Source organism: Kitasatospora sp. NPDC085895, from assembly GCF_040702125.1.
Taxonomy (GTDB): Bacteria; Actinomycetota; Actinomycetes; order Streptomycetales; family Streptomycetaceae; genus Kitasatospora; species Kitasatospora arboriphila.
Genome location: NZ_JBFBJY010000023.1, coordinates 1 through 53480, shown reverse-complemented (window position 1 = coordinate 53480; position 53480 = coordinate 1). Strand labels below are relative to the sequence as shown.

Genomic DNA, 53480 nt, shown 5'->3' with positions numbered 1-53480 from the left:
CGTGATCGGCACCCCCTTCTGGCCCGTGTACTGGTCGAGCGTGCCGTTCGCCGCCACCACCTGGACGGTGGTGCCGTCGGGCCGGGTCAGGTCCATCATCTCGTCGTACAGGCCCGCCACGTCGGTGCCGGTGACGAACATCCGCAGCCGGCCGCCGTCCGGCAGCTGCTCGGTCCTGCACAGCGGCGCCTCGTAGCCGCTCTTCCGGGTGCCCTCGTCCGAGCCGCCCTGCCAGGTCTCGCAGGTGACCGGGCTCGGCGGCCCGCCCTGGCTCACCGTCAGCATGACCGTGGAGGGCCCGTGGCCGTCGTCGTACTCCAGCTCGATGTAACGCTGGTTCGGCTTGGTGTTGTACTTCACGCCGAACGCGTTCAGGTTGCCCAGCCGGGCGCCGGGCGGCAGCAGGTCCGACAGGATCTCCGTCATCGCCTGCCAGGTCAGGTCCGCCGTCCCCGGCTCGGCCACCGCGCCCTTGCTCGGTGACACCGTGCCCGTGCCGGATTCCGCGCCCGCCGGCCCTTTGCCCGCGGACGGGCTCGCGGCGGACGGACCCGCCGCGGAGGGGCCCACGGCGGACGGCGGCGCCGTGCCGGCCGCCGCGGGCCCCTCCGCCTGTGCGGCGCCGGGCCGGGGACCGGCGACGGCGACCGCCGTCACCACGGCCGCCACCGCCACCGCGGCACCGGCCGCCTGCAGCGTCCGCCGGATCCGCAGCCGCTTCCGCCCGGCGCGCTTGCCCTCGGCCACCATCTCGCCGATCGGCGGGCTCAGTTCGTGGACGCTCTCGGCGAACATCCCGTTCAGGTCGTCCTCAAGACCCATCTCAGCACTCCTCGTGCGCTCGTCGTTCCTCAGTGCCGGAACAGCAGTTCGCGGTCCTCGCCCAGTAGTTCGCGCAGCTTGGCCAGGCCGCGCGTGTTCAGCCCCTTGACGGCGCCGACGCTGCAGCCGAGCGTCTCCGCCACCGATTCGAGGCTCTGGTCCTCCAGGTAGCGCAGCACCACGGCCGCCCGGTTGCGCGGCGGCAGTTGCCGCAGCGCGGCCAGCAGCGTCAGCCGCAGTTCCGCCGTCCGCCCGCCCTCGCGGCCGTCCGGCAGGTCGGGCACCGCTCCGGTGGGTATCTCCCCGGAGCGGCGCAGCCGGCGCTGCGACAGGTAGGTCCGCAGCAGCACCTTGCGGGCGTACGCGTCGAGGCCGGTGTCCGGGACGGTGCGCCCGAGCCGTCCCCAGGAGGCGTACAGCTTGGCGAAGGTGACCTGGACGAGGTCCTGCGCCTGGTGGAAGTCACCGCACATCAGGTACGCGACCTGGAAGAGCCTTCGCGCTCGTGTGGACGCGAACTCGTCGAAGTCGAGTGCCTCGTGCATGTGGTTCCCCCGGGCTGCGCCGTGCTCGGCCGATCTGCTGTCACCCTGACAAGACGCCTCGACCGGGGCCGGGGTCGCACGCGATCTGACGGTCCTTTCGCCCGGGTGCGCCCCGGGCCGGGCGCACCCGCGGGCGGCCCCGCCCGGCGGGCCGGGGAGCGGGAGCGGGAGCGGTCGGTAGGGTGCTGGTGCGGGCGGGGCGCACCGGCCCGCCGCACCAGCACCACCGAGAGGACCCGCCATGCCGGCCGCAGCAGCCACCGGACCCGCCGGCCCGTCGATCGCCCGGTTCGGCCTGGGCACGGCGGCGGTGGGCCGCCCCGGCTACATCACCCTCGGGCGGGACCTCGACCTGCCGGCCGGCCGCACGGTCGAGGCGCTGCGGGAGCGGACGCACGCGCTGCTCGACGCCGCCTTCGCGGCCGGCGTCCGGTACTTCGACACCGCCCGCTCCTACGGGCGGGCGGAGGAGTTCCTCGGGGGGTGGCTGGCCGCCCGGCCGCGGGCGGCGGCCGAATCGGTGGTGGGCAGCAAGTGGGGCTACACCTACACGGCCGACTGGCGCGCCTCGGGCGTGCCCGTCCACGAGGTCAAGGAGCACGCGGTCGCGGTCTTCGACCGGCAGGTGGAGGAGACCCGGGCGTCCCTCGGCCGGCTGCCGGACGTGTACCTCGTCCACTCGGTGACGCCCGACAGCCCGGCGCTGACCGACCCGGCGCTGCACGAGCGCCTGGCGGGGCTCGCCGCGGAGGGCGTCCGGGTCGGGCTGTCCACCAGCGGGCCGGCCCAGGGGGAGGCGGTGCGGGCGGCATTGGCGGTGGAGTTCGAGGGGCGGCCGCTGTTCGCGGCCGTCCAGTCGACCTGGAACCTGCTGGAGACCTCGGCCGCGCCGGCGCTCGCCGAGGCGCACGCGGCCGGCTGGCTGGTGGTGGTGAAGGAGGGCATGGCCAACGGCCGCCTCGCCGACCGGAACGCGACCGGCCCCGACACCGCCGCGCTGCGGGAGCTCGCCGCCCGTACCGGTGCCTCCTGCGACGCCCTGGCGCTGGCGGCCGCCGCCGCGCAGCCCTGGGCCGACCTGGTGCTCTCCGGTGCGGCCACCGCCGGGCAGCTGGCCTCCAACCTCTCGGCCGCCGGGCTCGCCGTCGTGCCGTCCGACCTGGCCGGGCTCGCGGTGCTCGCCGAGCCGGCGGAGGCCTACTGGCGGACGAGGGCCGCGCTGCCCTGGGCCTGAGCGGCCCGGCGGCGGCCCCGGAACGCGGATGCGCCGCAGCGGCGGGCCACCCCTCCTCGGGGCGGTCCGCCGCTGCGGCGCGTCGGGGACGGGCGGGTCAGCCCACCCAGCTGCCGGTCATGCCGAGCACCGCGGAGCCGTCCAGGTCGGTCAGCTTGGTGCCGGTGAAGCCGCGGGCCCAGTCCGAGGTCTGCAGGCGGAACGGCGGGCGCTCGGCGGTCAGCGCCTCGATGACCGTCCCGGCGGCCTCGGCCGGGGTCTGCGCGCCGTTGAGGAACTGTGCCACGGTGCGGTCGAGGTAGGCGCCGAGGGCGGGGGCGTAGGGGCCGGCCGCGGCGACCTCGGCCTCCAGGTCGAGGCCGATGTTGTTGACGAACTCGGTGGCGACGGCGCCCGGCTCGACGACGCTCACGGCCACGCCGACCGAGGCGGCGACCGGGGCGAGGCTCTCCATGTAGCCCTCGACCGCGAACTTGGCGGCGCAGTACGCCTCGTTGAAGGGCTGCCCGATGACGCCGCCGACGCTGGTGACGGTGATCAGCCGGCCGCCGGTGGCCCGCAGGTGGGGGAGCGCGGCCTTGGAGACGTTGAGGACGCCGAAGAAGTTGACCTCCATCACGGCGCGGACGTCCGCGACGGTCTCGTTCTCCAGGGTGCCGAGGTGCCCGGCGCCCGCGTTGTTGACGACCGCGTCGAGGCGGCCGTGGTCGGCGACCACCCCGTCGACCACGGCGGCGACGGAGGCCTCGTCGACCACGTCGAGCCGGCGGACGTCCAGCTCGACACCGGCCTCGGCGGCGGCCTTGCGCAGCGCGTCGGCGCGGTCGGGGTCGCGCAGGGTGGCGACCGTCCGCCAGCCGGCCCGCGCGGCGGCGACCGCGGCGGCGAGACCGATGCCGGAGGAGGTGCCGGTGATCAGGACGACCTTGGAGGAGGACATGGTGAGGGTTCCTTCCGGAGCGGGGGGCGGCCTGGCAGCCGCAGCATCCCTTCGGTGTGTGCACACACACCTTAAGCATTGCGTGCACACACACGCAAGTAGGTGCGTGTGCACGCACGCACGATAGAATCGCGCCCATGGCGACCAGGAAGCTCACCCCGGCGGAGATGTCCGAGGCCGACCACGCCTTCTACGGCCTGGTCTGGGCCGGCACCACACTGACCGAGCGCGTCGACCGCGCCCTCACCAAGGCGCACGACCTGCCGGTCTCCTGGTTCGAGGTGATGCTCTGGCTCGCCAACGGCGAGGAGCCGGTCGCCGCCTCCGTCCTCGGCAACAGCACCATGCTCAGCCGCAGCCAGGTCTCCCGGGTGCTCGACGCGCTCCAGGCCCGCGGCCTGGTCTCCCGCACCCCCTCCGCCCGGGACGCCCGCTCCGTCGAGGTGGCGCTCACCCCGCAGGGCCGCGAGCTGTTCGCCGAGGCCGACGCCACCCGGCGCGCCTGCCTGGCACCGGTCTTCACCGACGTCCTGGACCAGCAGGACCTCGCCGCCCTCGGTACGGTCTGGCGCAAGCTCAAGGCCCACAAGGAGGACTGACGCCCCGTACGGCGCCGTTCCACGACGGGCCCGGCGCCGCCTCACGGACACCCGCCCCGGCCTCCCGTAGGGTGGCACGCGTCCAGGTGGTCCGAGGCCGGAAGGCACGCGTGGCGGGTACGGAGAGGCCCGGAGGCCGGCCGCGGCAGGAGCGCACGGAGGACGGCGCGCGGAACGGCACGGCCGGGCCGCGCTCGTGGGCCCCGCTGCTCGCCGTGTGCGCCGGGTACTTCATGGTGATCCTCGACGTGACGATCATCAACGTCGCCGTGCCGGTGATCGGCCGGGAGCTCGGCGCCACGCTCACCGGCATCCAGTGGATCACCGACGGGTACACCCTCGTCTTCGCCGGACTGCTGCTCACCGGCGGCGCCCTCGGCGACCGGCTCGGCAACCGCCGGGTCTTCTGCGCCGGCGTCACGGTGTTCACCGCCGCCTCGGCCGGCTGCGCACTCGCCGGGAACACCCCCGTCCTGGTCACCGCCCGCCTGGTCGAGGGCCTCGGCGCCGCGCTCATCGTGCCCGGCTCGCTCGCCCTGCTCCAGCAGTCCTACCCCGCGGCCGCCGCCCGCTCCCGCGCCTTCGGACTCTGGGGCTCCATGGCCGGCATCGCCGCCTCCGCCGGACCGCTGCTCGGCGGCGTCCTGGTGAGCTCGGTCGGCTGGCGCTGGGTCTTCCTGATCAACCTGCCGGTCGGCGCCGCCTGCCTCGCCCTGACCCTGCGGCACGTCGACGCCTCGCCGCGCAACCCCGCCCGCCCGGTGGACTGGCCCGCGCAGTGCGCCGTCGTGGCCACCGTCGCCCTGCTCACCGCCGCCCTCAACGAGGCCGGCCGGCGCGGCTGGACCGACCCGGCCGTGCTGGCCGCGGCCGGCCTGGCACTGCTCTCCGCGGCCGCCTTCGCGGCCCGCGAACGCTGGGCCCGTGCACCCGTCCTGCCGCTGCGCCTGCTGCGGTCGCGCGCCCTGAGCGGCGCCGCGGTGATCGGTCTGCTCTTCAACTTCGCGTTCTACGGCATGGTGTTCACCGCCAGCCTGGACTTCCAGCACCAGCGCGGCTGGAGCGCGCTGCGCACCGGCGCCGCGCTCTTCCCCGCGGTCGCGATGACCATGTTCGCCTCCGTCCTCTCCGGCCGGCTGGCCCGCCGGACGGGCCACCGCCCGCTGGTGGTCGCCGGCCTCCTCCTGGCGGCGGCGGGCCTGGCCGGCTGGGCCGCCGCCGGGCCCGACCCGGCGTACCCGGTGCTCGTCCTGCCGATGATGGCCGCCGGCTTCGGCACCTCCTTCGCCCTCACCGGCACGACCACCACCGCGATGACCGCCGCCCCCGCCGCGTACGCGGGCACCGCCTCCGCCCTGTTCAACACCACCCGTCAGATCGGCAGCGCGGCGGGCGTCGCCCTCGGCGGCACGCTGCTCGCCACCGCGGCCGGCTACGGCGCGGGCCTGCGCACCGCCATGGCGGTGGGCGCCGCCGCCTACCTGGCCGCCGCCGTCCTCGGCCTGTACTGCGTCCCGGCCCGGCCCGCCGAGCACTGACCTGCGCCGCGGCTCCCGCAGGTCAGCGGGTGCCCGGACAGCCGGCGCCCGGACAGCGGGTGCCCAGACAGCGGGACAGGTGCACGGCCGCCTCCAGCAGCGCCGCCGCCTGCCCGTCGAGGACGGCGTGCCGGTGCGCCACCGCGGCCCGCAGAGCGCCGGTACTGCCGGTGCGGCGCAGATCGTCGAGGACCGACCGGATCTGCGGCAGCCCGTGGTGCGCCCGCCGCAGCACCGCGGTCACCTGAGCGTCCCGGACGTCGGCCGGGCCGAAACTGCGGTAGCCGGTGCCGCGCTCCCGCCCCGGCACCAGCAGGCCGGCCGCCTCCCAGGTGCGCACGGCGGACGTCCGGACACCGAGCAGTGCGGCGACCTCCCCGATCCGCAGGCCCGCGGAACGCCCCGGCGGGCACCGCGGCTGCGGCGGCCGGTCCGCCAGGGCTTCCAGCGCCGTGCTCGTGGCGGCGAGCGCCTGCCGTTCGCCGTGCAGCGCCGCATGGGCGGCGTCCAGCAGGGCGAGGGCGCCGGAGCGGTCCCCGGCATGCACCGCCCGCATCACCGCCCGCGCCCGCTGCGGGCCGCAGCCCCGGGCCAGCGCCCGGTAGGCGAGCAGCGCGTCCAGGTGGCCGTCGTCGAAGCGCCGGTACCCGGCGGCGGTCCGCGGCGCGGGCGGCAGGATCCCGGCATCCGCGTAGTTGCGGATCTGCTGGGTGGTGATCCCGGCCGCCCGGGCCAGGTCGACCGGTCGGAGTCCCGGCCCCTGCTGCTCCGCCACCGCTTCCTCCTCCTGTGACCTTCCAGCCGATTTGAAGGTTAGCGACCATCAGCCCCCGGGCTGAAGCCGTTCTGCCCGCACCAACTGCCAACAGGTACTTGAATGGAAGACTTGAAGCCATGGACCTGACCACCGAGAACGGGATCATCGAGTACGCCCGGAGCCTGCCCGGCGTCGTCGCCGTCACCGCCGACGCGGCCGGCGGCGCCCCCGAGGTCGCCTGGGGCGACACCTTCTTCTTCCACGACCCGGACGGCGAGTCCCCGCGCCGGATGCCGTTCGCGACGCTGGTGACCAAGGACTACGCGGGCTTCGACACCGCGTCCGACCTCGACCGGCCCGGAGTCTTCCGGCTCAACGTCTCCGTCGGCCGCAGGGCCTTCGAGGAGCTGATCGGCCACCCGCCCGCCGCCCACCAGCAGCACCACGACGCCTACGACTACACCGCCACCGACCGGCTGCTGCCGCACCCCGCCTACGCCGTCCAGGCATGGGTCTGCATCCTCAACCCCGGCCCGGCCACCACCGGCCTCGCCCGCGACCTGCTCGCCGACGCGCACGCCCGCGCCGCCCGCCCAACGACATAGAGCGCCCAACGGCATGGAGCGCCCAACGGCATGGAGCGCGGCTTCAAAGGCGTACGGACGACCCGTAGGGGCGGGAGGCGCCCCCACCCGCCCCTTGCGGTACGTCCAGATCAGGCGCCCTCGGTGATCCACTCGCCGTAGGCGGCGGCGGACAGCAGGCCCTTGAGGTCGGTGCCCTTGGCGAGTTCGATCTCGATCAACCAGCCCTCGTCGTAGGGGTCGGTGTTGACCAGTTCGGGGTCGCTCTCCAGCTCCTCGTTCCTGGCGGTGACCTTGCCCGCCAGCGGCGCGAAGACGTCGCTGACGGACTTCACGGACTCGACCGAGCCGAAGGGCTCGCCGGTGTCCAAGGTGCGCCCGACCGGCGGAAGTTCGACGAACACCAGGTCGCCGAGTTGCTTCTGGGCGTGGTCGGTGACGCCGACCCGGATCCGGCCGTTGCCGAGTTCGCGCACCCACTCGTGGTCCTTGGTGTACTTCAGGTCGCTCGGGATGTTCGCCATTGAGGTCCTCCGTGGTGCGGCCGCCCGGCCGCGGCTCGGCGCCCGAGGAACGGGCGTTCCCGCCGAGACTGCAACAGACCCCGGTACGGGAGCCGGGATTGTCACTCGACCGGGTGGGTCGCGCACGGAGGGCGTGTCGCGGCGGGAACCCGCAGCCGGTGTCCACCGGGCGCCTGCCGTCGGCGAGAATGATCACCGTGGATCTCGACCTGGCGCAGGTACGGGCGTTCGTCGCCGCCGCCGACCACCTGCACTTCGGACACGCGGCCCGCTCGCTCTCGCTCACCCAGCAGGGCCTGTCCAAGCGGATCGCCCGGCTGGAGGACACCCTCGGCACCCGGCTGTTCGACCGCAGCCGCACCCGGGTCGGCCTCACCCCCGCCGGGCTCCGCTTCCTCGACCCCGCGCGCGCCGCGCTGGCGGCCGGCGCCGCCGCGGTGGACGCCGTCCGGCACGGCGGGAGCCCGATCCGGGTCGACCTCTGGGGGCACCTGTTCGAGCCGCTGCGGACCGTCCGGGCGGTGCTCGACGACGGAGCGGGCCCGCCCGTCGAGATCGGCCCGGGACGGGACCTGCCCGGGGTCGCCGCCGCCCTGCTGCGCGGCGAGATCGGCGCCGCCCTCGGCCGCTTCCACCCGCTCGACGACGGCCTGGAGCAGGCACTGGCCCACCGCCCGGTCCGGTTCGAGCCGGTCGACGCGGTGCTCCCCGCCGGCCACCCGCTGGCCGCCGCCGGCCGGCTGCGCCCGGCCGACCTCGCCGGACTGCGGCTGCTGCTGCCCGCGGCCGCCGGCCGGCTGGACTTCCTGGGCGCCTTCGCCGCACGGTTCGCCGTCCCGGTGGAGCCGGGCGGCCCGAACCTCGGCCTCGACCACCTGCTGGAGCGGGTCCGGGCCGGCGGCGACGGCTTCGCCCTGCTGCCCGCGGAACTCCCGCTCGGCGACGGGCCCGGCATCGCGGTCGTGCCCCTCGCCGACCCGACCCCGCTCTACGCCTGGTCGCTGGTCTGGCACCGGGACCGGCCGCACCCGGGCGTCCCGGCCCTGCTCGACGCCTTCGCCGCGGCCGGACGCCGCCGCCGCTGGCTGGAGTACCGGCCCGGCCGCGACTGGCTGCCCGGTGCCGAGGACCTCACCGCCGCACCGGACGCCTGAGGGTCCGCGGCGGGTCTTGACGGGCGGCGGCCCGGGTCGAAGGCTTCGGGTGAGCGGCCGCCCGGCCGCCCCGGTCCGCACCCGGAGGGGCATCGCCGCATGGTCACCGCCGCCCTGTCCCCGTCACCCGGGACGATCGCCGCGCTCGTTCCGCTGCTGGCCCTCGTCCCCGCCGTGACCTGCATGGTCGACATCTCCCGCCACCCCGACACCCGCCGCTGGTCGCCGCAGACCTGGATGGTGATCTGCCTGCTCGGGAACGTCTTCGGGCTGGTGGCGTACCTCCTGTACGGGCGGAGCCCGCGCCGCTGACCCGTGCCGCGCCCGGTGCCCGCCCGCAGGCCGATCCGGGCCCGGTGTGGAACGGTGGGACGGGGGCCGGCTGTGAGAGGAGCGGTCATGTCGTCGAAACGGCGTCGCAAGAAGAAGGCACGTGCCCGGCGCGGAGCGAACCACGGGCGTCGTCCGCAGTGCTGAGCAACAGCAGTAGTGCTGAGCAACGGCAGTACCGAACCACCCGCGGAGCGGTCACCGGCACGGGCCGGTGACCGCTCCCGCACGCGGGGATCAGGAGGCCGGGCCGCCGGTCAGGGCCGGCACCGGCCGGTGCGCGGTCCCGCCACGGTGGTGCCGGTGGTGGACGGCTCCGGTCGGTTGCCCTCGCAGTGCAGCGAGCCGGACACCGTGTCCGGCTCGAAGGCCGGGACGGCGGTGCCGCCCGTGGTGCCGGTGATCCGCACGGCACCGCGGTGCCGCGGTCGGGTGATCGACCAGGGGTGGGCCGGTCGGCCGGTGCCCGGGAGCAGCGGATCGGCGGACCGTTCGGACACCGGCGGGTCCGGTGCGCGTCGTCCCGTCGGCCGGTCGGGAATCATGGACCGACCGCGACGGGAGGGGGACTCGATGGCATGGGTGGCGGAGTGGGCCACCGGCCCGGTGGGGGCCGGTGCCGGCGGCGCGGTGCGACGGGCCGTCGGCGGCGGGCACGGGGGACCGGTGAACGCCGTGGCCACCACGGTCGTCGACGGCCGTGCGGTGGCGGCGAGTTCGGGTCAGGACGGCAGCGTCCGGTGGTGGGACGTGGCGGACGGGCGGCTGCTCGGCGCCTTCGGGACCGGCCGGTTCGCCGGCATCGCCACGGCCGTGGTCGGCGGACGCCCGGTCGTGCTGACCGTGGGCGACTACGACCCGCGCTTCGTCCGCGACCCGGAGACCGGTGACTGCCTGTGGCACCTCCCGGTGGACGACGCCGTCTCCGTGGCGGTCTGCCACCCGGGCGGCAACCCGGTCGCCGTCACCGGCCACGAGGACGGCGGCACCCGGCTCTGGGACCTGGCCGGGCAGTGCGCGCTCGGCCCCGTCCTCACCGGACACGACCACGCCGTGCACGCCGTCGCAGCGGCCGTGGTCGACGGGCGGCCCCTCGCCGCGACCTCCAGCGGCATGGACGTCGACCAGAGCTGGGACCGCGACGTCCTCGTCCACGACCTGACGGACGGCCGCCGGTTGGCCGGCCTCCCGGCCGCCACCACCTCGGCGGTGAACGCCCTCGCCCTCACCGCCGTCCACGGCCGGGCCGTCGTGGCGACCGGCGACTGGCGCGGAACGCTCCGCCTCCACGACGTCCGCTCGGGTGCGGAACTCGCCCCCGCTCCCGCCCCGCACCGCGGCATGTTCGGGGCACTCGCCGCGGGGGAGTGGGCCGGCCGGCCCGTGCTGGCTTCCGGCGGCGACGACGGGACGGTACGGCTCACCGACCCGACGACCCGTACTCCGCCCGCTCCCGACCTGCGGCTCCCCGGCAGGACGGCCGGGCTCGCCGTGCTGCCCGGCCGGCGCCTCCTCGCCGCCCACGACCGCGAACTCGTCCTGCTGGCACACCGCCCCGGGCCCTGACGCCCGGGGGTCAGACGCCGGCGGCCTCCGAACGGGCGGCCAACAGGATCGCCGCCACACTGCCCGCCTCGGTGATCTCCCCGGAGGTCACCCGGGCGAGCGCCTCCTCCAGCGTGCAGCGGTGCACCGTCATCCCGGCCTCCGTCGAGTCCCGCGCCATCGTCCCCGCCGACAGGCCCCTCGCCAGGAAGAGACGGGTGACCGCGGACGTGCTCGACGGCAGCGGGTGGATCGCCCCCAGCGGCCGCCACCCGGCGGCCCGCAGCCCCGTCTCCTCCTCCAACTCGCGCCGGGCCGCGGCCTCCGGTGCCTCGCCCGCCTCCACGCCTCCGCCGGGCAGGTGCGGCATCCGGCGACCGGTCAGGTAGAAGTCGTCCTCCACCAGCAGCAGCCGCCCGTCGCCGTCGAGCGCCACCGTCCGCACCGCGTCCGCGACCTCGACGTGCTCGTAGCGGAACGGCGGCGCGTACGGCCCCTGCACGGTGTCCGCCACCAGCCGGACGAACGGCCCGGTGTGCAGCACCTCCCGGCCCGTCCTGCGCCATCCGCCCAGCGTCCCGTCCACCGTGCCTCCCCGTCGCCCGCCCGCTCCTCCCGCCGACGCTACGCGGCTCCCGTGCCCGCCGGAGGGAGTGCGCGGAAACTCCCGGCGCGTCCTCGTCCGCCGGCGCCGCCGCCCCGACCGCATAACCGGTTGCCGCCGTACGGCCCGGCCGGATAGGAAGCTCGCATGCTTACAGGCAGCAAGGTCGGGCTGAGGGCCCGGCACGAGGACGACATCCCGGTCCTGCGGACCGGCCTCTACGACGACGTGGTGAACGGCTCGCGGGCGGAGGGCAGCCCGTGGCGGCCGATCCCGCCCGGCTCGAAGGACCCGCGGCTCGCGGTGGACGACACCGAGCCGAGCCGGGTCCCGTTCTCCGTGGTGGAACTCGACGGCGGCACGCTGGTCGGCACCGCGACGCTGTGGGGCATCGACACCCACAACCGGTCCGCGCACATCGGGCTCGGGCTGCTGCCCACCGCCCGCGGCAAGGGCTACGGCACCGACGTGGTCGCGGTGCTGTGCCACTACGGCTTCGTGGTGCGCGGCCTGCAGCGGCTGCAGATCGAGACGCTGGCGGACAACTTCGCGATGATCGGCTCCGCCGAACGCAACGGCTTCGTCCGCGAGGGCGTGCTGCGCTCCTCGGCCTGGGTCATGGGCGAGTTCCTGGACGAGGTGCTGCTCGGACTCCTCGCCCGGGACTGGAAGCCGGACACCGGGAGCTGACGCGGCGCCACCGGCGGCCCAGGCGCCGACCCCGCCGGCGGCCGCCGCGCGCAGGTCCGTCACCGCGTCGAAGAACGCCCAGCCGTCCACCGCACAGGTCGTGCGGTCCGGCAGCTGCGCCCCCGCGGCCAGCGCCGCGTCGAGGAAGGCCCGGGCCGTGCCCGGTTCGTGGAGGTCGAGCACCGGGCCGCCCGCGGTCGTCACCGCGCCGGACGGCAGGAACCCGTCCGACACCATCCGGCCCGGCCCCTCGGCGAACACCAGCAACAGCCGTCCGTCGACCCCCGCCCGACGCGCCGTCAGCAGGTTGCGGCAGCGCCGGCCGTCCCCCTCGCCGTCGTCGGACGCGTGGTCGTGCCCGACCGGCCACAGGAAGACCTCCTCGCCGACGACCATCCGCCGCGGCTTCCTCTCGCCGCGTGCCACGGGCCGCAGCCCAACGGCCCGCCGCACGGGCCCGGAGCCGCCCGGCGGGCCGGGCGGGGTGCGGCCGTTCGGTGGCCGGGGTGTGCACTTTCCGGTTCTGGCTCGTTGGGTGGGTGTGGCGGATGATCCGAGTGGTGGTGGGCGACGGGCCGCGCCGATGGTGTGGGCGCTGGCGGTGCGCGAGGGGCCGGACGGCAGGTCGGCGGCGGAGGCGATCGTCGAGGTCGGGCAGGACTGGTACGGCGAACTCGTCGCGGACGCGATGGACAGCGGGTTCGTCCTCGCCGCCGGCGACCCGCCGGCCACCACCGGCGTGGTGGAGGTCCGCGAGGGCTGGTTCGAACGGCTGGTGATGGTCGGCGGCCGCGGGGTCTGGGAGCCGCACCCCCCGGTGCAGGCGTCCCCGGTGTGGCTGGCCGCGGCGGCGGAACCGCCCGGGGTGCTGGTCCTCGTCGTCCCGCCCGGCACCTGGCCACCCGGACTGATGGGCCTCGACCCGATGCAGCAGGCGGAGGCCTTCGGCCGCAGCCTGGAGGCCGCCCGGGTGCGGGGGCTGGTCCTGCACGGCACGGCCGCGGTCGTCGTGCACTGACGCGGTCGTCCACCGACGGGTGTCGAATCGCCGTCACGGGTTACACGCAGACCGGCCGGGACACCGGCGCGCGGGATCCGGGGAGGGCGGGGCGATGGCCTTGAGACGCACGGTGACGGGCAGCGGCACGACCGGTTCGGGCGGGAGTCCGGGCGGCGGCCCGGCCGCCGCGGTGGCGGTGCGGCTACGGGCGGAGGGCACGGCAGCGCGCCGTACCGGGAAGCGGCGGCCGCAGGAACCGCAGCGGCCGCTGCCGTTCCTGCACCGACCCGGCGTGGTGCCGGCGCTGGTACGGCTGCTGGTGCTCCTGGTCGCCCTGGCGGCGACCGTGCTGTTCGCGGTGGTGCTCGCCCGGGCCACGCTCGTCCCGCAACCGGGGTCGCGCGGCCTCGTCCACGCCAACCTCAGGCCCGGATCCACCCTGGAGCTGTACCTCGACCGGCCCGCCGTCCGCGAGGCGGTCAAGCAGGTCGGTGGGAACCTGCTGCTCGGGGCGCCGTTCGGGATCCTGCTGCCGTTGCTGTCGAGGCGGGTCGGCGGACTGCTGCGGGTCACGCTGCTGACGGCGGTGACGATGGTGCTGGTGGAGTGCGCGCAGGCCGTGCTGGTGCCGGGCCGGGCCTTCGACATCGACGACGTGCTGCTCAACACCGCGGGCGCGGTGCTGCTCCACCTGGTGGCGGGCCGCCGGATCGGCCGGGCGCTGCACCGCGCCCCGCACGCGGCCGACCGGCCCCGTGCGGGATGATGGGGCGGTGAACGGAACGGAGCCGTCGGCCGCCGAGGCCGTCGAGTCGCACGTACGGACGTTCTTCGGCGGGCATCCGGTGGAGGCCGTGGACGTCGACCCGGGAGCCGGGAGGCGGGACGTCCTCGCCGCGCTGCGCGTCCTGGTCGTCGGGCCCGGTCCGCGCGGCGATGGCTGGGCCTACGTGACGGCGGGCTGCTGGGACGCGGCGCAGGTCGACGGCCACGGTCCGGAATTCGTGATGACCGCCAACGTCCGGGACGAGCGGTTCGTCGAGTTGATGGCGATGACCGCCTACTACCACTGCGGGGGACACCCACTGGGCCCCGCGCACAGCCTGCCGATCGGCGAGCCGTGGGTGCCGGGCTCGGCCTGCGACCACCTGCTGATCAGCCTGCCCTACCTGCACGGACCGGGCCTGGAGCACTGCCCGCTGCCGCGGGGGCACGCCCGCATCCTGTGGGCCCTGCCGGTGACCGCCGCCGAGATCGGGTTCCGCCGGGCCCACGGCCACGAGGCACTGGAGGAGCTCTTCGACGAGGCGGCGATCCTGCCCACCGACCCGTTCCGGGCCTCGGTCGTCTGACCCTCCACCGGGGGTGGCACTCCCGGTGGCCCGGTCGTGTCCGTGACGGCGCCGGATGCGGGCGGCCTGTGGCCCAACCATGACCTGGCCCCGGGCCCAGGCCGCCCGGCGCCGACTCTGGCACAGGTGCTCCCCGCTCCGCCGACCGTCTCAGCAGGCGAAAGGGGAGCGCTTCCCGGCCGGTCCGGGGTCACCCCTCGACGGCGGTGAGGGTGGCGTGGACGACGACGTTGCCGAGGTGGCCGGTGCGCTTGGTGAAGCCGCCGCACGTGATCAGCCGGAGCTCGGGCAGGCCGGAGGTGTTGCCGTAGACCTTCGTGTCGGGGAACGACTTCGTAGACCTCGACGGCGTCGACGGTGAACACCGCGGTGCGGCCGTCGGCCCGCTCGACCTCGACGGTCCTGCCCTTGGTGAGGGCGCCGAGCCGGAAGAAGACGGCGGGGCCGGTACGGGTGTCCACGTGGCCGGCGGAGCGGTCGGTGGGACGGCCGCGGGAGCGGCCGAAGGACCTGGGCCGGCGGGGCGGTCGGTGTGGGGGTGGAGAAGGCCTGGGCGGCCGAGGGCCGGGGCGGGCGCTCGGGGTGAGTTCCCGGCCCACCAGCAGGAGGCCCACCGTGAGGGCGCAGCCCAGCAGGACGGTCGACGGCGTGGGACGGCGCGCGCCGGCCGGGCTGCCGGGGCCGGTGTCCATGGTGATCACGCCTCCGCTGTCTTCGAAGGGCACTCGGGCCCCGGGGCCGGGGGTGCGGGAGGTGCCCCACGCGCCCCGACCCCGGGCCCTGGGGGGCAGCGCCGGCCGAGGCGCAGGCGGCGGCGCGCCTTGACCGCACCGCCGACCGCGGCACCGGCCACCAGCAGGCCGCCCAGGCCGCCCAGGCCGCCCAGGGCGATCCGACTGCCGTCGGTGTCCGCGGCGCCGCCGAGTCCGGCGGCGACCGGGCCGCTGGGCCGGCGGGTGATCTCCACGGTGTCGGTCATCCGGATCCGCGGCGGGCACTTGACGGTGACCTTGCTGCTGCCGGGCGCGGCGTCCTCGGGCACCTCGAAGGTGTGGCCGGGCCGTCTGCCGGGTGCTGTGCCGTGCCCTCTGCCCGAGGAACCGACGGCCCGTCAGTGCGGCAACCCGACGGGCGGTCGGCGGGGCCGTCCGTGACGGCGCGTCGCACGCCGGGAGCCGGTGTCCGTGCAGGTGGTGAGGGGTGTCCGGGAGAGGGCGGCCGTGGGCGTGCACATGGCGTCCATCGGGGTGGCGGGGCATCGGCCCGATCCGTCCGCGCACCGGGGCGCGGCCGGTGCCGGCCGATGCCCGGCGGGCCTGTCGCCGCGGGCCCGGGACGTGGTGTGATGGCGCTGTGAGTCGCGCCGCCGAAGACACCAACCGCCGCATGCTCCGGGCCCGGGACACGATGGACCGCCGGTACGCGCAGCCGCTGGACGTCCCGGCCCTGGCCCGGATCGCGCACGTCTCCCCGGCGCACTTCGCCCGCACCTTCCGGACGGTGTTCGGCGAGACGCCGCACCGCTACCTGCAGCGCCGCCGGGTCGAGCGGGCGATGTTCCTGCTCAGGGAGACGGACCGCAGCGTGACGGACATCTGCTACGAGGTCGGGTTCGGCAGCACGGGGACGTTCAGCCGCACCTTCCGCGACATCGTCGGCCGGTCGCCGAGGGAGTACCGCAGGGCCGCGGTGGCCGCCGACGTGCCGACCTGCTTCACGATGGCGTGGACGCGGCCGCACACGTGATCCGGATCGCCGCGCCCCGCGGCGAGGAGCGCAGTTTCGGATAAGTATTCCGTCCGGTCCGGCCCTAGCGTGGTCCCCATGTTCACCTCCATCACGCACTCGCAGATCTACGTCCTCGACCAGGACGAGGCCCTCGACTTCTACGTCGGCAAGCTCGGCCTGGAGGTCGCGGCCGACGTCGACCTGGGCTTCATGCGCTGGCTGACGGTCAACGTCCCCGGCCACCCGGACCGCCAGGTCCTGCTGGAGAAGCCGGGCCCGCCGGCGATGTCCGAGGAGACCGCGCAGCAGGTCCGCGAACTCGTCGCCAAGGGCGCCACGGGCGGCTCGCTGATCTTCAGCACCGACGACTGTCGCAAGACCTACGAGACGCTGCTCGGCCGCGGCGTCGAGTTCACCGAGGAGCCCACCGAGCGGCCGTACGGCATCGACTGCGGCCTGCGCGACCCGTTCGGCAACAGCCTCCGCTTCACCCAGCCCAAGGGCTGAGCCGGCAGGTCGGCGCGCGGGCGCGCCGGGGCGGGTGCCCCCGGCGCGCCGCTCATCGTCCGTCCGCGGCGAGGCGTTCCGGCCGGCGGCGGAGGAGGGCGGTCCCGGCCGGCTCCGGGGCGTTGCCCGGGCCGGCCGAGCCGGGCGTGCAGGCGCCGCCCGGCCGCCGCTGCAGCGGCTCGGCACCCCGCAGGACATCGCCGAGGTCGTCGCCTTCCCGGCGAGCCCCGCGGGCCACCGGGTCGACGACCAGGTGCCCCGCGCCGACGGCGGCATCGTCCGAGCGCGGTGACGGCTCCGGCGGGCGACGGCCGACGGTGCGTCACCGGGCATGTCGTGTACGCGTCTTCCCCTGGCGGCGGCGGGCTGGCACGCTGGTCGGGTTTGCCGACACCGGGAGGTCCCTTGTTACGCCTGTCAACCCTGGCCGTCGCGCTCACCAGCGCGCTCGCCCTCGTCACCGGCACGGCCGCCACCGCCTCGGCCGCACCGGACCGGGCACCGGCCACGGTGGAGCCGGTCGCCTGGACACCGTGCAACCCCGACCCGTCCAAGCCCGACCCGAAGATCTACGACTGCGCCGTCTACCCCGTCCCGCTCGACTACGCGCACCCGTCCGGCGAGAAGATCGGCATCGCGATGATGCGCCGCCGCGCCGGGAACCCGGCCAAGCGGATCGGCTCGCTCTTCCTCAACCCCGGCGGCCCCGGCGGCAGCGGGTACCTCTGGGCCACCACCACCAGGTTCGAGCCCCGCGTCACGGACAGCTTCGACCTGATCGGCTTCGACCCGCGCGGCGTCGCCCGGAGCAATCCCCTCAAGTGCTTCACCACCGACGAGGAGGCCGCCGCCGTCTTCGACCGCGCGGTCGGCGTACCGGTCACCCGGGACGAGATCAGCGGCACCCTCGCCGCCGACAAGGACTACACCGACGCCTGCGCCCGCAACGCCGGCGAACTGGTCAAGCACATGTCCACCATGAACGTCGTCCGCGACCTCGACCGGATGCGGCAGGCCGTCGGCGACAGCGGACTCACCTACGCCGGCTTCTCCTACGGCACCCTGATCGGCGCCACCTACGCCAACATGTACCCCGACAAGGTGCGCGCGCTGATCGTCGACGGCAACGTGGACCCCCAACTGCGCCTGCACAACGGCCTCGAGTACGACCGGCAGCGCGCCACCGGCTTCGAACTCGCCCTCGGCGAATACCTCAGGCGCTGCCAGGCGGCGGGCGCGCCGCGCTGCGCCTTCGCCGGCCCCGACACCCGGGCCAAGTTCGACGCCCTGCGCGACCACCTGCGCACCGCGCCGGTCACCCTGCCCGACGGCTCCACCGTCACCCTGTCCACCTTCACCAGCCAGGTCGCCAACGCCCTCTACGCCCAGTCCCGCCAGGCACCGCTGGCCCGCTCGCTCCAGGCACTGCACCAGGTGGTGAACCCGCAGCAGACGCTCGGCGCCGCGCCCTCCGCCGAGGAGGCGAAGCTGCTGGCGACGCCCGCCCCGGCCGCCCTGCGGGAGGCCCCGGCGGACACCCCGTACAGCTCCGACGACTCCTACTACGCCGTCAACTGCCAGGACAAGCCCTTCCCGCCGGCCCCCCAGCTGTTCCCGCTGGTGGCCCGCGCCTGGGAGCCGGAGTCGCCGACCTTCGGCCGGTACCAGGCCTTCGACGCGCCGCCGTGCGCGACCTGGCCCGCCCCGGCCCTCACCTCCGAGCGGTACACCGGCCCGTGGAACCGCAGGACGGCCACCCCGGTCATGGTGATCGGCAACACCTTCGACCCCGCCACCCGCTACGCCTTCGCCCAGCGCATGCAGCAGGAACTGGGCAACGCCGTGCTGGTGACCGTCGACGTGGTCGAGCACTGCGCGGTCGGCCGCAGCGCCGCCCTGACCACCCTGGTCACCTCGTACCTGGTCGACCGGGCCGCGCCCCGGCCCGGGCAGCTCCTCAAGCCGGACGCGGAGGCGTTCCCGGCGTGAGCCGTACGCCCCGCTGAACCGGTCTCCGACCGTACCGCCCCGACCCCGGCTCCGACGGCCGACCGCCCAGGTCGGCCGTCGGGCCGTCAGGCGAACAGCTCGGAGGCGGTGACCGCGCGGAGCCCGCGGGCGTCGAGGTCCTGCAGGATGGCGGGCAGCGCGAGCACCGTGCCCCGGTGGCCGAAGTGCAGGCTCACCACCGAGCCGGGTCTGATCCGGTCCATGACGTTCCGGTGGACGGCGGTCGGCCCCGGGTCGGTGTAGTCGAGCGAGTCCACGTCGTACCCGAGGCAGTGCTCGTACCCGGCCCTGCGGGCCTGCTCCATGACGGTGGGCGTGCAGTACTCCGTCTGCGAGGGCCGCAGCCAGCGGCCCTTCGAACCGGTCAGGCGCTCCAGCCGCTCCGCGCAGCCGGCGATCTCGGCGTACGCCGCGTCCGCGCCCATCGAGGCGAGGTTGCCGTGGCTCTGGGTGTGGTTGCCCAGCTCGTGGCCGGCGTCCAGGATGCGCCGGGCGATCTGCGGCTGGTCGTCCAGCCAGGTGCCGACGGCCAGCACGGTGATCCGGGCCCCGGCGGAGGCGGCCTCGGCGAGCAGTGCCTCCGCGATGTCGGCACCGCCCTGGCCGTGGAAGGTCAGCGCCACCTCGTGGCCGTCCCGCGGCCCGGCGGACACCTGGAAGGGCAGGTCGGCCGGCAGCGGCGGCATCGCGACAGGGCTCGACGCCGTCGCGCTCGGGCTCGGCGACGGCGACGGGGGAGGCGAGGCCGGTCCGGAGGAGTGCGCCGCGGCGGGGGCCGCCCTGCCCCGGCCGGCACAGGCCGCGGCGGCCGCACCCACCGCGCCGAGACCCACGGCCCGCAGGAGACCCCGGCGGTCGATCGGATTCACGGTCGAGACCATACGGCCTCCACGACGAACCGCCACTCGGGCGGCGGCCGGTCACGGCGACCGACGGGCACCGGCCGGGGGAGGACGGAGTCGTCCGTGGCCGGAGCGGACCGGACGCGGTCAGGCCGGACGGACCGTGCGGGGCCCGGTGACCTCGGCACCGAGGGCGGTCACCCGGTCGCGCAGGCCACGGTCCGCCGTGACGACCAGACAGCGGCGCGGCGGCACGCCGGACACGGCCTGCTCGACCACGGCGACCACCTGGTCGTCGCCGCTGCCGGGCGCCTCGACCACCCGGACGCGGGGCAGCCCGGGAACGCCGCGGGCCGCGCCCTCCACGACGAGGACCACCTCCAGCGGACCCGTCCGTGCCCACGGCGGCAGCCCCGCGCGGTCGTCACCCAGCCCCGCACCGGCCAGCGGCACCAGGGCGTCGCGCAGCCGTTCGGCCGCACCCCGCCGGTCCCGCCACCAGCCGTCCGGCACCGAGCCCACCACGTTGGCCGCGTCCACCACCAGCAGCGGCGCGGCCTCCGCAGGCCCGCCCGCGTCCTGCTCGCCCATGGCAGCCAAGGGTGTCACACCCCGCGGACCCCTTGCCGGCGGGCCGGAGCGACGGCCATCCGGGTGCGGCGCCGTGTCGCGCCGCCCCGGACGGGCCGCGGCGGGTTTGATGAAGCCATGGAGTCCGATCCCACCGAGCCGTACACCGACGAACTGCTGGCCCTGGCCCCCGGCCTGGCCCGCCCGGCCGCCGACCTCTTCGTGCGGCGGGTGTTCGAGGGCGGTGTCGAGCACGGCGCCCGCACCGCGCTGGCGAACGTCGCCGCCACCGAGCACGAGAAGGACGCCCAGCTCCGGCGCCTCGGCGAGCGCCTGGTCGAGCTGGGGGAGGACCCGCTCGACGTCGCCCGACTGCTGAGCCGGGACTGAGCCGGGCCGGAGCCGGGTTGGGCCGAGCGCTTCGTGAGCGGCGACCGCCGACGGTGACCGTCAACGGCGACCCGTGACCGGAGGCCGGATCAGAGCCAGCCGTTGCGCGCCGCGTGCAGGGCCAGCTGGAAACGGGTGCGCGATCCGGCCCTGGCCCCGATCTGCTCCAGGTGCCGGGAGAGCGTCCGGCGGCTCACCCCGAGGAGCTCGGCGATGGTGTCGTCCGTGACGCCGGTGGCGAGCAGCTCCAGGATGCGGCGCTGCACCGGGCCGAGCCCCGGCGGCGAACCGCTGCCCCGGTGCATCGGCAGCGCCGTCCGCCACGAGGTCTCGAACAGGCCGGTGAGCGCGGACAGCAGGCTGGACGGGTGCACCAGCAGCAGTGAGTCGTTGACCTCCGCCTCCACGAACGACATCGACACGATCGCCAGCCGGCCGTCGAAGACCGTCAGCTTCACCGGCACCGTCGGCAGCACCCGCGCCTGCTCCCCGGCGGCGATGCACGGCCGGATGTTGGCGTCGTAGTAGGCGGTGTTCTCCACCGCCGAGCGCGAGTACACCACCCGGTAGACCACGCCCCGCTGCAGGTTGCGCTCCTCCACCGGGTTGGCCGGCCCGTCCGTGTGGTACGGCGGCGAGTCGAAGCGCAGCACCTCGCTCTCCGCCGCCGCCTCGATCTGCCGGATCCGCTCCGCGACCGCCGGTCCGGTCACCACCTCCAGCAGGTCCTCCGTCGCCTGCGGGCTGACGGTGCGCCGGTAGCCGCGGTAGGCGTTCACGGCGGCCTGGTGCGCCCGGTGCAGCTCGGCCGTGCGTGTGTGCGCCAGGTGGTCGAGCGCCAGGGACGGCTCCACCGGGGCGTGCTCGCCGCCCTCCGAACCGGCCTCCGTGATCAGGCCGAGTCTTCGCAACTCGGCCAGCCGGAGGTCCAGCTCCTCCGTCCCGAGGCCGGCGCCGAGCCGTCCGGCCAACTCCTCGCGACAGCAGGGACCGCCGGCCAGCAGCGCCGCGTAGACCTCGGCCTGGCGCCGGGTCAGGCCCAGTCGGGCCAGGTGCGTCCCCAGGTCCTCGTCGGTCAATGGACCTGCCTCTCCGTGCGGATCGCGGCGTCGGGTGCGCGCCGGTGGGCTGCATGGTGGCACGTCCTGCGGCCGGCGCACCAGAACGGACGGGACGGAAGTGACGGAGGGTCATGGCGCGGCGGCGGGCGCCCGTCCGCGTCACTGGCCTCCCTGTGCCACCGTTCCGGGCGCGCCGGCAGTAGACCGTTGCTGCCCCGGACGGTCCGGGACAGCAACGCCCCACCGAACGGGAGTCACCCGTGCCCAAGCACCGCGCCCACCGCATACGCCGCAGGACGATCGCCGTCACGGCGGCCGCCACCGCCGCGGCGGCCGTCGCCGCCACGGTGGCGGTCACCTCCGCCGACGCGGCGCCGCCGCCCACCGGCGAGGTCCGCGCCGCGGCCGCCGAACCGATCTCCGGCCGCTACCTGGTGGTGTTCAAGGACACCGGCGGCGCACCGCAGCAGGCCGCCGCGGTCGCCCCGGCCGCCGCCAGGATCGCCCGGGAGCACGGCGGCACCGTCCGCACCGTCTTCGACACCGTGCTGCACGGCTACGCCGCCGAGATGACGCCGGACCAGGCCCAGCGGGTCGCCGCCGACCCGGCCGTCGCCTACGTGGAACAGGACGCCGTGCAGCACCGCTCGTCCACCCAGCAGAACCCGCCCTCCTGGGGGCTGGACCGGATCGACCAGCGGAACCTGCCGCTGGACCACGGCTACAGCTACGCCGGCACCGCCTCCAACGTGACCGTCTACCTCGTCGACAGCGGACTGCGCACCACCCACGGCCAGTTCCAGGGCCGGGCCTCGATCGGCGTCGACGAGGTCGGCGACGGCCGCAAGGGCGCCGACTGCCTGGGCCACGGCACCCACGTGGCCGGCACGGTCGGCGGCAAGGACTACGGCGTGGCCAAGGGCGTCAAGCTGGTCGCCGTCCGGGTGACCGACTGCCACGACAGCGCCTCCACCTCGGCGATCGTCGCCGCCGCCGACTGGATCACCAAGAACGCCGTCAAGCCGGCCGTCGTCAACATGAGCATCAACGGCGGGGTCAGCGCCACCGAGGACAAGGCGATCAAGCGCTCGATCGCCTCCGGCGTCACCTGGGTGGTCTCCTCCGGCAACAGCAACTCCGACGCGTGCAAGAACTCGCCCGGCGACATCGCGGAGGCCGTCGTCGTCAACAACGCGACCTCCGACGACAAGCGCCGCTCGGACTCCAACTGGGGCTCGTGCACCGACCTGTTCGCGCCCGGCACCGGCATCGTCTCCGCCTGGAACACCGGCGACAGCGCCACCAAGTCGCTCACCGGCACCTCCATGGCCGCGCCGCACGTCACCGGTGCCGCCGCGCTGTACCTCTCGGCGCACCCCGACGCCACCCCCGCGCAGGTGCAGAGCGCGCTCCTCGGCGCCGCGACCACCGGAAGGATCGGCGACGCCGGCAAGGGCACCCCCAACCGCCTGCTCTACACCGGAAACCAGCCGGCCCGCTGACCCGCCCCCGCGGCCCCGCGGCCCCGCCGCGGAAGCCCGCCGCCCCCCGCTGCCGCCGTTCCCCGGTCCCGCCGCCGGACCGGGGAGCGGCGGCGGACACGGCCCACCGACCGCCTGCGCACCGACCCCCCTCCACATCTCCAAAGGACGCCGCAGGACGACCGGTTGACGGATCCACAGTTTTGAACCGGCCCGCGGAACGGCGATCACCCCGGAACTCCCCGCCCGCAAGGGGAACCGCCGTCCACCGAATTGGGCCGACCTTGACAGGTGGCACCGCGCCGACCGCACCGACCTTGACGCACCCCGGCCGCGGATAGGAGCGTCGAGCCGCGTCCGAGGCGGTGGGGAGGCGCCCCGCAGTTCCCGGACGATCCCCCTACACACCCCTGGAGACAGGCATGTCCAACGCTCGCCCGAACCGGCACCGCCGCACCCGCACCAAGGCCGCGATCCTCCTGGCGGTGCCCGCGGCGCTGACGGCCGGTGTCGCGGCCACCGTCGCCGGCGTCGACAGCGCCTCGGCCTCGGCGACCGTGCCGAAGCCGGACCACGTCGTCGTCGTGATGATGGAGAACCACGCCTACAGCCAGATCATCGGGAGCAAGGACGCCCCGTACATCAACCAGCTCGCCAAGGGCGGCGCCCTCCTCAAGGCCTCGTACGGCATCACCCACCCCAGCCAGCCGAACTACTTCGCGGTCTTCTCCGGCAGCACCCAGGGCATCACCGGCGACGGCTGCTACCAGGTCGGGTCGATGTCCGCCCCCAACCTCGCCTCCGAGCTGATCGCCGCCAAGCAGACCTGGGCCAGCTACAACGAGTCCCTGCCCAAGGAGGGCTCCACCACCTGCAAGGACGGCAAGTACGCGCAGAAGCACAACCCCTGGTTCGCCTTCAAGAACGTCCCCACCAGCACCGGCAAGACCTTCGCGCAGTTCCCCACCGACTTCACCAAGCTGCCCAAGGTCTCCTTCGTCACCCCGAACCTCTGCTCCGACATGCACGACTGCTCGATCGGCACCGGCGACGGCTGGCTCAAGAAGAACCTCGACGCCTACGCCTCCTGGGCCAAGACCCACAACAGCCTGCTCGTCATCACCTACGACGAGGACAACAAGCAGAGCGGCAACCAGATCCCCACCGTCCTGTACGGACAGCCCGTCAAGGCCGGATCGGCACCCACCACCAAGTACAACCACTACGACGTGCTCCGCACCCTGGAGGACCTCGCCGGGGTCGGCAGCCACGCGGGCAAGGCCGCCGGCGCCTCCGACATCACCGGCGTCTGGAACTGACCGTGTACCTCGCGGACAGCCGTCGCACCTCGACCGCGGCCCCCGCCGCCGCCCCGGCCGACCGGCCGGGGCGGCCCGCGCGGATCGCCGGCACCGTCCTCGCCCTCGGGACGGTCAGCCTCATCACCGACATCTCCTCCGAGATGGTCACCGCCGTCCTGCCCCTCTACCTGGTCACCGCCCTCGGCGTCTCGCCGCTCGGCTTCGGACTGCTCGACGGCGTCTACAACGGCGCCTCCGCCGCCGTCCGGCTGCTCGGCGGACTCCTCGGCGACCGCGGCGGCGGCCGCCACAAGGCCGTCGCCGCCGCCGGCTACGGGCTCTCCGCCCTCTGCAAGCCGATGCTGCTGCTCGCCCGCACCACCCCGCTGATCGGACTCGTCCTCGCCGTCGACCGGGTCGGCAAGGGCCTGCGGACGGCCCCCCGGGACGCCATGATCTCCCTCGCCACCCCGCCCGAGCAGCGCGGCCGCGCCTTCGGCGTCCACCGCGCCATGGACACCGCCGGTGCCCTCGCCGGCCCGCTGCTCGCCTTCCTGATCCTGCGCGCCGCACCCGGCGGCTACCACGCGGTCTTCACCGTCAGCTCCTGCGTCGCGGCGCTCGGCGTGCTCGTCCTGGTGCTGCTCGTCCCCGGCCGGCTGCTGCGCCGCGCCGAACCGGGGCCGCCCGCCGCCCGGCTGCGGCCGCTGGAGACCCTCCGGCTGCCCGGACTGCGGCGGATCGCCCTCTGCGCGACCCTGCTCGGACTCGCCACCGTCAGCGACTCCTTCGTCTACCTGCTGCTGCAGCGCCGCCTCGGCCTCTCCGCCGGCTGGTTCCCGCTGCTGCCGCTCGGCACCGCCGCCGTCTACCTGCTGCTCGCCGTCCCCCTGGGAGCCCTCGGCGACAAGACCGGCCGCCGCCGCACCTTCGTCCTCGGCCACGCCGCCCTGCTCGGCGGCTACGCCCTGCTGCTCCTGCGTCCCGGCACCGGCGTGCCGCTCGCCGCCGCCGTCCTCGCCCTGCACGGCCTGTTCTACGCGGCCACCGACGGCATGCTCGCCGCCGCCGCCGCGGGCACCGTGCCCGAGGAGCGCCGCGGCGCCGGCCTCGCCCTGGTCGGCACCGGGCAGGCCGCCGGACGGTTCGCCTGCTCGATCGCGGTCGGCGCGCTGTGGAGCCGGTGGGGGGACACCACCGCGCTCGCCGTGATGACCGGTGCGCTCGCGATCGCCGCCGCGGCCGCCGTCCGGCTCCTCGGGCCGCAGCCCGACCACCCCGTCCCGGAGGAGGCCCGATGACCCTCGCCCGCCGGCTGACCGTCCTGGTCACCGCCACCGTCCTGCTCCTCCTCGCCGGCACCTGGACGGTGCTGCGCGCCGCCGACACCACCCGGCAGGACCGCCGGGCATCGGCGGACGACCCGCCGAGCGAACCCGGCACCGTCACCCTCGGCCCCCGGCCCGACGGGCCGCGCCTGGTCTTCCGCAGCATGATCTGGGGCCCGCACCGCGACGAACTGGCCTCCGTCCCGCTCGACCACCCCGGCGCCACCCGCACCGTCTCCGCCCCCGACTGCCTGCGCTTCCACGCCGCCGCCGGCACCGGCAGCTGCCTGCAGGCCGTCCACGGCGTCCTGCAGGACACCTACCGCGTCGCGATCCTCGACCGCGACCTGCACGAACTGCGCCACTACGACCTGGCCGGCATCCCCACCCGGACGAGGGTCTCGCCCTCCGGGCACATGGTGGCCTGGACGGTCTTCGTCGGCGGCGACTCCTACGCCGGCACGAACTTCTCCACCCGCACCTCGATCCTCGACACCCGCACCTGGACCCTCCAGGAGAACCTGGAGACCTACACCGCCACCGTCGACGGCAAGCCCCACCACGCCCCCGACACCAACATCTGGGGCGTCACCTTCGCCGACGACGAGCACTTCTACGCCACCCTCGCCAGCGGCGGGAAGACCTGGCTGGTCGCCGGCAACGCCGTCGAACACACCCTCACCACCCTGCACGGCAACGTCGAATGCCCGTCCCTGTCGCCCGACGGCACCCGGATCGCCTACAAGAAACGCGTCCCCGGCCTGTCCGAGGACGAACCCTGGCGGCTCCACGTCCTCGACCTGAAGACCATGGCCGAGACCGCGACCGCCGAACAACGCAGCATCGACGACCAGGCCCTCTGGCTCGACGACCACACCCTCGCCTACGCCCTGGCCAGCGACGACGGCTCCGCCCTGTGGAGCGTCCCCGCCGACGGCACCGGCAGCCCCGCCCTGCTCGCCGCCGCCGCACTCGCGCCCGCCGTCGTGCGCTGACCCCGCCCCGACCGGCCCGCGGGCCGGCCCCGGACGTCCCACCGCCGCCCACCGCAGCCCCCCGGACCGGCGGCGGTGGGACCTCCTCGCCACCCGCATCCGCCCGGAACACCGCCCCGCGCACCGGCGCACCCCCCCCCGCAACCGTCACGACCGCCGCCCCGGCGGTCCCGTGGAAGGCAGGTGCGCCCTGACCGGACCGACACCCCGTCAGACCGGGCCGGCCCCCTCGGCCGAACTCGTCCAGGCACTGCGCGCAGGCCCCTTCGACCTAGCCCTGCGCACGGCGATCCGCGACAGCGGACTGAGCCTCGACACCGTCCAGCGGCGCCTCGCCCGGCGCGGCGTCCAGGTCAGCGTCTCCAGCCTCAGCTACTGGCAGCGCGGCCGCAGCAGACCCGAACGCCCCGACTCGCTCACCGCCGTCCGCGCCCTGGAAGCCGTCCTGGGCCTCGGCGCCGACTCGCTGATCGTGCTGCTCGGCCCGCGCCGCCCCCGCGGCCGCTGGCTCGACCACGTCCCCGGCGCGCTCGACTACACCAGCACCTTCGGCGACCCCGCCGTCGAGGGCGTGATCGCCGACTTCGACCAGATGACCAACGCCCGGGTGGAGAACCTGCACACCCGGGTCGACATCAACATCGGCGCCCGCCGCGAGGAGCACCGGATCGACCTCCTGCAGATCGTCCGCGCCCACGCCACCGGCGCCGACCGACTCATCCTGCTGACCCACGAAGGACCGGAGGGCACCGGCCGGTCCGGCCCCGCCGTCCTCGACCTCGTCGGCTGCCGGCTCGGCCGCCGCCGCTACGACCCCGAGCACGGCCTCGCCGCCTCCGAACTCCTCTTCGACCTGCCGCTCCAGCCCGGCCGGTCCGCGGTCGTCGAGTACAGCTACGCCTACCCGCAGGCCGGGCCCGCCACCCAGTACGAGCGGATGGTCCGCTTCCCCGGCAAGCACCTGGTGCTGCGCGCCCGCTTCGACGGCCGGATGCTCCCCGTCGGCTGCCGGCTCGCCTGGCGCCCCTGCCACGACGCCCCGCCGCAGGAACTGGAGGAACTGCGCATCTCGCCGACCGGCCAGGCCTGCGCCGTCCTGCCCGCCACCGACCCCGGCGTCTACGGCCTGTACTGGGAGTGGGGCGACGACCCCCTCCCGGACGGGCCGCCCACGCACTGACCGCCGCCCGCACCGCCGGTTCCCCCGCCGGGCCGCGGGGAAGGCATCACAGCGGGCGGCCGACCCGGCCGCAGCCACGACCGCCGCCACCCCCTCGGCAGGAGAGCACCGCGTGACCGGACCCACCGAGCAGACAGCCGCCGAGCGCGCCGACGGCGAGCGGACGGACCCGCTCGTCCGGCTCTCCCTGGACGACCTCCGCCGGCGCACCAGCATGAAGTGGCGCGCCCACCCCGAGGACGTGCTGCCGCTCTGGGTCGCCGAGATGGACGTCCCGCTCGCCCCCGCCGTCGCCGAGGCCCTGCACCGCGCCGTCGACCTCGGTGACACCGGCTACCCGCACGGCACCGGCTACGCCGAGGCACTCGCGGCCTTCGCCGCCGAACGCTGGAAGTGGGACGGCCTGCGGATCGAGCACACCGCCCTCGTCCCCGACGTCATGCTGGGCATCGTCGAAACGCTCCGCCTGGTCACCCTGCCCGGCGACGCGGTCGTCCTCTGCCCGCCGGTCTACCCGCCGTTCTACGCCTTCGTCGGCCACGACGGCCGCCGCATCGTCGAGGCACCGCTCGGCCCCGACCTGCGCCTCGACCCCGCCGCCCTGGACGAGGCCTTCCACCGGGCCCGCAGCGGCGGCCGGCGCGCCGCCTTCCTGATGAGCAACCCGCACAACCCCACCGGCACCGTGCACACCCGCGCCGAACTGGAGACGGTCGCCGCACTCGCCCGCGCCCACGGCGTCCGGGTGGTCTCCGACGAGATCCACGCACCGCTGGTGCTGCCCGGGGCCCACTTCACCCCCTACCTGAGCGTGCCCGGCGCCGAGAACGCCTTCGCCCTGACCTCCGCCTCCAAGGCCTGGAACCTGGCCGGCCTCAAGTGCGCCCTGGCCGTGGCCGGCCCCGAGGCCGCCGCCGACCTGCGCCGGATGCCCGAGGAGGTCGGCCACGGCCCGAGCCACCTCGGGGCGATCGCCCACACCGCGGCGTTCCGCGACGGCACGCACTGGCTCGACGAACTGCTCACCGGACTCGACGCCAACCGCACCCTGCTCGGGCAGCTCGTCGCCGACCACCTCCCCGGCGTGCGGTACCGCCGGCCCGAGGGCACCTACCTCGCCTGGCTGGACCTCACCCACCTCGGCCTGCACGACGACACCCCCGCCGGAAGCCCCGGCGTGGTCGGCGACCTGGCCGGCCCGGCCCGGATGTTCCTCGACGAGGCCCGGGTCGCCCTCAGCTCCGGCCACGTCTTCGGCACCGGCGGCGAGGGCTGCGTCCGGCTGAACTTCGCGACCCCGCCGGCCGTCCTGCGGGAGGCACTGGCCAGGATGGGACGGGCCCTGCGGCCGCGCTGACCGGCGGTCAGCCCGCGGCCCGCAGCTCGGCGAGCGCCCCGGCCAGGTCGGAGGAGGCACCCGGCGGGCGGTCGGTCCTACGTGCCGGCGGCGCGGATCCCGATGCCGCGCGGGGGCTTCGACGCGTGGCTGCGCACACCGCTGCCCAGCCCCGGTGCCATCGACACCCCCGCCGCGATGTCCACGGGACGGGCCCTCGACGGCACCGCACCGGACCGGGAGCCGACGGCACCCGTCGGGTACCCCGCGGCCGTCGAGGCGATCCGTGCCGAGCGGACGGCGACGCCGCTGAGCCTGCTCGCCGCCCGCGCCGCCGACGGCTTCACCCCGGCCCGCCACCGCGACGGGGCACTCGAGGTCCACCTGTACGACTACCACGGCTCCCCACACCGCACCCGGACCGACCTGCTGATGCTCGCCGGGGCCGGCCGGTTCGCGGCGGACGGGCCGGAGGCCGCGGTGCTGCACCGGGGCGGCGACGTCGACCCGGCCTGCCGACGGCCGGGAGCCGCCCGCTCGCCGTCCTGCTGGTCGGCCGCACCGGGCCCGCTTCACCGACCGCCACCCCGTCCCTGCCCTGATCGACCGGCTCCGGCCCGTCGAGCGGGACTTCCTCGCCACCGCCGACGAGAACGCCGACGAGAACGCCGACGAGAACGCCGGCCGGGACCCGACCGGGGCGCTCGACCCCGCGCTCCGGGCACCCGGCTGACCCGGCCGCGACGCGACGGGCGGTCAGCCGCGCGGGACGGCGAAGTCCAGCAGCCGGGCGCCGCGCCCCGCGGCGCCCCGCCACGGTCCGGCCAGGGCGAGGACGGCGATGCCGCTGGTGGGGAACTTCGTCCGGAGCCGGGCCATGGCCTCACCGCCCGTCCCGTCGGCCAGGAACTCCACCAGGTCCTGCACCCCCGGCTGGTGGCCGACCAGCAGCGCCGTCCCGACGGCCGCGTCCAGCCCGCGGACGACCTCGACCAGCTCGCCTCCGTCCGCGGCGTAGATCCGCTCGTCGAACTCCGTCGGCGGCGCCTCGTCCCACGCGGCGGCGGCCAGCTCCAGGGTCTGCCGGGTACGCAGGGCGGGGGAGCAGACCACGGCCTCCGGCACCAGTCCCCGGTCCTGCAGCCACCGGCCGGCGACCGGCGCGTCCCGCAGGCCCCGCGGCCCGAGCGGCCGCCGGGCGTCCGGCACCCCCTCGGGCCAGGCGGACTTCGCGTGCCGCAGCACCACCAGGGTTCGGGACTCGGATGCGTTCACATGCGCATCCTCCCCGCCGCCGCCCTCCCTGGCCACCGCCGCACCGCTCCGGCGGCCGGTGGCTCAGCCGAGGTGGCGGCGGAAGAACGCGACCGCGTCGGCCGCGACCTCGGCCCGGGCATTCGCCGCGCGGGGCGCCGGATCCGGGCCGATGAAGTCCGGGTGCGTCACGTCGGGGCCGATCTCGCGGCCCGCCGCCGAGGGGATCCCCTCCAGATAGGGGCGGGTGTCGACCTCGTACGGGTTCACCACGTCGGCCCCGCCCCAGCGGATCTCCACCGGCACCCGCACCGCCGCCAGGCTCTGCGCCGTCACCATCGGGCCGAGGCCGGGCGCCACCTGGAAGACCGCCCGCACCCGCGGATCGGCCAGGTCGGCCCCGGCCTCCGCCGTGAGGGCCGACAGCTCCGCAGCGGGCACCTTCGCCCGGAAGGCGTCCAACACCCCCGGGAACTCCGGGATCTCCGGCAGCGGCACCGCACCGGTCACCAGGGCGTGCAGCACACCGGAATCCAGCCGTACGCCCGCCAGCGCCGCCGCGGTGTACCCGCCGGCCGAGAACCCGGCCGCCCCGACCGGACCGAGCGGGCGCTCGGCGGCCAGCACGTCCAGCACGAAGGCGAAGTCGCGCGGACGCTCCCACGGGCAGAGGAAGCCCTCGGGCTCGTAGCCGCCCACGAAGTCGTTCCCGTGGTGGTCGACCGAGACCACCCGGAACCCGGCCGCCGCCAGCGGCCCCGCCAGCCAGCCCATGCCGACACCGGAGCCACCCGTCCCGTGCGACACCAGCACCAGCGGCACCGGCTCCGCCGCGGCCCCCTGCGGTTCCCACTCGTACACCCGCACCGGCCGCGGCCGGCCGGCCTCCCGCAGGTCACGGCGCGCCCTGTCGAACAGCACCCGCGTCCGCGGCTCTCCCCACCCGGATTCGATCATGCCGAGCATGCTAGGGCTTGTCCGACGATTCCCGCCGCGCGCGACGCGAATCGTCAGACAAGCCCTGACCCTGCCCCGGCAGCCCCGGGTGCCGTGCAAGGTCCTCGGACGCACCGTCACGCGGGGGCTGAGGAGCCCCGCCTGTCCTCGACGTGGACGACGCGCAGCTCGGTGCCGTCCAGGTGCCGCTTGGAACGTCCGCAGAGCCCGACGGCGAAGTCCTCCCGGGACGGGGGCTCCTCGGGAGCGACGTACGTGAGGACGTCCCGGTGGTGGCCGGTGACCACCCAGCCGTCGGCGCCGTCGGGGCGGATCACCCCGAAGTCACCGGCCGGCGAACCCGGGTGAACGGGGCCGAACTCCCCGAGGACGCCGGTGGCCTGTTCGGCGAGGTCGCCCTCGGGAGCGGTCAGCACGACGCAGGTGCCGTGTTCGAACAGCACCCACGACTTCCCGGGATCGGTGAGGAGGCGCTGCCAGACGTCGACGAACATCTCGGTGGTCATGACGGTCATCCTGCCGCAGGGCGCCGACACACCGTCACGATTCATCCGCGCTCGGCCCCGGGAGGTCCGGCCTGCCAGGATGCCGCGCATGATCTGTGCTGCCGCGGTGCGCCGCCTGCCCCGTGCCGTGCCCGACTCCTGGTGGGGACGCGCCTACCTGGCGGTGGCCGCGGTGGCGCAGGTGCTGACGGCGCCCGCCTCGCTGGTGCTGCTGTTCGCCTGGCCGCTGTTCGCCGTCCTGCCCGGAACGGTCTCGGCGACGGCCCTGGCCCTGCTCCGGCTCGGCGGCGCACCGGCGTCCGTGGCCGTGTTCACCTTCCTGGCCCGCCGGGCCCGCCGCCCCTGGATCGACCACCCGAGCGCCTTCGAAGACCCGTCCTAGTCCTTGGCGAGCGGGCGGACGGTGAGGATCTGCTGGGCGTGGCCGACCGGGCCGGCGGTGTCGTGGAGGACGGTGCTGGTGAGGCCGTGGCCGGTCGGGCCGAAGCTGACGGTGGTGTCCAGTCCCGTCCAGGGGCCCTCGGGGGTGCGGTGGAGGTGGACGGTCAGGTCCGTGTTGGGGTACATCCAGGCGGTCGGCGGCTGCTGCACGGCGATGCCGTTGGCGGTGTCCACCAGGGCGACGAAGGAGGCGAGCGGGCTGCTCGGCTCGCCGGCGACCAGCCCGTGGCGGGTGCTGATCCAGGCGGCGGCCCGTCCGGCCGCGGCCTCCCGGCGGCGCACCTCGATCGAGGCGATGTAGCCGCCGTCCCAGAGCCCGTCCATCGCCCAGGGGCCGAACTCCTCGGGCGGGGCGAGCCGATCGCCCGGGGCGTCCGCGATGGCGGCCGTGTCGAGGACGGCGAGCAGCCAGGCCCGGGCCCGGACGACCGGGCGGTCACCGATGGTGACGACGGCCTCGAGGAGTTCGACGGTGCGGCCCGGCCGGATGCTCTCCACGGTGATCTCGCACTCGTCGAGGGCGAGCCGACCGAGGATGTCGTAGCTGATCCGGGCGAGCGCCAGGCCGGTCGCGGGGCGCCCGTCGAGGTACCGGTCGATGGCGTGCACGACCAGGCCGGCGAGCGGGCTGAAGTGCTGCTCCTCGGTGTTCCAGGCGCCCCCCGCGTGGGCCGTGGGCTTGTAGCGGTGCTCGCCCGTGCGCTGGTAGTAGCTGTCGGGCGAAACGGCGGGGGCGGTCAAGGCGCACCTCTCCTCGGGCTGGACCGCCGCGCCGGACGAGGGGTGCCGGCGGGCGGGGCGGGCCGCCGGCGGGCGGTCGCGTTCAGGATCGTAGGCGGACGAACGGACCCGCCGTAAGGGTGACCCTGCCCACACCGTGCGGGGATGTGCGTCAGTGCGCCGCGCGGCTGCGCAGTACGGCGTCCAGCGAGTCGACGATCCAGTCCCAGGACTGCTGAGGGTCGACCGGGGTGTGGCTGAAGCCGCCGGCGGCCTCCAGGCTGACGTAGCCGTGGAAGACGCTGCCGAGCATCCGGACGGCGTGCGTCTGGTCCGGCTCCGCGAGGTCGTAGCCGCGCAGGATGGCACGGGTCATCTGGGCGTGCCGGACGCCGGCGCTGGCGGTGGCCGTCTCCGGGTCGAGCCGCAGCTGCGCGGCGGCGTAGCGGCCGGGGTGGCGGCGGGCGTAGTCGCGGTAGGCGGCGGCGAAGGCGGCGAGCGCGTCCCGCCCGGCCCGTCCGGCGAGGGCGTCGGCGACCTCGCCGGCGAGCTCCTCCAGGGCGAGGAGGGCGATCCGGGTGCGCAGGTCCTGGGAGTTCTTCAGGTGCGCGTAGAGGCTGGCGACCTTGACGTCGAACCGGCGGGCCAGTGCCGTCACCGTCACCTCGTCGAACCCGACCTCGTCGGCGAGCTCCGCGCCCGCCCGCACCAACCGCTCCGTGGTGAGCCCCACGCGAACCATATGCACTCTCCCGTATCCCGTAACAGATTATGCATTTGCCTAAGAGGCTTAGGCAAATTAGCCTGCGCCTCATGAAGCCGTTGACCGATTCCGAGATCCGTGCCGCCTTCCTGAACTGCACCAAGGGCGAGGCCAAGCGCATGTACGTCCCCCGGGACCTCGCCGACCGGCCCTGGGAGGAGCTGGACCTGCTCGGCTGGCGCGACCCGCAGGCGCCCGACCGCGCCCACCTGGTCGCGGAGGTCGACGGGCGGCCGACCGGTGTCGTGCTGCGCTGCCCGTCCGGAGCGTCCTGGGGCGCCCGCCGCAGCATCTGCTCGCTGTGCATCACCACGCACACCGGCGGCGTCTCGCTGATGGTCGCGCCGCGGGCCGGCCTCGCCGGCCGCCAGGGCAACTCGGTCGGCGCCTACATCTGCAGCGACCTGGCCTGCTCGCTGTACGTCCGCGGCCGGCGCGAGCTCGGCCCCGGCACGCGCATGCCGGAGTCGCTGACCCCGGAGGAGCGGATCGCGCGGCTCGCCGCCAACACCGCCGCCTTCCTCGCCAAGGTCGCCGCCTGAGCGGTGCCCGCGCCGGTCCGACGAGGTCCGACAAGCGCGGGCCTACGGGGCCCGGTCGGTGCCGGGTGGGGCGTCGATCGAGGTGGGGAGCGCCTGCTCGGCCCAGATGATCTTGCCGCGGGGGAAGTAGCGGGTGCCCCAGTGCGTGGTCAGCTGGGCCACCAGGAACAGCCCCCGGCCGCCCTCGTCCGTGGTGGCCGCGTACCGCAGGTGCGGGGCGGTGCTGCTGCCGTCCGACACCTCGCAGATCAGGGCGCGGTCGCGCAGCAGCCGCACCCGGGCCGGTTCGGTGCCGTAGCGGATCGCGTTGGTGGCGAGCTCGCTGAGGATCAGCTCGGTGGCGAACACCAGGTCGCCGAGGTCCCACTTCTCCAGCGCGGCGGTCGCCCAGGTGCGCAGCTCGGCGACGGCCTCCGGCTCGAACGGGATCTCCCGCTCGACGATGTTCGCCGGGTCGATCACCCGGGTGCGGGCGATCAGCAGGGCCACGTCGTCCTGCGGCCTGGCCGGCAGCAGCGCGTCGATCACCGCCCGGCAGTTCTCCTCGGGCTCCTGCCGGTGGTCGGCGAGCGCGTCGCGCAGCAGCTCCATGCCGACGTCGAAGTCGCGCGCGCGGTCCTCGATCAGCCCGTCGGTGTACAGGACGATCTGGGTGCCCTCGGCGAGGTGCAGCTCCGCCGTCTCGAAGGGCGCACCCCCCGTGCCCAGCGGCGGCCCGACCGGGAGGTCGGGGAAGTCGACGCTGCCGTCCGGCCGGACGAGCGCGGGCGCCGGGTGGCCGGCCCGGCTGACGGTGCAGAGCTGCGAGACCGGGTCGTAGATCGCGTAGAGGCAGGTGGCACCCGAGACGCCCGTCCCGGTCGCGCCGTCGCTCTCCTCCTGGTCGATCCGGTCGACGAGCTCGTCGAGGTGGCCGAGCAGCTCGTCCGGCGGGATGTCCAGGGCGGCGAAGTTGTGGACGGCGGTGCGCAGCCGGCCCATGGTCGCCGCCGCGTGCAGGCCGTGGCCGACCACGTCGCCCACCACGACCGCGACCCGGCTGCCGGGCAGCGGGATCACGTCGAACCAGTCGCCGCTGACCCCGGACTGCGCCGGCAGGTAGCGGTGCGCGACCTCCAGCGCGCTCTGCTCGGGCAGCGCCCGCGGCAGCAGGCTGCGCTGCAGGGTCACCGCCATCGCGTGCTCCCGGGTGTACCGGCGCGCGTTGTCGATGCTGACCGCGGCCCGGGCGACGAGCTCCTCGGCCAGCGACAGGTCCTCCTCGTCGAACGGCTCGGGCTTCTGCCACCGCCAGAAGTTCGCGACGCCGAGGATGATGCCGCGGGCCGTCAGCGGAGTGGTGATCAGCGAGTGCACGCCGTAGTCGAGGACGCCGCCCGTCCAGTGCGGGTCCTGGGCCTGCCAGCCGGGTGCGGCGGACAGGTCGGGCACGACCTGGGAACGGCCGCTGTCGAAGCCCTGGGCCTGCGGGGTGGACGGGATGAAGGTGATCAGCTTGCCCACGGGGTAGAACGGGTGGTCCTCGCGGAGGCCTTCGACGGCGACGCGGCGCAGCTCCATGTCGCCGCCGGCCGGCTCGTTGCCCTGGAGCACGGGATCGGCGAGGTCGACGGTGACGAAGTCCGCGAGACCGGGGACGGCCACCCGGGCCAGTTCCTCGGCGGTGTGCTCGACGTCGAGGGTGGACCCGATGCCGGTGCCCGCCTCGTAGAGCAGGGCCAGCCGCTTGCCGGTCGCCTCGGCCTTGCCGGTCACCGCCGCCAGCTCGGTGGAGTCGCGGATCGTCGCGACCGAGCCCATGTCGCCGCTGTGGCGGTCGGTCGGCCGCTGGTTCACCACGAGCAGCCGCCCGCCGGCCCGGTGCACCTCGTCGGCGGCCTCCCGGCCGGACAGCAGCAGCTCGGAGGTCTCCGGGTCGAGGCTCTCCAGGTCGCCGACGTGCCGGCCCTCCGCGTCGGCGGGCAGGCCGAGCAGCGTCTTCGCCTCGTCGTTCGCCAGCACCAGCCGGCCGTCCTGACCGACGATGACCACGCCCTCGCGCACCGCGTGCAGCACCGCGTCGTGGTGCTCGTACATCCGCGTCATCTCTTCCGGGCCGAGCCCGCGGGTCTGGCGCTTCAGCCGGCGGGCGGCCAGGGCGGTGCCGGTGGTGGCCAGCGCCAGCGCGGCGGCGCCGGTGCCCAGGATGATCGGCAGCTGCTTGTTGCCCGCCGAGGTGACGTTCTTGACCTTCAGCCCCGCCGAGACCAGGCCCACCACCTGGCCGTCGGCGTTCTTGACCGGCACCACGGCCTGCACCTCGTGGCCGAGCGGGCCGTGCACGCTCTCGGTGTAGATGTGGCCGGCCAGCGAGGGTTCGATGGTGCCGACGAAGCGTTTGCCGATCCGGTCGGGCAGCGGGTGGGTGTAGCGGATGCCGTGGGTGTCCATGACCACGATGAAGTCGACGCCGGCGTCCTTGCGGGCCGCCTCGGTGAGCGGCTGCAGCGTCGTCGTCGGCGAGGACGACTTCAGGGTGTCGACCAGCCCGGGGGAGTGCGCGAAGGCCTCGGCGACGGCCACCGACCGGTTCTTCGCCTCCTTCTCGCTGGCGCCCCGGGATTCGAGGACCAGCGCCAGGATCGCGCCCAGCACCAGCAGGACCACCACCGCGACCTGCACGGCGAACACCTGCCCGGCAAGGCTCCGCGGGCTCCTCGCTCTGCGTGACTGCTTGGAGGTGCCCCGGGAACGGTCGGCGCGATCGACCATGGCTCCATTCAAACACCGCGCCGAGGGCGACCACGAAGCGTGGCAGTCGGCGCGGCGCCGGACCGGGACCTCCGAGCGCCGGCGGTCCCGGTCCCGCGCCGGTGTCAGGCCGCGAGCGCGGCCGCGGTGGCGGGCACCGGGGCGCCCCGGTGCAGCCAGGCCCGCTCGGCGGCGGTCCACGCGGTGGTGGTCAGCAGGTACAGGCCGGCCGCGAGCGGCACGAACGCGGCGAACAGCACCGTGCCGAACGACAGGTACGGCAGCAGGCGCGCGCCCGGCACGGCGGGCGCCCCGGCCGCGGTGGGCGATGCGGCCGCGGCGGCGGCCGAGGCCCGCCGGGCCCGGCGGAAGCCGACCCAGCAGACGGCGCCGATCGCCGCGTACAGCGCGCCGAGGACGGCGTACTGGCCGGCGCTGCGGGCCTCGCCGAGGTGCAGGCCGAGCGGCACCCCGGCGAGGGTGTGGCCGAGCAGGTCGTTCGGGGTGGTGAACAGCCGGTACATCACCGAGAAGAACGGGATCTGCACCAGCATCGGCAGGAAGCCGGCGAACGGCGAGGACTTCTCCTCCCGGTACAGCTCGGTCAGTGCGGCCTGCAGCTTCTCCGGCTTGCCCTTGTGCCGCCGGTTCAGCTCGGCGACCTTCGGTGCGAGCCGCATCCGGACCTTCTCGCCGCGGGCGGCGGACCGGGCGAGCGGGTGCAGCGCCAGCCGGACGAGGGCGGTGAACAGCACGACGGCGAGCGCCGTCGGCACCACCGCGGCGAGCGCCGAGACGGCGTCGTGGGCGAGGCGGACGGCAGGATCGAGTACGGCGAAAACGGACATGCGGGGCGGGCCCTCCGGGTCTCAGGTGGAACGAGATGTCGGCGGAAGGCGGCCGTGCGGAAGGGGACTACGCGGCCGCCGGGGCCGCGCCCGGTGCCCTGGGGCGGCGTCGGCCGCGGGCATCCGGATCACGCTGGGGGAGGAAGGCCGTACCGAGGGCCCGGCGGCGCAGCACACCGTCGCGGACGGCGGCCGGTGCCCGCGCACCGAGCAGGCGGGCGGCCGCGAGGGCACCCGCGACGGCGCCGGCCAGCAGCACGGCGGCCGCGGTCGCGGCGACCGCGGTCAGCGCGGAGGGGCTGAGCGGCAGCTCACCGGCGAACAGCCGGACCAGGCCGAGGAGCAGCGCGACGAAGGGCACTGCACACCTCCTGCGGGGCCGGCTGACGGGACGTGAGCCCGATGGTACGTGGTCGCAGCGCCGAACGGTACCGAGTCCGGGGAGGAACCTCGCCGCCCCCGGGCCGGGTGCGCGGCGGCACACCCGTGCCGTGTGAGGATGACCGGCGAGCCGCGCGGCGCACCGCCCCCGGCCGTGGACCTCCGAACGGAACGACGACGTGATCCCCGCACCGAGCCCCCTGCTCCTGCCGGACGGACGCCCCGCCGCCGAGGCGTGGACCCTCGACCCGGCGATGAGGCACCTCAACCACGGCTCGTTCGGGGCGGTGCCGCTGGCCGCGCAGCGCGAGCAGCAACGGCTGCGCGAGGAGATGGACCGGGCACCGGTGGTGTGGTTCCCCGGACTGGCGGGCCGGGTGGCCGCCGCGCGGACCGCCGTCGCGGAGTTCCTCCGGGTGCCGGCCGGCGACCTCGCCCTGGTGCCCAACGCCAGCGCCGGGGCCAGCGTCGTCTACGGCAGCCTGGCGCACCGGCCCGGCGGCGAGGTGGTCGTCACCGACCACGGCTACGGCGCGGTCACCATGGGTGCCGAGCGGCTGGCCCGCCGCTGGGGCGGCACCGTCCGGACGGCCCGGGTGCCGCTGGACGCCGGACCCGAGGAGGCGGCCGAGACCGTGCTCGCCGAGGTCACCGACCGGACGGGCCTGATCGTGCTCGACCACATCACCTCGGCGACCGCCCGCTGGATGCCCGTCGGGGCCGTCGGCGCCGCCGCCCGCGAGCGCGGCGTCCCGCTGCTGGTCGACGGCGCGCACGTGCCCGGACTCGCGGAGGACCCGCTCGACGGGCTGCAGTTCGACGTGTGGGTGGGCAACCTCCACAAGTTCGGCTGCGCGCCGCGCGGCGCCGCCGCGCTGGTGGCCGGCTCCGACCTGCGGCACCGGCTCTTCCCGCTGATCGACTCCTGGGCGGCCCGCGAGCCCTTCCCCGAGCGGTTCGACACCCAGGGCACGGTGGACGCCACCGGCTACCTCGCGGCGCCCGCCGCCCTCGACTTCGTCGAGCGCACCTGGAGCTGGAAGGCCGCCCGCGACTACCTGGGCGAACTGGCCGACTACGCCGAGCACACCGTCGGCGAGGCCTTCGCGGAGCTGACGGGCGAGAGCGCGGCGGTGGACGTCGGGATGCCGGTCAGCGCCCTGCGGCTGGTCCGCCTCCCCGACGGCCTGGCACCCGACCGGCTCGCCGCCGACGCGCTGCGCGACCGGGTCGCGGCCGAGCTCGGCGTCGAGGCGGCCTTCACCAGCTTCGGCGGCACCGGGTACGTCCGGCTCTCCACGCACGTCTACAACACGCCCGAGGACTACGAGTACTTCGCCGAGCGCTGCGTGCCCGTCCTCGCCGCCTGGGCGAGGGGCTGACCGCCGCCACAGCCGCAGCCGTCGCTGCCGCCGCCGCGGTCGTTCCGGTGGTCGGCCGGGTTCTTGCGGCCGCCGGTCCCGCGGGGCCTGCGGCTGTTAGGGTCCGGGCATGTCCAAGGCCGAGATAGACGCGATCACGACGGAGTTCTTCGGTGCGTTCGACAACCGGGGCGGGAAGCCCGCGGACGTGGCGCGGATCCGCCGGCTGGTGCTGCCGAACGGTGTGATCGTCAAGACCGGCCCGGACTTCGCCGCCTACACCGTCGACGGGTTCGTCGAGCCCCGGGAGCGGCTGCTGGCGGACGGCAGGCTGGTCGAGTTCTCCGAGTGGGAGACGTCCGAGCGCACCGAGATCGTCGACGACCTGGCGACCCGGGTCGGCGAGTACCGCAAGTCCGGTGTCCTGGACGGCGAGCCGTTCGAGGGCGGCGGCACCAAGGTCATCCAGTTCGTCCGCACGCCGGACGGCTGGCGGATCGCCGCACTGTCCTGGTTCGACCGGGACTGATCCGGCGCTCGCCGCCGCCACCGGTCACCGGTCGGCGGTGCCGCCCTCCCCGACCCGGGTGAGGGCGACGGTGGCACGGCGGGCGGCCTCGACGACGTCCCGGTCGGTGGCCGCGGTGCCCTGGGCGGCGAGCAGCGCCGCCCGTACCGTGTCGAAGGCCATCCGGACGACGAGCCGCTGCTGCTCGTCGGCGTGCTCGTCGACCAGCAGCCCGACGACCTCCTCGAAGGCGCCCGGGACGTCGGCCGCGTTCTCGGACAGGCGGCGCACCACCGGCTGGTTGGCCTGCGCCAGGCGCATCATCGCCAGCCGCTCGGGCGTGGTGCCGGCGATCCAGCGCAGTGCGGCCTCCCGCACCAGACCGGGCGTCCGCGGCTGCGCGGAGATCCAGGCGGCGAGCTCCCGCACCTCCTCGCGCCGCTCGGCCACCAGGCTGGCGACGATCTCCTCCTTGTTGCGGAAGTGGTAGTAGAGCGCGGACTTCGTCACGCCGAGGGCCTCGGAGATGTCCCGCACCGAGGTGGCCTCGTAGCCCTTCTCCGTGAACAGGTCCAGCGCGACCCCGAGGATCTCGGCGCGGGTCTCCGCCGCCGGACGGCGGCCTCTCGCGGCGGGGCTGCTCATGTCCTGGTGCTCCGTCCCTCGGTTCCCCGGCTGACTCCGGGCGGCTCCCACCTTACCTTGCTTACTGAACGGACGTTAAGTAGCGTGGAACTTAATGACCGGTCGTTCAGTACGCCCGGCCCTGCCGTCGTGCCCCGAGGAGGCGCCCATGAACGCCGTACCCGCAGTCCCCGCCGTCGCCGTCGTCGGAGCAGGTCCGGGGGGACTGCTCTGCGCCCGCGTGCTCCAGCAGCACGGCGTGCCCGTCACCGTGTACGAGGCCGACGCCTCCGTCGACGCCCGCGACCTCGGCGGCACCCTCGACCTGCACGCCGACTCCGGCCAGATCGCCCTGGAGGACGCCGGCCTCGCCGACGCCTTCCGCGCCCTCGCCCGGCCCGAGGGCCAGGCCAAGACCCGCATGGACCACCACGGCACCGTCCTCGACCGCTTCGTGCCCGGCGCCGACGACGAGGCCGCCCCCGAGATCGACCGCGGCCAGCTCCGCCGGATGATCGCCGCGCACGTCGACCCCGCGTCGATCCGCTGGGGACACCGCCTCACCGCCGTCGAACCGCTCGCCGACGGCACCCACCGGCTGCACTTCGCCGGCGGCGGCACCGCCGAGGCCGGCCTGGTGATCGGCGCCGACGGCACCTGGTCCCGGGTCCGGCCGCTGATCTCGACCGCCACCCCCGACTACAGCGGCGTCTCCTTCCTCGACGTCGTGTACGCGGACGCGGACACCCGCCATCCCGGGATCGCCCGGCTCGTCGGCGACGGCCACCTGTTCGTCCGGGACGGCGAGGGCCGGGCGGTCATCGCCCAGCGCAACAGCGGCGGCCACATCCGGGCCTACCTCGCCATGCGCACCCCGGCCGACTGGTACACGGCGGCGGGCATCGCCGACCCCTCCGACCCGGCCGAGGCCGATGCCGTCCGCCGTCACCTGCTCGCCGAGTTCGCCGCCTGGGACGCGCAGCTGCGGCCCTTCCTCACCGACGCCGACGGCGGCTACCGGCACCGGCCCATCCACGTCCTGCCGGCCCCGCACACCTGGGAGCACCGCAGCGGCGTCACCCTGCTCGGCGACGCCGCCCACGTCATGGCCCCCTTCGGCGGGTACGGCGTCAACCTCGCCCTGCTGGAAGGCGCCGAACTCGCCCGCGCGATCGCCGGGGAGCCGACCCCGGACGCGGCCGTCCGCCGCTACGAAACCGCGATGAAGGACCGTGCCGCGCCGCTCGCCGCCGACGCCAACGACGCACTCGCCCGCTTCTTCGGCGCCACCCCGCCCGCCGCGCACACCGCCCCCGACCCGGCCGAGGAACACCGCCGCTACCGGCAGGGCGCAGCCGAGTACCGGGCCCGGCAGGCCCCGGCGGGCGGCAGCCCGGCCCGGTGACGCCGTCCGCCGAACGGCAGCCCACCGCGGGCCGCGGGCCGCATGGTTGGACGGGTGCGTGGGGGAGATCGTGACGGCGGCGGTGGCCGTGGTGGGGACGCTGCTCGGCGCCGGGCTGACCTCGTTCTGGCAGTTCCGGCTGGCCGACCGGACGGAGCGCAGCGGCCGCGACGGCTACATCCGGTCCCAGCGAGTCGAGGCCTACAGCGGCTTCGCCGCGGCGATGGCCGAGCTGTCCAGGGTCCAACTGAACCGCTGGCACCGGCGGGCCGACCACCCCGACGAGGACCCGGAACCCGCCCGGGCCCTCGTCTTCGAGCACCGGTCGACCGCCCGGCAGGCCCTCTTCCGCGTCGTGCTCGTCGCGGGCAACGACCGGGTGAAGGAGGCGGCCCGGGCGGCGTTCGACTCGCACTGGCCGATCGGCGACGCCCGCGACGAGGCCGAGTCCGCGCAGCTGAGCGCTGCCTGCCGGCGGGCGGTGGAGGCGTTCCTCGTGCAGGCCGCCCGGGAGATCGCCTGAGGCGGCCCCGCAAGCCTGGTGACGGCGCATCAGGGACTCGGTCGCATCTCCTTGTCCTCCCCGCCCCGCCATCCGCGCTCCTGGAGCACCCGGGCCACCAGACCGATCGGCAGGCCGGCACGGCCCCGGTCGGAGTGCAGCACCAGCACGGGGACGCCCGTCCGCTCGGCGGTGTCCCACAGCCGCAGCGCGTCGCAGTGGAACGCCGCCGCCAGCTCCGCCACCTGCTCGGCGAGGCACGCCGCACTGACGTAGCCCGGCAGGTGCGGGACGTCGTCCTCGCTCCGCCGGAACAGGACCTTGCCGCTCTCCGCCGCGGGCCCGTACACCCCGTGGTCCGCCACGGCGGCGAGCAGCGCCTCCCACTCCGTACTGGCCGCGCCGCGGTCGAGGATGTCGGCAAGCACCGCGTTGATGTCCACGCGCACAGCGCACGGCAGCACCAACTCCCCTGTGACTGGCGGGAATCGGGAATCATGACAGGATTCCGGAGTGATCACCGGACGAGGGGGGACGCCGTGACCGGTCAGTGGAGCACCCATGGCATCGAGCTGCTGGCCGACCGGGTGGTCAAGCGGTTCCGCCCGTGCACCGACGGCGAACCCGAACGCGAGTGGCGCGCGCTCACCGTCCTCGGGCAGCACTGCCCCGACCTCGCCCCCGTACCGCTGCGGGCCGACCTCGCCGCGACCCCGCCGACCGTCGTCATGGCCCGCATCCCGGGTACGCCGCTCCGCGGCTCGATGGTGACGAGCGATCAGGCAGCCTCGCTGGCGGCGGCGTTGACGCAGATGTACGCCTCCGTCCCCGGCCCGGTCGCCGAACGGCTGCCGCCGCGACTGTGGAACGAGCACCACGCCGCCCGCGGCATCCGTACCCGGCACGAGCAGCTACGGCGTACGGATCCGCCCCGGGTCGTCCGGCACGCGGTGGCCGAGGGCATGCGATGGCTCGACCTGGCCGGGCGCCCGCCCGCGGGAGGCCCGGACCTCCCCGCCGTCCTCGGCCAGGCCGACGGCAACCTCGCCAACTTCCTGTGGGACGGGAGCAAGGTCCGCGTCGTCGACTTCGAGGACTCGGGCCGCAGCGACCGCGCCTACGAACTCGCCGAGGTGGTCGAACACGTCTCGGCCTGGGTCGACAGCGATCTCGACATCCCCCACTTCCTCGGCCTCTTCGACCTCACCCCGGCCGAGTCGCGCCGACTGCACGAGTCCCGCCGCCTCTTCGCCCTGCTCTGGCTGCTCGTCCTCGCCCTCGAAGACCCCGCACGGGCCCGCAACCCCGCCGGCACCGCCGAACACCAGGCAGCACGCCTCCTCGCCCTGCTCGACTGAACCACCCCCGGCCACCCGCACGCACAACCGGCGCTCACCGCCGGCCGGTGGAGTTCGACTTCGAGGCGGACCGGTACGAGGCCGAGCGCGCCCGTGCCGCGGCGGATCCCCGGTGGTGGTCCGGCCGCTGAGCCGTCAGCCGGCCGTCCCGGCCCGGCCGTTGTCCGGGTCCGGCCGGTCGGTGGGGTCGTCGGAGGGGTGTGCGGGCTTGGTGTGGAGGACGGCGCGGGCCTGTTCGGCGGCGCGGACGATGCTCTCGCTGATGAAGTCGAGGAACCGGGCGATGTTCTCCAGCCGGGTGGCGGCGGGGGTGTTGGCGCCGAGGACGGCGACGCCCTGGCGCGCGGTGGCGACGAGCCGGTCGTTGGCCCGGGCGCTGGCGATGGTCGCCTGGTAGAAGAGTTCGTCGTCGACGATGTAGCGGTCGCGGCGGCGTTCGTCGCGCTCCCGGCGGACGAGGCTCTGGCTCTCCAGGAACGCGATCGCCTTGGAGATGGACGCCGGGCTGACGTCGAGGCGCTGGGCGAGCTGCGACGCGGTGAGGCTGCCCGAGTCGCTGATGAACAGACCGGTCAGCACCCTGGCGCCCATCTTGGGCACGCCCGACGCCATGAGGACGGTGGTGAGCGTCTCCTCGTAGTCGGCGACGGCCTCGGCGTCACGGCCCTGCGGCTGGGGGAGCGGCGCCGATCCGCGGGGGGAGGCCGGCTTGCGCCGGTGGGCGCGGCGTTCGGTGGCACGGTGGGCGAGGTCGGCGCGGTACCCGGTCGGGCCGCCGTTGCGCATCACCTCGCGGGTGATCGTGGAGGTCGGCCGGTCGAGGCGCCGGGCGATCTCCGCGTAGGGGAGGCTGTCGGCCAGCCCCAGTGCGATCTGCTGGCGTTCCTGCTGGGTGAGCCTGCCTCCCGGCATCGCGATCTCCTCGGTGCTGCTGCGTCGTGGACCTGACCGCGCCACTATAGCGTTCACTTCTGACCCATTGCAATGATCGCCCTCGTTTTCGTTGCGTTCTCTTCAGGTCGGGTGCAACGATTTATGGGTTTTGACCTGCGCTGATCTTAGTCCAGTGCAACGAATATGTTGCCAGCATATGGAAAGCAACGTAGCGTTTCCGTTGTCAGAAACAAGGAGCGAGCACAGGAGAGAACGATGCAGACCTTCGACACCCCCGCCCCCGTCTCCGCCGTCCTGGACGTCCCCGCCGGCCGCGTCCAGCTCATCGCCGCGGACCGCACCGACACCGTCGTCGAGGTCCGGCCCGCCGACCCGTCCAAGGGCCGCGACGTCCGGGCCGCCGAACGGACCACCGTCGCCCACGCCGACGGCGTCCTGCGGATCCACGCCCCCGAGCCGCAGAACCGGCTCCTCGGCTCCTCGGGCGCGGTGGAGGTCACCGTCCAACTGCCCGTCGGCTCCCGGATCGAGGGCAGGGCCGCCGCCTCCGAGCTGCGCGGCGTCGGCCGCCTCGGCGACGTGGTCTTCGACGGCGCGTACCGCCGGATCAAGCTCGACGAGGCGGCGAGCGTCCGCCTCACCGCGGTCGACGGCGACGTCGAGGTCGGCCGACTGGGCGGCCCCGCCGAGATCAGCACCACCCGGGGCAGCATCCGGATCACCGAGGCCGGTCGCGGCACCGTCGTGCTCAGCACACAGTCCGGCGACATCTCGGTCGGTGCCGCCGCCGGCGTCTCGGCCGCCCTGGACGCCGGCACCGGCCACGGCCGGATCAGCAACGCCCTCAAGAACGACGGCAGCGCCGAACTCGACATCCGCGCCACCACCGCCCACGGCGACATCACCGCCCACAGCCTCTGAACGACCGGGAGCAGCACGGCCCGGCGAACCCGAAACAGCACGTACGCCCGACATCAGCAGGGGGAACACCATGACGAAGAACAGCCCGTCCGCGACCGCTCAGAGCTGGACCGGCCTGGTGCCGGTCGACGACACGGCCCTGGCCGTCACCGACACCGGAGGCCCCGGCGTGCCGGTGGTCTACCTCAACGGCCAGTTCGCCACCCAGGGGTACTGGCGCCGCGTCGTCGCCGACCTGGGCGCGGGATGGCGGCACCTCACCTACGACGAGCGGGCCCGCGGCCGGAAGTCGGGGCGCTCGGCGGACTACTCGTTCGAAGCGGCCGTCCGGGACGTCGACGCCGTGCTCGCCGCCCGGGGCGTGGACCGGGCGCTCGTGGTGGGCTGGTCCTACGGGGCGTTCGTCGGGGCGCACTGGGCGGCCCGCAACCCGGAGCGCGCCCTCGGAGCGGTCATGGTCGACGGCGCCTTCCCGTACGACTGGCTCGACGAGGCCATGGAGCAGCGGATCCGCAAGCAGTTCCGGCAGTGGAGCCGGTTCCTGCCGCTGCTGCGCCCGACCGGGCTGACCCCGCGGATGACGGCCGACCAGATGGCGGACTGCAACATCGAGCTCGGCCGGATCTCCCGCGAACGCGAGCTCGGCCCGGTGCTGGACGGCATCACCGCCCCGGTGCGGTACGTGGTCGCCTCGGGCTCGTCCCTCGGCAGCCGTGGCGACGAGCAGGAGCGGATCCGCACCAGCCTCGACGGGGTGACCGCCCGCAACCCGAACATCGCGGTGAGCGCGAAGGTCGCCGCCAACCACGGCGCCCTCCTCAAGAAGGACTTCCGGGCCATCGCCGACGCCGTGCGGGAGGTCGCCGCCCTGGCCGGCGCCGGGCGCTGAGCGTGGACGCGTCCGTCCGGGACCCCGCCGACGCGGCGGACCCGGGCGGCGCGTTCAATGGCCCGGTGAACACCACCACCGTCGAGCTGGGATCCGTCACCGCGCCGTCGGGCGTCCTCGTCCTGGGGATGGCCACGTGGATCGACCAATGGCCCGAGTCGGGTGCACCGCTGTCGGTCCGGGCCACAGCCGCGGCGGCGGCCGGCGGCGGGCACCTGTGCGACGACGAGGCCGAGGCCGTCGCCGTTCCGGCCGCGGCGGACCGTCCGCTGCCCGTCCGGGCGGCGACCGCGCCCTCGCTCTTCGACGGGCAGCCGGTCGTCTCCGTCCTGGAGGTTGACCTCGGGCTGCCCTGGCCCGACGGGCACTCCGACGGGCCGGTGCCGCTGGGGGAGCTGCCCGTCGACCGGTGCGGCATGGTCGTGGGCGACGCGGTGGCCCTGGACTCCTTCGTCGGACTCGGGGGCGAATCCGTCGACGGGCTCGCCGACCTGACCTACTGGGGCCGGGAAGTGGAAGCCGCCCGGGCCGAGTTCGGCGGCGAGCGGATCGACCGGCACGGCGGCGGCGGACCCAACGGCTGGCTCGACCTGCCCGAGGCCGAGGCGTGGCGGCTCGGCGAGCGACTCCAGGACTGGGTGCGCAGCGGGCCCGGCATGGGCCTGGTGCACTCCGTCCAGCGGCACACCCACTTCCACCTGATCGAGCGGGCCGGGCAGCACCACCCCCTGCTCGCGGGCACCCTCGACCTCGCCGGCAGCCGCATCCTCGGCCTCGGGTGGGACCCGGGCGACCACGCGGTGCGGCACGGCGGCGAGCGGGCGTTCGGCTGCGTCCATCCCGTCGCCCTCCACCGCAGCGGGGACTCCACCGTCCTGCGCTGGACCGTCACGGCCGATGAGGACGAACCGGACGACGGCGCCCCGGACCGGCCCGGCGACGGGCAGACCGTCTGACGGCAGCGGGCGGGCTCCTCCACCCCCTCACCCCGCAGACTCCGGGTGGCCTTCCATGGTGGCGGCGACGCGGCCGACGGTCCGGTCCCCCGGCCACGCGCACATGCAAAGACTTCGTTGCAAAGAAATGGTGGCAATCGCTAGGCTGCCGGACATGACGGAACATCAGCCCGCCGTTCAGCCTGCCGTGCGTAGCCTCGACGCCCGCTCCCTGCGCGGTCTGGCGCACCCGCTGCGGATGCGCCTGCTGGCCGCGCTGCGGCAGGGCGGCCCGGCGACGGCGACGAAGCTCGCCGCCCGGCTCGGCGAGTCGTCCGCGTCGGTCAGCTACCACCTGCGGCAGCTCGGCGCGCACGGCTTCATCGCGGAGGAGCCCGACCGGGGGACGGCCCGTGAGCGCTGGTGGCGGGCCGAGCACCGCGGCCACCGGTTCGACCGGCTGGAGGACTTCCTGGAGAACCCGGACCCCGAGGTACGCGGCGCCGTGGACGTGTTCCTGAAGGAGGTGGCCGCCGTCCACGCACGGGAGCTCGGCGAGTGGCTCGCCGGCACCGGCGACTGGCCCGAGGAGTGGCGCCGCAGCTGGGACATGAGCGACTTCACCCTGCGCCTGACACCCGAACTCGCGCGGGAACTCGCCGTCCGGGCGCACGAACTCGTGCAGGGCTTCCGGGAGCGGGCCGCTGCCGACGAGGAGGGGGCCGTCCCCGTCCGCGTCCACCTGCACGCCTTCCCCCTGCCGAAGGGCTGACCCCCGGCGGCCCGGCCCCGGCGGCCCGACCCCCGAAGCCCGACGCCGGAAGACCTGATCCCCGACGACCGCCCGGAGGGCACGCCCATGACCGTCGCCGCCCGCTCCCGGGCCGACGAGGCCCGAGCCGCCCCGGACCGGCGGCCGCTGGTCGCCCTGCTGACCGCGAACCTCGTCTCGATCACCGGCAACGCCCTCGCCGGCATCGGAGTGCCGTGGTTCGTCCTGCAGACCACCGGCAGCGCCTCCCGGGCCGGTCTGGTGGCCTTCTGCCAGATGCTGCCGCTGGCGCTGTCGGCGCTCGCCGGCGGACCGGTGATCGACCGGATCGGACGCCTGCGCGCGTCGGTGCTGTCGGACGTGGTGTGCGGTGCGGCCGTCGGGCTGATCCCGGTCCTCCAGTGGACCGGCGGCCTGCGGTTCTGGCAGCTGTGTGTGCTCATGGCGGTCAACGGGCTGTTCCAGGCGCCGGGCGAGACCGCGCGCCAGGTGCTCACGCCCGATCTCGCCGACCGTGCCGGCGTCCCGCTCGCCCGGGCCATGAGCCTGTACACCGGTGCGTCCAGAGGGGCCCGGCTGCTGGGAGCCTCGGCCGCCGGCGTGCTGATCGCCCTGTTCGGGGCCGGCCAGGTCCTGCTGCTGGACACGGTGACCTTCGCCGTCTCGGCGCTCCTGGTCGCCCTCGGCGTCCGGCACGTCTCCGCCGCCGCCCCCCGCCGGGACGGGCCGCCGGCGAGCCTGCGCGGGTACCGCGACGAACTGCGCGAGGGCCTGGCCTTCCTGGTCCGTCAGCGGCTGCTGCTCGCCATCACCCTGGTGCTGATGGTCACCAACGGACTGGACCAGGGATGGCGGTCGGTGCTGCTGCCCGTGCACGCCGCGCGCGACCTCGGCGGGTCGGTCGACCTCGGCCTGCTCGCCGGCCTCTTCGCGGCGGGAGCACTCGGCGGTTCGCTGCTGCACGCGGTGGTGGGGGACCGGCTGCCCCGCTGGTCGCTGTACGCCTTCTGCCTCCTCGTCAGCGGTGCCCCACGGATGCTGGTCGCGGCGTTCGCGCCCGGCCTGCTGCCCCTGGGCGTCACCCTGGCCGTCGCCGGTGCCGCCGCAGGGATCCTCAACCCGATCGTCTCGACCGTGCTGTACGAACTCGTGCCCGACCCGCTGCGCAGCCGGGTCACCGGCGTCCTGGCGGCGGGCGTGCTGCTGGCGACCCCGGTCGGCGGTCTCGCCTGCGGCTACCTGGTGGACCGGGTCGGGCTGACGACCGCCCTCGTGCTGCTCGGCGGGGCGTACCTGCTGACCACGCTCTGCCCGCTGGCCTTCCCCGCCTGGCGCCGGATGGACGGCACGGGCGACGCCGGGGCCCGTCCGTAGTCGCCGGGGCGGGGCAGCAACGGACGGGGGCAGGAATCGCCCGATGCGGCCTCAGCCGAGGACGGCGAGTCCGGCGAGCGCCAGGACCAGGGAGATCAGGCTGATGATCCGCTGCCGCCTGTTCCAGGACCCCCAGCCCTGGTAGCCGACCGGCGTCATGGACTGGACCCGGGCGAGCCCCGAGAGGCCCGCCAGCAGCAGGGCTACCCCGACGATCAGCTGGACGAGCACGTTCCCCACCCCCGGTTGCCGCCGGCGCCCGCCCGCGGCGCCGTCGATCGTCCCACGGGTGTCCCCCGCCCGGCACGGTGATTCCCGGTGCGGGGGTGGACCTTCGTCAGGCCGGGAGGTGGTCGGGTCTCCGGCGGGACCGTCGCGCCGGGCTCCTGCGACGTCGCCGTCAACGGAGCCCGGCGCGGCGGACGCCGGGTGGTGCGTGCAGCCCGAAGGGCCGGCGGTGCACGAGCAGTTCAGTCGCAGCGCCGTACGGCCGAGGAGCCGGAGCTCCGGACGGTGCCACCACCGGTCGTCGCCGTTCGGGCGGTCTCCGCCGTCAGGGGTTGATCCGGGTGACGGTCATCTCGATCGGCCAGCCGTTGCTGCCGCAGCTCAGCACCGAGGCCTGCTCCATGCCCCGCGAGCGCTTGCCCTGCGAACCGAGGTAGGGGCCGTTGACCCGGCCGGGGCCGGCGCACTTGGCCTTGACGTACCAGGTGCCGCTGCCCCGGGTGCACCAGCCGACGGCGTTGTGCTCGTTCTCGTGGGAGACGTAGGCGGTGCAGCCGCTCGGGCCGCCGGGAGCGGCCGAGGCCACGGGGGCGGCGAGGAGGGTGGCGCCGACGGCCACCGCACCGGCGATCGAAGCGGCGAGACGGCTGATCTTGTGCGGACGGTTCATCAAAGTCCTTGAGAAGAAAGGGAAGTGATCGGTGTGCGAATGCACATGGACAAGCCTGGCAACTGTCCGGTCCGCCTCACCTCGTACTCCGGGACGAGTCTGCCCCCGCCGTCCGACCGGAGCCCTACCCGCCGGTAGGGGGGTGTGGCGGCACCGCCGGGCACAGGGACGTGTGTGACCGAACGGCTGTCAGGCGTCGTCCGGGGAGAGACGAGGCCGTGGACCGCGCCACGGCGGCCGGCGACGCGCTCACCGATGCCCTGTCGGCGGAGTCGCGGCCCTCGATCCGGCGGCCGTCACCGACGAGAACTCCTTCTGGCGCATCGCCGCCGAGGAACTGGGCCACGGCACGGGCTGACGCCGCTGCGGCCCGGGCCCGTATTCGGTTGCGCACCGGTGTCCGGCCGGGTCAAGGTGGCCTGACACCCCGACGGAAGCAGCAGAGATGACCGCCCCGACCACCCACGTCGACCACGAACTCGTCGAGGCCGCGACCCACGTCGCCCGCACGCGCTGCCGGGGCGACAACCACACCGTGGCAGCCGCGGCCCGCGCCCGGGACGGACGCATCGTCACCGCCGTGAACGCCTATCACTTCACCGGCGGCCCCTGCGCCGAACTCGTCCTCATCGGCGCGGCAGCCGCCCAGGGCGCCTACGAGCTGGAGACGATCGTCGCCGTGGGCGACCGCGACCGGGGAGTGCTGCCGCCCTGCGGCCGGTGCCGCCAGGTCCTGCTCGACTACTTCCCCGGCATCGAGGTCATTGTCGGCCCGGGCGACCGGATGCGGGCCGTTCCCGTCCACGACCTGCTGCCCGAGACCTACGTGTGGGCCGACCACCAGCTCGACGGCGGGTGAGCCACGCTCGACACCGGGCGGGTCACGGCCCGGGGGCCTCGGTGAGGCAGGCCGGGAAGTCCGGGTGCGAGGACCAGGCGGCGAGGCCCTCGACCACCACCGCCCAGGCGCGGGCGGCCTCGCCGGCCTCACCCCGGTCCAGGGCCTCCTCCGTCAGGGCGAGGTGCTCGTCGACCGCCCGGGACCACGTCTCGAACGCCGCGGCGACATCACCGCTCCGGCCCCACGGCCCCGCCGGGCCGGGCCGCTGACGCCGGGCCGCGACGAACGCCCGCGCGGCGGCCAGCTGTTCGGCGGTCGGAAGGCTCTCGCTCGTGCTCATGCCCGATCCTCGGTGGCGGCACCGCCCGCCCCACCCGCTGCGGGCCTCCGGCGGAACGGCACCGTGATCATCGGCTGCCCAACCTACCCCCGCAGCGGGGCGACAGCTGCCATCCCCGGCCGCTCCGCGCGGCGCCGCCGAGGCTCGCGGGGCCGACCGGTCAGGGCAGCGGCTCGCCGCGAGCCGCCAGCCACAGGGCGTACCACTCCTCGTGGCCGAGTTCCGGCTCGCGGACGGCGGCATCCCGGCAGGCCCGGATGCGGTCCGGGTTCACGGAGCCGACGACCGGGGCGATCCGCGCCGGATGCCGCTGCAGCCACCACAGCACCACCGACTCCGGCGTGGTGCCCTTCGCCTCCGCCAGCCCGGCGACCAGCCGCGCCGTCCGCCGTTCCCGCTCCGACTGCTGGCGGCCCGTGAAGCGGCCCTGCGCGAGGGCGCCCCAGGCCTGCAACCGGACGCCGTTGCGGCGGCAGTACTCGACCGTCCCGAACGGGAACCCGTTGCCGGCGGCCGCGGGCGTGTTGACCAGCACCCCGGCCTCCAGCCAGTCCCGCTGCGCCAGGCTCATCTCCAACTGGTTCGCCACCAGGGGCACCTCCAGGTACGCCTGAAGGTCCTCGATCTGCGCGGCGCCCGTGTTGGAGACGCCGAAGGCCCGGACGAGGCCCTGCCGATGCAGTGACATCAGTGCCTCGGCGACGTCCGCGGGATCGGCCAGCGGGTCCGGACGGTGCAGCAGCAGGACGTCGATCACATCCGTGCGCAGCCGGGTCAGGCTCTCCTCGACCCGCCGCACGATGCTGCTGCCGCGCAGGTCGTAGATGCCGGGCCGGTCGCCCTCGGGGAGGCGGATCCCGCACTTGGTCTGCAGGGTGATCCGCTCCCGCAGGCCGGGTGCCCGGGAGAGCACCTCGCCGAAGACCGCCTCCGCCTTGCCGCGCCGGTAGATGTCCGCGTGGTCGAACACCGTGATGCCCGCGTCCAGCGCCGCCCCGACCGCCGTCTCCGCAGCGGCGATGTCCGCCGGGCCGTACCCCTCGGAGTCCCAGTCACCGCCCAGGCCCATGCAGCCGTACAGGAGGCGTTCCCCGTCGGGGCGCGTCGTCGTCATACGGCCACCCTAGGGCCTGTTGTGAAAGTCCTGGTCGCACGGGGTCTGGCGCCAAGGGGTGGCGTCGATGTCAGCGGTGCTGTGCATGATCGGCGAGTCAGCTCGTCATGGAGAGGGAAGTGCCGTGCCGATCACAAACCAGCAGGTATTGGGACACGCGTTCCTGCGGGAGATGTTCGACGACTCGTACTTCCCTGATCGCATAGTCGAACGGGGCAGGGCGATCCTGCTGAGTCTGTGCGAGCGCATCGAGGCCGAGCGGCCATCGGATCTGGATGCCTTGTATGCGCTCACCCAGGCTTCCACCGAGGAGTTCAACCTGCTGGACAGGGAGTTCATGGCGGCCGGGAGCGGGATCGAGACGGTCGCGCGCGAGTGGATCTGCGACGAGTTCTGCTTCGTCGCATCGGCATACGAGTTCGCTGACGCGGATGCGGAGGAGTTGACCGCCGGCCGGGACTGGTGACCGAGGACGGGAACGCCACCCCGGTCAGAGCCACTCGTTGAGAGCTGCGATCAGCACGGTCGCTTCGTAGCGAACAGCGAGCTTGTCGTACCTCGTGGGTGCGCCACGAGGCGCCGTGGAGTCGAGTGAGGTGAGAGACCTGCACCGCCGGGTTGTCGCAGCAACCTGGTTGAAGCTGAGGGCAGCTCG

Annotated in this window: 61 protein-coding genes and 2 pseudogenes (1 of these 63 running past the window's edge); 36 read left to right on the top strand and 27 right to left on the bottom strand. The window is 75.0% G+C overall.

All coding sequences use genetic code 11. The features are described from left to right. Positions 1–822, bottom strand: the 5' portion of a protein-coding gene (locus tag AB0442_RS17230; RefSeq protein WP_366163665.1) for a hypothetical protein. 177 nt of this gene lie to the left of the window's left edge; the window shows 822 of its 999 coding nt (coding positions 1–822); the start codon lies at positions 820–822; its stop codon lies beyond the left edge, outside the window. A gap of 29 nt (positions 823–851) precedes the next feature. After that, positions 852–1367 (bottom strand): SigE family RNA polymerase sigma factor, encoded by a 516-nt coding sequence (locus tag AB0442_RS17225; RefSeq protein ID WP_366163663.1) that lies wholly within the window; start codon positions 1365–1367, stop codon positions 852–854. 241 nt (positions 1368–1608) lie between these two features. On the opposite strand from AB0442_RS17225, the gene AB0442_RS17220 reads away from it, so the two are divergent. Next, on the top strand, positions 1609–2601 hold the full coding sequence (locus AB0442_RS17220) for an aldo/keto reductase (RefSeq protein WP_366163661.1): 993 nt from the start codon (positions 1609–1611) through the stop codon (positions 2599–2601). A 97-nt stretch (positions 2602–2698) separates the two neighbouring features. On the opposite strand, the gene AB0442_RS17215 is transcribed toward AB0442_RS17220, so the two are convergent. Beyond that, positions 2699–3541: an SDR family NAD(P)-dependent oxidoreductase gene (locus tag AB0442_RS17215; protein WP_366163659.1), complete on the bottom strand. Its 843-nt coding sequence runs from the start codon at positions 3539–3541 to the stop codon at positions 2699–2701. Between the two features lie 137 nt (positions 3542–3678). Here AB0442_RS17215 and AB0442_RS17210 point away from each other — a divergent pair, with 137 nt between their 5' ends. Together AB0442_RS17210 and AB0442_RS17205 are read left to right on the top strand one after the other, a co-directional pair. Further along, positions 3679–4140 carry a MarR family transcriptional regulator gene (locus AB0442_RS17210; protein ID WP_366163657.1) on the top strand — a complete coding sequence of 154 codons (462 nt, stop codon included), beginning with the start codon at positions 3679–3681 and terminating at the stop codon, positions 4138–4140. Between the two features lie 233 nt (positions 4141–4373). Continuing rightward, positions 4374–5678, top strand: a complete 1305-nt coding sequence (locus AB0442_RS17205; protein ID WP_366163721.1) for an MFS transporter — start codon at positions 4374–4376, stop codon at positions 5676–5678. A 22-nt stretch (positions 5679–5700) separates the two neighbouring features. Here the strand turns inward: AB0442_RS17205 and AB0442_RS17200 are convergent, their stop codons facing one another. Beyond that, entirely contained in the window at positions 5701–6453 is a 753-nt protein-coding gene (locus AB0442_RS17200) for a MerR family transcriptional regulator (protein ID WP_366163656.1), read from the bottom strand. Positions 6454–6572: 119 nt separating this feature from the next. Here AB0442_RS17200 and AB0442_RS17195 point away from each other — a divergent pair, with 119 nt between their 5' ends. Further along, positions 6573–7040 (top strand): DUF6194 family protein, encoded by a 468-nt coding sequence (locus AB0442_RS17195; protein WP_366163654.1) that lies wholly within the window; start codon positions 6573–6575, stop codon positions 7038–7040. A gap of 110 nt (positions 7041–7150) precedes the next feature. Here AB0442_RS17195 and gcvH read toward each other — a convergent pair whose 3' ends face one another. Next, positions 7151–7543 carry a glycine cleavage system protein GcvH gene (gene gcvH, locus AB0442_RS17190; RefSeq protein WP_366163652.1) on the bottom strand — a complete coding sequence of 131 codons (393 nt, stop codon included), beginning with the start codon at positions 7541–7543 and terminating at the stop codon, positions 7151–7153. Positions 7544–7731: 188 nt separating this feature from the next. Here gcvH and AB0442_RS17185 point away from each other — a divergent pair, with 188 nt between their 5' ends. Both AB0442_RS17185 and AB0442_RS17180 read left to right on the top strand, forming a co-directional pair. Then, a complete protein-coding gene (locus AB0442_RS17185; RefSeq protein WP_366163651.1) occupies positions 7732–8697 on the top strand; it encodes a LysR family transcriptional regulator in 966 nt (321 codons plus the stop codon). A gap of 99 nt (positions 8698–8796) precedes the next feature. Further along, complete coding sequence (locus AB0442_RS17180) at positions 8797–9009, top strand: PLDc N-terminal domain-containing protein (protein ID WP_366163650.1); 213 nt, start codon at positions 8797–8799, stop codon at positions 9007–9009. A 275-nt stretch (positions 9010–9284) separates the two neighbouring features. On the opposite strand, the gene AB0442_RS17175 is transcribed toward AB0442_RS17180, so the two are convergent. Beyond that, a complete protein-coding gene (locus AB0442_RS17175; protein ID WP_366163648.1) occupies positions 9285–9527 on the bottom strand; it encodes a hypothetical protein in 243 nt (80 codons plus the stop codon). Positions 9528–9600: 73 nt separating this feature from the next. Here AB0442_RS17175 and AB0442_RS17170 point away from each other — a divergent pair, with 73 nt between their 5' ends. Beyond that, the gene (locus AB0442_RS17170) at positions 9601–10593 is read left to right on the top strand and encodes a hypothetical protein (RefSeq protein WP_366163647.1); all 993 of its coding nucleotides are present in this window, start codon (positions 9601–9603) and stop codon (positions 10591–10593) included. A gap of 10 nt (positions 10594–10603) precedes the next feature. On the opposite strand, the gene AB0442_RS17165 is transcribed toward AB0442_RS17170, so the two are convergent. Then, the gene (locus AB0442_RS17165) at positions 10604–11158 is read right to left on the bottom strand and encodes an NUDIX hydrolase (RefSeq protein WP_366163645.1); all 555 of its coding nucleotides are present in this window, start codon (positions 11156–11158) and stop codon (positions 10604–10606) included. Between the two features lie 165 nt (positions 11159–11323). Here AB0442_RS17165 and AB0442_RS17160 point away from each other — a divergent pair, with 165 nt between their 5' ends. From AB0442_RS17160 to AB0442_RS17145, 4 genes are all read left to right on the top strand, one after another. Continuing rightward, entirely contained in the window at positions 11324–11866 is a 543-nt protein-coding gene (locus AB0442_RS17160) for a GNAT family protein (RefSeq protein ID WP_363544276.1), read from the top strand. Positions 11867–12407: 541 nt separating this feature from the next. Continuing rightward, a complete protein-coding gene (locus tag AB0442_RS17155; protein WP_366163643.1) occupies positions 12408–12884 on the top strand; it encodes a hypothetical protein in 477 nt (158 codons plus the stop codon). 94 nt (positions 12885–12978) lie between these two features. Then, positions 12979–13632, top strand: coding sequence for a VanZ family protein (locus tag AB0442_RS17150; protein WP_366163642.1), 654 nt, complete (start codon positions 12979–12981; stop codon positions 13630–13632). Positions 13633–13639: 7 nt separating this feature from the next. Then, positions 13640–14218 carry a suppressor of fused domain protein gene (locus tag AB0442_RS17145; RefSeq protein ID WP_366163640.1) on the top strand — a complete coding sequence of 193 codons (579 nt, stop codon included), beginning with the start codon at positions 13640–13642 and terminating at the stop codon, positions 14216–14218. 190 nt (positions 14219–14408) lie between these two features. Here AB0442_RS17145 and AB0442_RS17140 read toward each other — a convergent pair. Both AB0442_RS17140 and AB0442_RS17135 read right to left on the bottom strand, forming a co-directional pair. Then, positions 14409–14688: pseudogene (locus AB0442_RS17140) on the bottom strand (sortase); the annotation flags it as partial. Positions 14689–14915: 227 nt separating this feature from the next. Next, positions 14916–15260 carry a hypothetical protein gene (locus AB0442_RS17135; RefSeq protein WP_366163639.1) on the bottom strand — a complete coding sequence of 115 codons (345 nt, stop codon included), beginning with the start codon at positions 15258–15260 and terminating at the stop codon, positions 14916–14918. Positions 15261–15571: 311 nt separating this feature from the next. Between AB0442_RS17135 and AB0442_RS17130 the strand changes: the two genes are divergently transcribed. The 4 genes and pseudogenes from AB0442_RS17130 (at position 15572) to AB0442_RS17115 (ending at position 18442) form a co-directional block, all read left to right on the top strand. After that, positions 15572–15964, top strand: a complete 393-nt coding sequence (locus tag AB0442_RS17130; protein ID WP_344627329.1) for an AraC family transcriptional regulator — start codon at positions 15572–15574, stop codon at positions 15962–15964. 78 nt (positions 15965–16042) lie between these two features. Further along, positions 16043–16453 carry a VOC family protein gene (locus AB0442_RS17125; protein WP_363544267.1) on the top strand — a complete coding sequence of 137 codons (411 nt, stop codon included), beginning with the start codon at positions 16043–16045 and terminating at the stop codon, positions 16451–16453. A 154-nt stretch (positions 16454–16607) separates the two neighbouring features. Then, a pseudogene (locus tag AB0442_RS17120) lies at positions 16608–16745 on the top strand (3-ketoacyl-ACP reductase); the annotation flags it as partial. 113 nt (positions 16746–16858) lie between these two features. After that, positions 16859–18442, top strand: coding sequence for an alpha/beta hydrolase (locus tag AB0442_RS17115; RefSeq protein WP_366163637.1), 1584 nt, complete (start codon positions 16859–16861; stop codon positions 18440–18442). Between the two features lie 86 nt (positions 18443–18528). Here AB0442_RS17115 and AB0442_RS17110 read toward each other — a convergent pair whose 3' ends face one another. After that, on the bottom strand, positions 18529–19149 hold the full coding sequence (locus AB0442_RS17110) for a polysaccharide deacetylase family protein (RefSeq protein ID WP_366163636.1): 621 nt from the start codon (positions 19147–19149) through the stop codon (positions 18529–18531). Positions 19150–19452: 303 nt separating this feature from the next. Further along, entirely contained in the window at positions 19453–19896 is a 444-nt protein-coding gene (locus AB0442_RS17105; protein ID WP_366163634.1) for an NTP pyrophosphohydrolase, read from the bottom strand. 117 nt (positions 19897–20013) lie between these two features. Here AB0442_RS17105 and AB0442_RS17100 point away from each other — a divergent pair, with 117 nt between their 5' ends. Continuing rightward, complete coding sequence (locus tag AB0442_RS17100) at positions 20014–20265, top strand: hypothetical protein (RefSeq protein ID WP_344627334.1); 252 nt, start codon at positions 20014–20016, stop codon at positions 20263–20265. 89 nt (positions 20266–20354) lie between these two features. Here AB0442_RS17100 and AB0442_RS17095 read toward each other — a convergent pair whose 3' ends face one another. Continuing rightward, positions 20355–21344 (bottom strand): helix-turn-helix transcriptional regulator, encoded by a 990-nt coding sequence (locus AB0442_RS17095; protein WP_366163632.1) that lies wholly within the window; start codon positions 21342–21344, stop codon positions 20355–20357. 242 nt (positions 21345–21586) lie between these two features. Here AB0442_RS17095 and AB0442_RS17090 point away from each other — a divergent pair, with 242 nt between their 5' ends. The 6 genes from AB0442_RS17090 (at position 21587) to AB0442_RS17065 (ending at position 28968) form a co-directional block, all read left to right on the top strand. Continuing rightward, a complete protein-coding gene (locus AB0442_RS17090; protein ID WP_366163630.1) occupies positions 21587–22828 on the top strand; it encodes a S8 family peptidase in 1242 nt (413 codons plus the stop codon). A 401-nt stretch (positions 22829–23229) separates the two neighbouring features. Next, positions 23230–24126, top strand: coding sequence for an alkaline phosphatase family protein (locus AB0442_RS17085; protein WP_366163628.1), 897 nt, complete (start codon positions 23230–23232; stop codon positions 24124–24126). Positions 24127–24128: 2 nt separating this feature from the next. After that, positions 24129–25409, top strand: a complete 1281-nt coding sequence (locus tag AB0442_RS17080; protein WP_366163626.1) for an MFS transporter — start codon at positions 24129–24131, stop codon at positions 25407–25409. Next, positions 25406–26431, top strand: coding sequence for a TolB-like translocation protein (locus AB0442_RS17075; RefSeq protein ID WP_366163625.1), 1026 nt, complete (start codon positions 25406–25408; stop codon positions 26429–26431). Before AB0442_RS17080 ends, AB0442_RS17075 begins: the two co-directional genes overlap by 4 nt. A 172-nt stretch (positions 26432–26603) precedes the next feature. Further along, positions 26604–27611, top strand: a complete 1008-nt coding sequence (locus AB0442_RS17070; protein WP_366163623.1) for a helix-turn-helix transcriptional regulator — start codon at positions 26604–26606, stop codon at positions 27609–27611. Positions 27612–27723: 112 nt separating this feature from the next. Continuing rightward, positions 27724–28968 carry a MalY/PatB family protein gene (locus AB0442_RS17065; RefSeq protein WP_366163621.1) on the top strand — a complete coding sequence of 415 codons (1245 nt, stop codon included), beginning with the start codon at positions 27724–27726 and terminating at the stop codon, positions 28966–28968. Between the two features lie 735 nt (positions 28969–29703). Here the strand turns inward: AB0442_RS17065 and AB0442_RS17060 are convergent. The 3 genes from AB0442_RS17060 to AB0442_RS17050 all read right to left on the bottom strand — a co-directional run bounded on the left by AB0442_RS17060 (position 29704) and on the right by AB0442_RS17050 (position 31664). Then, positions 29704–30222 carry a histidine phosphatase family protein gene (locus AB0442_RS17060; protein ID WP_366163619.1) on the bottom strand — a complete coding sequence of 173 codons (519 nt, stop codon included), beginning with the start codon at positions 30220–30222 and terminating at the stop codon, positions 29704–29706. A gap of 63 nt (positions 30223–30285) precedes the next feature. Then, positions 30286–31158, bottom strand: a complete 873-nt coding sequence (locus AB0442_RS17055; RefSeq protein WP_366163617.1) for a hypothetical protein — start codon at positions 31156–31158, stop codon at positions 30286–30288. Between the two features lie 116 nt (positions 31159–31274). Next, positions 31275–31664: a hypothetical protein gene (locus tag AB0442_RS17050; protein WP_363544088.1), complete on the bottom strand. Its 390-nt coding sequence runs from the start codon at positions 31662–31664 to the stop codon at positions 31275–31277. A gap of 88 nt (positions 31665–31752) precedes the next feature. Here AB0442_RS17050 and AB0442_RS17045 point away from each other — a divergent pair, with 88 nt between their 5' ends. Then, positions 31753–32046: a hypothetical protein gene (locus AB0442_RS17045; RefSeq protein ID WP_366163615.1), complete on the top strand. Its 294-nt coding sequence runs from the start codon at positions 31753–31755 to the stop codon at positions 32044–32046. Here the strand turns inward: AB0442_RS17045 and AB0442_RS17040 are convergent. Together AB0442_RS17040 and AB0442_RS17035 are read right to left on the bottom strand one after the other, a co-directional pair. Beyond that, entirely contained in the window at positions 32043–32846 is an 804-nt protein-coding gene (locus AB0442_RS17040) for a thioesterase family protein (protein WP_366163613.1), read from the bottom strand. The genes AB0442_RS17045 and AB0442_RS17040 overlap by 4 nt on opposite strands. 151 nt (positions 32847–32997) lie before the next feature. Next, positions 32998–33567, bottom strand: coding sequence for a TetR/AcrR family transcriptional regulator (locus AB0442_RS17035; protein ID WP_366163612.1), 570 nt, complete (start codon positions 33565–33567; stop codon positions 32998–33000). 71 nt (positions 33568–33638) lie between these two features. On the opposite strand from AB0442_RS17035, the gene AB0442_RS17030 reads away from it, so the two are divergent. Next, positions 33639–34130, top strand: a complete 492-nt coding sequence (locus AB0442_RS17030; RefSeq protein ID WP_366163611.1) for an FBP domain-containing protein — start codon at positions 33639–33641, stop codon at positions 34128–34130. Positions 34131–34172: 42 nt separating this feature from the next. Here the strand turns inward: AB0442_RS17030 and AB0442_RS17025 are convergent, their stop codons facing one another. The 3 genes from AB0442_RS17025 to AB0442_RS17015 all read right to left on the bottom strand — a co-directional run bounded on the left by AB0442_RS17025 (position 34173) and on the right by AB0442_RS17015 (position 38069). Then, positions 34173–36881 (bottom strand): SpoIIE family protein phosphatase, encoded by a 2709-nt coding sequence (locus tag AB0442_RS17025; RefSeq protein ID WP_366163609.1) that lies wholly within the window; start codon positions 36879–36881, stop codon positions 34173–34175. A gap of 104 nt (positions 36882–36985) precedes the next feature. Further along, positions 36986–37708, bottom strand: coding sequence for a YidC/Oxa1 family membrane protein insertase (locus AB0442_RS17020; protein WP_366163607.1), 723 nt, complete (start codon positions 37706–37708; stop codon positions 36986–36988). A 67-nt stretch (positions 37709–37775) separates the two neighbouring features. Continuing rightward, entirely contained in the window at positions 37776–38069 is a 294-nt protein-coding gene (locus tag AB0442_RS17015) for a DUF6412 domain-containing protein (protein ID WP_366163606.1), read from the bottom strand. Positions 38070–38268: 199 nt separating this feature from the next. Here AB0442_RS17015 and AB0442_RS17010 point away from each other — a divergent pair, with 199 nt between their 5' ends. Further along, complete coding sequence (locus tag AB0442_RS17010) at positions 38269–39471, top strand: aminotransferase class V-fold PLP-dependent enzyme (protein ID WP_366163604.1); 1203 nt, start codon at positions 38269–38271, stop codon at positions 39469–39471. Positions 39472–39580: 109 nt separating this feature from the next. Then, positions 39581–39979, top strand: a complete 399-nt coding sequence (locus tag AB0442_RS17005) for a DUF4440 domain-containing protein (protein WP_344627351.1) — start codon at positions 39581–39583, stop codon at positions 39977–39979. Between the two features lie 24 nt (positions 39980–40003). On the opposite strand, the gene AB0442_RS17000 is transcribed toward AB0442_RS17005, so the two are convergent. After that, complete coding sequence (locus tag AB0442_RS17000; RefSeq protein ID WP_366163602.1) at positions 40004–40603, bottom strand: helix-turn-helix domain-containing protein; 600 nt, start codon at positions 40601–40603, stop codon at positions 40004–40006. A 148-nt stretch (positions 40604–40751) separates the two neighbouring features. On the opposite strand from AB0442_RS17000, the gene AB0442_RS16995 reads away from it, so the two are divergent. Together AB0442_RS16995 and AB0442_RS16990 are read left to right on the top strand one after the other, a co-directional pair. After that, entirely contained in the window at positions 40752–41987 is a 1236-nt protein-coding gene (locus tag AB0442_RS16995; RefSeq protein ID WP_366163600.1) for an NAD(P)/FAD-dependent oxidoreductase, read from the top strand. A gap of 58 nt (positions 41988–42045) precedes the next feature. Beyond that, positions 42046–42510, top strand: coding sequence for a hypothetical protein (locus AB0442_RS16990; RefSeq protein WP_366163599.1), 465 nt, complete (start codon positions 42046–42048; stop codon positions 42508–42510). Positions 42511–42539: 29 nt separating this feature from the next. Here the strand turns inward: AB0442_RS16990 and AB0442_RS16985 are convergent, their stop codons facing one another. After that, positions 42540–42932, bottom strand: a complete 393-nt coding sequence (locus tag AB0442_RS16985) for a hypothetical protein (protein WP_366163597.1) — start codon at positions 42930–42932, stop codon at positions 42540–42542. Between the two features lie 96 nt (positions 42933–43028). On the opposite strand from AB0442_RS16985, the gene AB0442_RS16980 reads away from it, so the two are divergent. Continuing rightward, on the top strand, positions 43029–43847 hold the full coding sequence (locus tag AB0442_RS16980) for a phosphotransferase (RefSeq protein WP_366163595.1): 819 nt from the start codon (positions 43029–43031) through the stop codon (positions 43845–43847). 135 nt (positions 43848–43982) lie between these two features. On the opposite strand, the gene AB0442_RS16975 is transcribed toward AB0442_RS16980, so the two are convergent. Continuing rightward, positions 43983–44759, bottom strand: a complete 777-nt coding sequence (locus AB0442_RS16975; RefSeq protein ID WP_366163593.1) for a helix-turn-helix domain-containing protein — start codon at positions 44757–44759, stop codon at positions 43983–43985. Positions 44760–44996: 237 nt separating this feature from the next. Here AB0442_RS16975 and AB0442_RS16970 point away from each other — a divergent pair, with 237 nt between their 5' ends. The 5 genes from AB0442_RS16970 (at position 44997) to AB0442_RS16950 (ending at position 49632) form a co-directional block, all read left to right on the top strand. Further along, positions 44997–45662: a DUF4097 family beta strand repeat-containing protein gene (locus AB0442_RS16970; protein WP_366163591.1), complete on the top strand. Its 666-nt coding sequence runs from the start codon at positions 44997–44999 to the stop codon at positions 45660–45662. A 70-nt stretch (positions 45663–45732) separates the two neighbouring features. Next, positions 45733–46551: an alpha/beta hydrolase gene (locus AB0442_RS16965; protein WP_366163589.1), complete on the top strand. Its 819-nt coding sequence runs from the start codon at positions 45733–45735 to the stop codon at positions 46549–46551. A gap of 65 nt (positions 46552–46616) precedes the next feature. After that, complete coding sequence (locus tag AB0442_RS16960; RefSeq protein ID WP_366163588.1) at positions 46617–47507, top strand: hypothetical protein; 891 nt, start codon at positions 46617–46619, stop codon at positions 47505–47507. A gap of 154 nt (positions 47508–47661) precedes the next feature. Beyond that, positions 47662–48258: a helix-turn-helix domain-containing protein gene (locus AB0442_RS16955; protein WP_366163586.1), complete on the top strand. Its 597-nt coding sequence runs from the start codon at positions 47662–47664 to the stop codon at positions 48256–48258. An 87-nt stretch (positions 48259–48345) separates the two neighbouring features. Continuing rightward, positions 48346–49632, top strand: coding sequence for an MFS transporter (locus AB0442_RS16950; protein WP_366163584.1), 1287 nt, complete (start codon positions 48346–48348; stop codon positions 49630–49632). A gap of 51 nt (positions 49633–49683) precedes the next feature. Here AB0442_RS16950 and AB0442_RS16945 read toward each other — a convergent pair whose 3' ends face one another. Both AB0442_RS16945 and AB0442_RS16940 read right to left on the bottom strand, forming a co-directional pair. Then, a complete protein-coding gene (locus AB0442_RS16945; RefSeq protein WP_366163582.1) occupies positions 49684–49863 on the bottom strand; it encodes a hypothetical protein in 180 nt (59 codons plus the stop codon). 322 nt (positions 49864–50185) lie between these two features. Next, a complete protein-coding gene (locus AB0442_RS16940; RefSeq protein ID WP_366163580.1) occupies positions 50186–50530 on the bottom strand; it encodes a hypothetical protein in 345 nt (114 codons plus the stop codon). 445 nt (positions 50531–50975) lie between these two features. Here AB0442_RS16940 and AB0442_RS16935 point away from each other — a divergent pair, with 445 nt between their 5' ends. Beyond that, positions 50976–51389 (top strand): cytidine deaminase, encoded by a 414-nt coding sequence (locus tag AB0442_RS16935; RefSeq protein ID WP_366163578.1) that lies wholly within the window; start codon positions 50976–50978, stop codon positions 51387–51389. A 22-nt stretch (positions 51390–51411) separates the two neighbouring features. Here AB0442_RS16935 and AB0442_RS16930 read toward each other — a convergent pair whose 3' ends face one another. Together AB0442_RS16930 and AB0442_RS16925 are read right to left on the bottom strand one after the other, a co-directional pair. Next, entirely contained in the window at positions 51412–51711 is a 300-nt protein-coding gene (locus tag AB0442_RS16930; protein ID WP_366163576.1) for a hypothetical protein, read from the bottom strand. Between the two features lie 160 nt (positions 51712–51871). After that, positions 51872–52825 (bottom strand): aldo/keto reductase, encoded by a 954-nt coding sequence (locus AB0442_RS16925; protein ID WP_366163574.1) that lies wholly within the window; start codon positions 52823–52825, stop codon positions 51872–51874. Positions 52826–52949: 124 nt separating this feature from the next. On the opposite strand from AB0442_RS16925, the gene AB0442_RS16920 reads away from it, so the two are divergent. Further along, the gene (locus AB0442_RS16920; RefSeq protein WP_366163719.1) at positions 52950–53291 is read left to right on the top strand and encodes a DUF5713 family protein; all 342 of its coding nucleotides are present in this window, start codon (positions 52950–52952) and stop codon (positions 53289–53291) included. Positions 53292–53480: the final 189 nt, after the last annotated feature.

What these genes read in the sequence shown, in the direction of transcription:
- AB0442_RS17225 (WP_366163663.1), bottom strand. Translation starts at nt 1,367, where the DNA reads ATGCACGAGGCACTCGACTTCGACGAGTTCGCGTCCACACGAGCGCGA.
- AB0442_RS17220 (WP_366163661.1), top strand. Translation starts at nt 1,609, where the DNA reads ATGCCGGCCGCAGCAGCCACCGGACCCGCCGGCCCGTCGATCGCCCGG.
- AB0442_RS17215 (WP_366163659.1), bottom strand. Translation starts at nt 3,541, where the DNA reads ATGTCCTCCTCCAAGGTCGTCCTGATCACCGGCACCTCCTCCGGCATC.
- AB0442_RS17210 (WP_366163657.1), top strand. Translation starts at nt 3,679, where the DNA reads ATGGCGACCAGGAAGCTCACCCCGGCGGAGATGTCCGAGGCCGACCAC.
- AB0442_RS17205 (WP_366163721.1), top strand. Translation starts at nt 4,374, where the DNA reads ATGGTGATCCTCGACGTGACGATCATCAACGTCGCCGTGCCGGTGATC.
- AB0442_RS17195 (WP_366163654.1), top strand. Translation starts at nt 6,573, where the DNA reads ATGGACCTGACCACCGAGAACGGGATCATCGAGTACGCCCGGAGCCTG.
- gcvH (WP_366163652.1), bottom strand. Translation starts at nt 7,543, where the DNA reads ATGGCGAACATCCCGAGCGACCTGAAGTACACCAAGGACCACGAGTGG.
- AB0442_RS17185 (WP_366163651.1), top strand. Translation starts at nt 7,732, where the DNA reads ATGATCACCGTGGATCTCGACCTGGCGCAGGTACGGGCGTTCGTCGCC.
- AB0442_RS17180 (WP_366163650.1), top strand. Translation starts at nt 8,797, where the DNA reads ATGGTCACCGCCGCCCTGTCCCCGTCACCCGGGACGATCGCCGCGCTC.
- AB0442_RS17170 (WP_366163647.1), top strand. Translation starts at nt 9,601, where the DNA reads ATGGCATGGGTGGCGGAGTGGGCCACCGGCCCGGTGGGGGCCGGTGCC.
- AB0442_RS17160 (WP_363544276.1), top strand. Translation starts at nt 11,324, where the DNA reads ATGCTTACAGGCAGCAAGGTCGGGCTGAGGGCCCGGCACGAGGACGAC.
- AB0442_RS17150 (WP_366163642.1), top strand. Translation starts at nt 12,979, where the DNA reads ATGGCCTTGAGACGCACGGTGACGGGCAGCGGCACGACCGGTTCGGGC.
- AB0442_RS17125 (WP_363544267.1), top strand. Translation starts at nt 16,043, where the DNA reads ATGTTCACCTCCATCACGCACTCGCAGATCTACGTCCTCGACCAGGAC.
- AB0442_RS17110 (WP_366163636.1), bottom strand. Translation starts at nt 19,149, where the DNA reads ATGCCGCCGCTGCCGGCCGACCTGCCCTTCCAGGTGTCCGCCGGGCCG.
- AB0442_RS17105 (WP_366163634.1), bottom strand. Translation starts at nt 19,896, where the DNA reads ATGGGCGAGCAGGACGCGGGCGGGCCTGCGGAGGCCGCGCCGCTGCTG.
- AB0442_RS17100 (WP_344627334.1), top strand. Translation starts at nt 20,014, where the DNA reads ATGGAGTCCGATCCCACCGAGCCGTACACCGACGAACTGCTGGCCCTG.
- AB0442_RS17085 (WP_366163628.1), top strand. Translation starts at nt 23,230, where the DNA reads ATGTCCAACGCTCGCCCGAACCGGCACCGCCGCACCCGCACCAAGGCC.
- AB0442_RS17075 (WP_366163625.1), top strand. Translation starts at nt 25,406, where the DNA reads ATGACCCTCGCCCGCCGGCTGACCGTCCTGGTCACCGCCACCGTCCTG.
- AB0442_RS17055 (WP_366163617.1), bottom strand. Translation starts at nt 31,158, where the DNA reads ATGATCGAATCCGGGTGGGGAGAGCCGCGGACGCGGGTGCTGTTCGAC.
- AB0442_RS17050 (WP_363544088.1), bottom strand. Translation starts at nt 31,664, where the DNA reads ATGACCACCGAGATGTTCGTCGACGTCTGGCAGCGCCTCCTCACCGAT.
- AB0442_RS17045 (WP_366163615.1), top strand. Translation starts at nt 31,753, where the DNA reads ATGATCTGTGCTGCCGCGGTGCGCCGCCTGCCCCGTGCCGTGCCCGAC.
- AB0442_RS17035 (WP_366163612.1), bottom strand. Translation starts at nt 33,567, where the DNA reads ATGGTTCGCGTGGGGCTCACCACGGAGCGGTTGGTGCGGGCGGGCGCG.
- AB0442_RS17030 (WP_366163611.1), top strand. Translation starts at nt 33,639, where the DNA reads ATGAAGCCGTTGACCGATTCCGAGATCCGTGCCGCCTTCCTGAACTGC.
- AB0442_RS17025 (WP_366163609.1), bottom strand. Translation starts at nt 36,881, where the DNA reads ATGGTCGATCGCGCCGACCGTTCCCGGGGCACCTCCAAGCAGTCACGC.
- AB0442_RS17020 (WP_366163607.1), bottom strand. Translation starts at nt 37,708, where the DNA reads ATGTCCGTTTTCGCCGTACTCGATCCTGCCGTCCGCCTCGCCCACGAC.
- AB0442_RS17005 (WP_344627351.1), top strand. Translation starts at nt 39,581, where the DNA reads ATGTCCAAGGCCGAGATAGACGCGATCACGACGGAGTTCTTCGGTGCG.
- AB0442_RS17000 (WP_366163602.1), bottom strand. Translation starts at nt 40,603, where the DNA reads ATGAGCAGCCCCGCCGCGAGAGGCCGCCGTCCGGCGGCGGAGACCCGC.
- AB0442_RS16995 (WP_366163600.1), top strand. Translation starts at nt 40,752, where the DNA reads ATGAACGCCGTACCCGCAGTCCCCGCCGTCGCCGTCGTCGGAGCAGGT.
- AB0442_RS16975 (WP_366163593.1), bottom strand. Translation starts at nt 44,759, where the DNA reads ATGCCGGGAGGCAGGCTCACCCAGCAGGAACGCCAGCAGATCGCACTG.
- AB0442_RS16970 (WP_366163591.1), top strand. Translation starts at nt 44,997, where the DNA reads ATGCAGACCTTCGACACCCCCGCCCCCGTCTCCGCCGTCCTGGACGTC.
- AB0442_RS16965 (WP_366163589.1), top strand. Translation starts at nt 45,733, where the DNA reads ATGACGAAGAACAGCCCGTCCGCGACCGCTCAGAGCTGGACCGGCCTG.
- AB0442_RS16955 (WP_366163586.1), top strand. Translation starts at nt 47,662, where the DNA reads ATGACGGAACATCAGCCCGCCGTTCAGCCTGCCGTGCGTAGCCTCGAC.
- AB0442_RS16950 (WP_366163584.1), top strand. Translation starts at nt 48,346, where the DNA reads ATGACCGTCGCCGCCCGCTCCCGGGCCGACGAGGCCCGAGCCGCCCCG.
- AB0442_RS16940 (WP_366163580.1), bottom strand. Translation starts at nt 50,530, where the DNA reads ATGAACCGTCCGCACAAGATCAGCCGTCTCGCCGCTTCGATCGCCGGT.
- AB0442_RS16935 (WP_366163578.1), top strand. Translation starts at nt 50,976, where the DNA reads ATGACCGCCCCGACCACCCACGTCGACCACGAACTCGTCGAGGCCGCG.
- AB0442_RS16930 (WP_366163576.1), bottom strand. Translation starts at nt 51,711, where the DNA reads ATGAGCACGAGCGAGAGCCTTCCGACCGCCGAACAGCTGGCCGCCGCG.
- AB0442_RS16925 (WP_366163574.1), bottom strand. Translation starts at nt 52,825, where the DNA reads ATGACGACGACGCGCCCCGACGGGGAACGCCTCCTGTACGGCTGCATG.